Genomic DNA, 50,559 nt, shown 5'->3' on the forward strand with positions numbered 1-50,559 from the left:
ACCGGCTTGTAATTTGACTGAAAAGAGATGCCCGTCATGATATGAAGAATATTAAAGAAGAAAAAACTATAACAGGGGCCTTCGGCTTAAGGGATTAATGCTGCTATCGTTTCTTTATTTATCTGGCAGAGTTAGCGTTACCCGATAGAAAAGAGATTGTACCGGAAACAGGCATATACACGGTTAGCTGTTGCCCGCTCTCAGATGCTGATTTTATCAGCAAACAGTCTGCGGCATGGTAAAACAGCTTTGACAATCCCCTCCTGCCTCGTTATGATTCGCCCCGTCTTCACGACAATTCCTCTGTAGTTCAGTCGGTAGAACGGCGGACTGTTAATCCGTATGTCACTGGTTCGAGTCCAGTCAGAGGAGCCATTTTAAAGAAACCAGATGTCTGCGGGCGTCTGGTTTTTTGCTTTTTATCAATTACTTCCTCTTGTCCGGATGCGTCTGTTAAAAAACACCCGATGCTATACCCCTTTGCCGGTAAGGGAAGCCGCACATGGCCGGTGACAGAAAAAACATATGAAATCATCTGCGCTGACCTGTCGCGTAACAACGTGACAGCCCCGGAGACTTTCCCCTGATTAATCCGACAGACCTGCAGGAAAATCAGGTCAGTTGCCGCCGACAGCGCTTACGATACCCGGTGATATGACCGGTCCCCATAAAAAAGTCTGCGATAATGCGGGCCGGCATCCCGGTTATCTTCAGAAAATATCGCGCAGATGGTATATCATGGCCCATTGATACCTTTTGAGCGCTCCGGAGAAACGATAATGCATCATATAGCTGATAAATATTACGATATGGTCGATGAATATGCTGACGAGACCGAAACTCCCGTTACACAGGATGAGTACGATGCACTGGCGGCGTACTTCGAATTACTGCTTACTCGTTTAAGTAATAATGAGGAGATCAGTGAAAGTACACAGCATGAAATTGCCGCAGAAGCCGGTATTCATAAACAGCGTATCGATGATATCGCTATGTTTCTTAACCGATGGGGTAATGAATAACCCCCCTTACCCGGATAACGGAGCACAGCACAACCCTGTGACACCACGGAGGATCTGTTTCCGCTAATGGCGGGCAGATAATATTGTGACTGAACAGGAATAAGTCATACCCGGCACTCTTATGCCGGGTTTTCACTAATCTGCGGTGCTTTTCCGCGATCCTCCTGAAGTTCAGATAACCAATGCCCCGAATAATCGTTGGTGAAATATTCAGTCAGCGAGAATCTGATTATTTACAGCCTGTAATTTCTCGGTTAATTCAAATACACCCCGGGGAAATATAAATTAACACAGGCAGAGTTTTTTTATTTATAAAATATCCACCAACAGTTCAGGCAATAAAAATTGTTTACTCTTCATCACGCCAGTGAGAGAGGAACTGTATGGCATCATTAGCCCGCAGCCGGTCAATGCCTGAATCGCCGGCCATTTGCTGTTGTGCATGGTCACTGACGTCCTGGTTATTCATTACCCTGGTAATCAATAGTTGAAAATAACTTGCCAGTGAATCCCGTTCGGTATCTTTTACCGGTATATCAGATCCCGCAGCGTATTCATCAAGGATATGGTAAAACTGAAGAGGCACCCCATGGGTCATAATTAATTCCTGGTAAAAGTCTGATTAATCACTGTTGTTATTTAAGCCCGGGATAATAGCATTGCTATATCTTTTTTTCTGTCATTCCCTCCGCAGTATCGTCAGGAAAAGTAAATAACACTTTACGCTTTAGCGGCTGCGTGTCTGTTTTTCAGACAGCTTACCGGGATATTCAGATAACCGGTCAGCGGTTGTCGTAAAAATCACAGTGAATGAGCGCTTTCCGGGTTCGTTTTTTTTGCCTGCGGGAGTACACTCTTTCCACCCAAGGGGTCCGGTGACTTCCCGCCGGATAATACACTGACCATTCTCAGGTGAGAATTATGCGTAAATTAACCACTGCTTTACTGTCTGCTGCAATTGTACTCCCGCTGTCTTTTGCCAATGCTCAGGTCATTACCCGTGCTGAACAACAAAAAATGGAAAAACAGGGATTAGGCGGTGGTAAAGGAACCGTCGCAGCAGCATTCGCCTTTACCCGTGACAAAGCAGGTGCTGACCAGGCAATCAAAGAAATAAGCTGGCTGACACTACAGCCGGGAACCTCTATCGGTTATCACAAACATATTAATAATGAAGATGCTTATATTATTGTTTCCGGCAGCGGGATCTTTAAAGACACTGACGGTAAAGACTATCCGGTCACTGCAGGAGATATTACGATTGTACGTGAAGGCCAGTCTCATGGGCTGACCAACAACGGTAAACAGCCTCTGGTCGTGGTTGATGTTATTGCCGCAAGGTAATAAGTCTGCCAGACTGCTAAGTCACTGACGAGAATACACTGCTATCTTCAGAGACTGCCGGGGGCTGTTTTCCGCAGCCTGGCAGTCTCTTTTCCTGACCATAATCATCACTCCTGCCGCTGACAGAGTTTTGCCCTGCACAGAAAATCCGGCAGAGCAATCCCCTGCTCAGTCATACTCAGAACTCAACGCTGGCACTGAGGACTGCATTACGGGTTTCTCCTTCTTCAACCCGCAGATTACCACCGCTGGAGGTATAATAATGCTTGTTAAACAGGTTATTCAGGTTCAGTTGTAAATGGGTCTTTTTACCCAGCAGATGACTGTCCCAGGCGATAAAACTGTCAGCGACCGTGTATGCCGGAAGGCTGAAACTGTTATCAGGATCGCCGGCACGGGTCCCCATATAACGGGCTCCGCCACCAATACGAATATTACCGGCAATGACCGGAATACTTATCCCGTGACTCAGGTAGGCTGCTGCCGAATGTCGGGGCGCATTCTGCAGACGGTTTCCGTTATTGGCCGGATTATTCTGGTCATCGGTAATAATCGCCTGATCATAACTATAGTTAGCACTCAGCTGCCAGCCAGAATATATTTCACCATTGATCTCTGCCTCGATACCCCGTGAACGCGCTTTCGCCACGGCATAGGTTGAGCCATTGAGGGACAATGACAGATCCCGTTCTTCAATATTATATAATGTCAGGGAAGCGAACAGCGCCGGCGTAATTTGCCACTTAGTCCCTGTTTCATAGGTGGTCCCTTTTTCCGGCTGTTCGACATTGCCATTATCATCAATGCTGGTTGATGGCGTGAAAGATTTACTGATACTGCCATACAGTGAAATATCCGGTGTCAGCTTATAGATAACACCGGTCTGGGGCAGAAATTTATTCCCGATATCATTATATTTTTCGCTGACCGGAGCGAAGCCACTCGACTCCCGCTGTTCATAATGCTGATAACGCCCGCCCAATACCCCGGTCCATTTTCCGGTCAGTTCAATACTGTCTTTGACATATACCGAACGGCTGTGGATACGGTTAAGCAGATTGGCGGTGGATTTCTTTTCGGTACTGCTGTCAGTTACCGGAACCATCCCGTAAACCGGCCGGTTCAGGTTATAAATGGTGTTGGTTTTCCCCGTATAAGCATGAGCACGGTATGTCTGATCCATTTCATAATCTGCCCCGGCCACAATATTGTGTGTCATACCGGCAAGCTGCGGGGTACCGATCATATCCCAGGAAAGATATTTGGTTTTATGATTAAAACCGCGATTAGCATCGGCCCTGCGGGTTACCGCTCCGGTGGTCGTGTTAATCGCTGTTACCCTGACCTCATTATTACTGTAGTGCCGCTGGTTCATTCCGGCACTGATGCGGGTACTCCAGATATCATTAAACTGGTAATCCCAGTGGCTGCTAAAGGTTTGGTTACGGCCCCAGGCATGGTTAGTGTAATCATCCAGTCTGGTTTTATAGCCGATTGATACGGGTTTTCCGTTAACAAATGCTGTTCCGCGATCATAAGGAATATCGTACTGAAAGCTTTCGTAACTGATATCAAAACTGGCTTTATCACCTATCCACTGTAATGACGGGGCAATCAGGTTATGCTTATCATTACCGAAACCACGCCAGTAATTCTGAGCCTGTTTTTCGGCAATCAGGCGGAAGGCAAAACCATTTCCCAGCGGGCCTGTAATATCAATACCTGCGGCCCCGCCACCGGTACTGTTGTAATGACCGAAAGTTGTGGTACTCCACTGATACTGCGGTTTTTTACTGACAATGTTAATCACTCCGCCCGGATTCTGGATACCATAAAGCAGTGATGCAGAGCCCTTAAGCACTTCTACTCTGTCCGTCGTGGCATCAAGGTTCAGGCCCTGGCTACTGCGGATACCGTCCCTGAAAATTGAACCATCCGAGTTAGACCCGAAACCACGGCGTAAAATACCGTCTTCGGTACCGGCAAGCGTATTACTCCGGGCAACGCCACTGACAAAACGCATCGCATCAGACAGGCTGGTGGTCTGAAAGTCTTTCATTTGCTGTTGTGTGACCACACTGACCGATTGTGATTCTTCTAACCGTGAAACCGGAGTTTTACTGCCAACAGTGCTGGCTGAAGTGGTATAGCTGTTTTCTGTCCTGCCCGCTGCCGCGCTGCCGGTGACCGTCAGGGTATTATTATCCCCGCTATCGGCGGAAAAACCGGCCGACGGTAAGATAAAAGTGCTGCTGCAAACCACCATCATAATTTTTCGTGATGCGTTGCGGTGATCGGATAGTGGTGTATTTCTTTTCATTTACAGGGTGTATTCCTTGCCAGTAGGTAAATTCTGTCGAGAGCCTGTCAGTCAGATAACCGGAACCATCGGCTACGCCCCGGGAACAGTCCGTAATCCCCCGGCCACAGAACGAGAATATAAATCTAATTGATAATCATTCAACCACAGAAGGATGTAGTAGTAAATTATAAATAACCCCTAATCACTACATCATCTTAAGATATTCAAATTCGTTATGGTGTTAAAAAGAAAAAATAACTAAATGATAAATAACAATAATAAAAACATTAAACACATAAACAACAAAAATACAGAGCCCGGGGAAAGTGACTTAACACGACTAATTCACCTTGACTACTACACTTCAGCCACTCAAAATCACCTCATTTCAGCGCCGTTTTCGGCCTGAAGGCCCGCCGCTCTGTCAGTCCACTGAACGGTAAGACTTTTTTATCCCGTTCGAGGCGACAGCAGGTAACCCGTAATGACAATCTGTTATTTATCTCCCCGTCCTTATCGTTTCCGTTATCTGTGCTGGACGCAGATTTGATATTTAATACCTGGCGGGCAGATAATGGCGGAGGCCCGCAGGATGAAATAAACCTGATGGATAGTGTTATCCCGGGCTGGTGTGCGTTTCTCAGCGCCTGTCGCAAAAGCCACTATGTTATGGTATCCCGTAAAGAGGCTATTTCTAATTCATTTGCCGCCATGAGTCTGATGGCAGCGGTCGTTCAGTCACAGGTCGCCGGACTGGCTGTGCCGGGCGAAAAATAACCGGAGCTGGGGATGTACGAAACTAAGAAAACAAAGCACAGAATTGATATTTTCGGTGACCGGTTACGCCAGCGGGGCCCGCAGTTGTCCGCCGGTTTGCAGGCAGTGTTGTATTATATTAATCAGCACCGTGCCGGGGTGCTGGAGTCAACAGCACTGGAGATTGCTGCGGCATGTAATACTTCAGATGCCACTGTCGTCCGTTCCGTTCAGGCACTGGGATTTGCCGGGCTGCGGGACCTGAAAAAGACCCTCAGATTATGGTTCGAGCCCGTTCCGGATTCCACCGATAAAATGAGCAGTACGGTGAATGAGTTCAGCTCTGATATTAATTCAGGTATTGATTTTGTGCTGGAAGGCCACCGGCGAACCTGTGATGTATTATCCACAACAGAAAACAGGGCCGCTATCTCCACCGCAGTGGCTCTGCTGCTCGAAGCAAGACAGGTGGCTATTTTTGGTATCAATGCTTCAGGGATTCTGGCGGAATATACGGCGCGGTTATTTAACCGTATTGGCCTGCCCTGTATGCCGCTTAACCGTGCCGGTGTCGGGCTGGCTGAACAGTTGCTGACCCTGCAACGGGGAGATGTTCTGATCATGATGGCACAGAAATCAGCTCATCGTGAAGGAATGACCACTCTGCGGGAAGCCAGACGGCTGGGTAATCCGGTGATCCTGCTGACCAATGCGCCGGATTCCAGATTTGCAGAAGCTGCTGATGTGGTTATCCGGGTTCCGCGTGGCGGCGAAAATGGTAAAGTCCCGTTACATGGTACTGTACTGGTGTGTCTGGAAATGCTGGTGCTGGCGGTTGCCTCATCAGCCTCGCAACGCACGATTAAATCCATGAAACGTATGCAGGAATTACACCGCGGACTAAAGCCCGGCAGCCATAAACGCTGAATGATTTAGCTGGCTGATATTACCAGGATCTGTAACCGCCCCTGACGGGGCGGTTAGGCTTTCACTGCCAGTCAGGCTATTGTACTGGCATCGCCATATACACTTTCAGATTTTGCGGATTCAGTAACAAGCCCGCCATTGTCCTGACAGCTTCCGGCTGTATGGCCTCTGCCAGTCCGGCAGTCTGTGACAGATATCGCGGGTCATTATAGTGACGGTAGCTCAGGATCAGCCGCCGTTTCAGACTGTCAATATCGTCACTGCGCGACTGCTCTGCCCGTATAAACTGACTGCGCTGTTGTTCAATCTGCTGACGGGTAATTGTTCCCGCTAATTCACTCAATACAAGTTGCGCATGCTGCCATAACTCTTCGGCCCGTCGGGGATCAGCAGTAAAACTAAGTCCGGTTTCAATCCTGCCTGAGCGATCATTCAGTTCACTGTTAAATTGCAGGCGGTAAACCCCCAGAGCATTATCTCTGAGGCTGGTTTTTAATGCCTGGTAAGCGAGGTTTCTTGCAATACTGACCTGCACTGCCGCCGCCGGAGACCAGTCACGGGGCGTAAAGCTCCAGACCTTAACATTCGCCTGCGGCTCACGGTTAATCGTGCTGATCTGCTGGCGATACCCCCCGTCCGCAAGTTGCGGCTGCACTTCACCATTCAGGGTGCGTGGTATCGTTGCCAGATAGCGCGCGGCCAGGGTTAGGATCGGTTGTTGCTCCATATCCGCAACCAGATACCAGGTCACAGGTGTCGCGGTGGTATGTTGCCACTGGGCCAGTAATTGCCGGTTATCAATACTGTTCAGCTGACGAGCATCGGGTTTTTCCCCGCCGGTTTTACTGTAACGTAACTGATGTATTTGCTGGCGAAGCATCCTCATTATACTTTCTGCTCTGACCTGAGGGTCAATGCCGGGGTTAACCTGTATTTCGTGGTTGATTGCCAGCAGGTTTTCCAGGGACTGCCGGCTCCCGGTACTGTCAATATGCAGCATGTCGGCTTGCTGGCTGATTATCAGAGAGACCCCGTTATGCTTTTTCCAGCCATCAAAGGATTTGCCTTGCCATCCCCGGGGGCCGCTCTGATTAACCAGCTGGCTGGCCAGTTGTGACCACCAGGGGTCGGAACCGTCCATCATAAAGCCGCCCTGGCTGGTTGCCGATAACCAGATACGGTCTTTAGCCAAATCAGAATGCAACCATACCAGACGGTCGCCATTACTCAATGTCCATTCACGCACCTGCTGCTGCGGATAGTCTTTCATATTACTCAGGCTCCCTGTCGAACGAACCGGTTGTAATTCAGGGAGCACCGGCGCGTTTACAGGGCTGAAAGGCTGTAACGGCAGATCGGCAATCTGTTTTATTTGCTGCTCCGCCTGGCGGATATCCGGTAATACCGCCTTACTGTTTCCGGGAATACCAAACTGGATCAGCTGATCTCCAGCCATTAACCATTGCCGGATCTGCTGGTTTATTTGCTGATCGGTGATACGGCTTTCGATCCGAAGGACTTCCTGCCCCAGTTGCTGTCGGTCCGTCAGGTACCGGCGTTGCTCCCAGCGGCTGGCTATTGTCCTCACCCAACCAGAAAAATCCCGTTTTTCCGGAGCTGATACCATCTCCAGTGCGGTCTGGTGTATTTCATGACGTTCATCTGCAATATAGCGGGAGTCTGCGCCGTAACGCAGCACTCTTTCCCGTTCCCGCAATAACGAAGTTAAACCCTGAGTATGCTGACCCGGCATAACATCCAGAAATAGCCCCAGGGCACGGGTCTTCCGGCCAATATCAGACTTACGTACGATAATATGGCTGTCGCTGGCCAGCCCGGAAACTGGCATTTGCTGAAACTGCCGGCTCAGGACTGATAATGCCATCTGACTGATCAGCCGCTGCTGTAAACCGGAAGCTGTTTCATTGAAACGAGTGACAAAAGAGACCTGGCTGGTACCACTTTCACTGTCCTGTAACCGGACAATACGTAGTTGCTGACACAGCTCAGGTTCATAATAATCCCGGCGAACAACCGCGGTATCAGGCAGAGCGGAAAAATACTCTGCAATCAGCTGCTGTGCCTGGCGGGTATCAAAATCACCACTGATCAGTAAACGCATTACCGACGGGTGGTACCAGCGCTGATAAAACTGTTTTATGGTGCCGGCATCAGTATTGAGGATCGCCTGCTCATTACCGATCGGCGGACGCGACGGGTAGCGGGAGCCAGCGCGTATCGCCGCTAACCGTTGCTGGTTCATACGTTCAGCCACACCAAGTTTATCGCGCCACTCATCATGGATAATTTGCCGTTCAGTCTGTAAATCTTGCGGGCTAATCGTTGCGGCCCCCATCATCTGACTTAGTCCATGTATCGCCAGCGGCAAACCATGGCTTCCATCGGGGGGGCTCATCATAAACAATGTCCGTTCATAGTTTGTCATCGCATTAAAATTAACCCCCCGCTGCCAGCCATGCTGCTGTAGCATATTGCCGATCCCCTGCGGGAATTGCTGACTACCGCGATACAGCATGTGTTCAAGCATGTGTGCCACACCCTGTTCATTTTCCTGCTGGTCCAGGGAGCCCGCATCAACACTCAGCCTGATATCAATCCGCTGCCCTGCCTCTCTCATCGGGGCCAGAGTATAGCTGAACCCATTATCCAGTCTGCCTTCAATAATCTGCGGGGCGAGGCTGACCCTGTCCGCGGTAATTCCCGCCTGGCTGAATAAAACAATGGCTGCCAGCAAACATCTGCGTATAAATAAATGCATTACGTAATCATTCCCTGCCACAGCGCTGTGGCATTATTCATCTAATATCAACCACCGGATAACCGGCAGTTACCAGCTGTAGGCCACACCCAGCCAGAACTGGCGGCCGGTTTTATAATTCACTGTTTTGCTGCTGCCACTGCTGCTGGTCTGGGTGGCAGCAATGACGTTATCCAGCACGTTAATAACATCCAGACTGAGTTCCAGAGTCTGGTGCCCGGATAAAGGCTGCAGATAACTCAGCTTCCAGTCATAGGAGAAATAGTCTTTATAACGGGTTTCGTCATAGCGGGTTACGCTGCCCTGGTAATCACCACAGACACTTCCTTCCGCAGGGCAGGAAGTGGTAGTGGTGGTATATCCACGGTAGCCGGCGGTATATCCAAGGTTCTGATTCCAGTTCAGACGTAATGCAGGAAAATAGGTATTAACATTGATAAAAGCTGTCCAGGGCGTATTAAAATCCAGAGCCTCCATATCCCTTTTATCCATTAACCGGCCATGGTAGATAGCTTTATTATCATCAGAATCACTGACATCATAATAACTCTGTGAACTGGACCGGTTTTTTCCATAACTGGCGCCCAGCGTCCATCCTATTTCACCCAGAGAGAAGATAGCAGGGCTGACAGGCTCGACTGTCAATGAAATACTATCGCCGCGGGTCCTGGCGTTGTTGGCCAGAATATAGGAACGTTTACCGTCACTGCCGGTGGTTGTTTCACGACCAAACTGATCCTTCCCCTGCCGGTTAACCCATTTGACCGTCCACAGGGTGCCCGTCACACGCTGTGAAATACCCAGTGATAACTCATCGCTGTAAGGGGTTTTCAGAGAGGATGAATCATAATCTATCGCAGCGGTTTTCAGGCCGCTGTCAGTCCATGTTCCGGTAGCACTGTTGCGGGCCCTGGTATAGTAGCTGCTGATCCCATTGCGCAATTTGTAAGCCAGCAGGTTCTGACCATAGTAACGATTGGCTCCGCCAAAAAACCGTGTCGAGTGGTCATCGAAAACATCATAGGAAGCCGCCAGCCGTGGAGCCAGCGTCAGGTTTTTCAGAAAATCATCATATTGCAGACGTACACCGGGAGTCATTTCCAGCCGGCCGTAACTGATACTGTCCTGAAAATACGCCGCATAATCCGTATAATTTGCCGAAACTTTTCGTGCCGGATAAACCGTCAGGTTCTTAAAATATTGCTCACCGGTAATGCAGTAGTCATCACCCGTTTTGCATACTACCGCCGGGCTAACCGTCGCCACACCGCGACTGACAGTAACATCCCTGAATCGTTGATACTGTACACTGTAACTATCTGTTTCCCAGCCAAAATCCAGTTGATGCTGAACCGGGCCGGTCATCAACGGATTAAGTTCATAATTTTGTTTAAGGGTTATGGTCTTTTTCTCCGTTGAGTAGCTGCCGTAGCCACCGATCATCCCTGTCTGATAGTTAGCTGCGGCCGCAGAACTCGACCAGTCGATTGCATCAGAAACAAAATTCTGCGGGGTATAATACCGGTACCAGGTAAGAAATTGATCAGACTGATGGCTGATTTTATTTTGCTCAGACTGATAACCTGCCAAACTAGTGACCTTACCCCAGCTGGTAAGGTGTTCCCATTCGCCATTCAGGCGGTAACCGCCTCCGGTATTCGTAAAAGCACCATTTTTTACATTCTCCTTAAAGTATTCTGACTTATGCGGAGAATACATACCTGTCAGACGGAGAGTATCGCCATTATCAGCCAGGTATGTTCCTTTCAATAAATAGGTTTCAGCAATTCTTTTCTGATTATCCCACTGCTGAAGATAAGTCTGATAATAAGGAATTACAGACTGCTGACGATTATAAGAAAATATAATCCCTGCTTTATCATTCAATGGCTGATTAACACTGACTGAATAAAACTGTTTGGTAAATTGTGGCTGACTGGTCAGATGACTCGCAGTTGCAACATCTGCAGCACTGCCGGAATCAATATGATAACGGGTCCATGCTGAACGGGTCGTCCGGTATGTTATTTTTCCCGATGCCCGCCCTGGCAGAGGATCTTTCAGTCGGGCATCAACGACGCCTCCGGTAAAACTACCGTATTTTGCGGAAATATTACTGTCAAAGACCTCAAGTCTGTCAACCAGTTCGGAATTTATCCAGAATGACTGGGTCCCTCCGGCAGGCAAGTCGGTTGGTGAGTAACCATCCGGCGAATTTGTCAGTTCGCCACCATTGGCACCGGGATTAATCGTATTGTTATTCGACAAACCGTCGATCATAAAGTTATTGTTATAAAACTTTTCACCATGAAATGACACATTCTCCGGTGCGATTTCTCCGGCAGTAGTACTGCTGTCAGTAGAATCAGCAAAACGGACATTCGGATTATGTTTTAATAACCCGGTAATATTACCGTTCGCCTCCGGGAAATTGTTTATTTGCTGTCTGTCAATGATCTGAGTTCCCATTGACTGACTGGTCGGTGTTGTCCGGACCAGAATAGTGTCATCCGAATCACTCTCATCAGACGTCATATTGTTGCTCTCTGTGCTTTGAGCAATAGCTAACCCCGGCAATAAAAATATTGCCGTAAATAAATTAACGGTATTTTTCACCTGATTTCCCTGAAATTACTGAATATAAAAATATATCTAAATTTTAATTTTCCACAGCGACCCTGCCGCTCAGGCTGAATATAATGGTAACCTGCTGATTTTCTGCAGCAGCACCTTTTTCATAACGCCAGCGACGAATATCCTGGTCAATATCCCCGGAAAATACACCACGAGGTATTTCCTCTATAATCTGTACATTATTCACCGTCCCGCTGGCAGTCACATCGAAGCGCAGTTTTATCCGGCCTTCAACACCCAGCGCTTTCGCGCGCGCGGGATAATTCACCCGCCGGTACAATGCTTTTACAACGGCTTTGGAATGACGACCGGCCCCTGCTCCTGAGTCACTGGTATCTCCTGAATCGCGGGGGTTTGTATGCGCATCAGCAGCATGGCTTTCTGTATTTACCGGCAAAGTTGCCGGTGAATGCGGAGAATCTGCTGCCGGCAGCACTGACGACTGATGCTCTGAGGCACGCTGAAGAGGTGACCGGTGTTGAGTGGCTTTTTCCTGCGACTGATATTTTTTCTGTTCACAGAATGCCTGTCTGACGACCGTTGCCTGTCTGCTGGCAAAGGGCGTGAAACGCCAGTACCAGGCGCTCTCACCGGTAAACTGCCCTGAGCAGTCACCGGTAAAGGGCGAGTTTCAGATGCACGGGTCGTGGCAGGGCCAGAAATGATGCTGTCCTGAATACCGGTCACAGGTAAAACAGTGAACACTGCCGGAACCGCAGGCTGTCGGGGACTGCTTGCGGCCATACCTCCGGACATTATCGCAGGTACCGGCGACTGTTGATAAATTATGGCCGCAATCACCATCAGGTGCAGAAGCACTGACGATAGCAGGGGTATCTTTTTGGCACTGCCAGAGGGGGATTCAGCCTCGGGTATCACAGATCTGTTATCCCGGACTAACGAGCTACTCATTCCCTGCATCCTTACATACTTCACATCATATCTTCGCGGCCGCAACATCATCTCCGCCCGGGTTCCCGGCAAAATATCTCAGGAGATATATCGCCGGAAGTTCACTAATGCGAATTATTATACAAATGATAATTATTTGCAATAATGAGTTACATAAATGATGGGCATATAAGGACTAGATATCATCAGGTTAGGTCCCGAAACGGGAAATTACGGCCAACAGGTGAACGACAGTGCAGCACACACCCCGGGCAGAAAGTTGCGCGGGGCGCTGCCGTCTGTAAAGAGCAGATATCAGGCTTTCATGCGGTGTGCTATGGCATCTGCAGCAAGCATCGCGTTATAGACGTCATCAGCGGTCAGTTCCATAGGCATATTATTCATGGTATCACCCGGCGCACAGGCTATTCGCGCAACTTCGCGCCATTCGGCTTCTGAAAAGGTTTTCAGTCCCATATCCTGCAAAGTCAGCGGCAGGTTTGCGGCTTTAATAATCCGCACTACATTCTGCCACTCTTGCTGCGGTGCATTTTCCAGCACCAGCTGAGTTAACAGACCAAAAACAACTTTCTCTCCGTGCTGTGCCTTATGTAAATCTGCAACCACCGACATACCATTACTGACAGCATGGGCCGCCGCCAGCCCGCCGGATTCTGCCCCGACACCACTCAGATAAATAGTAGCTTCGATAATCTGTTCAAGTGCAGGTGTCGTCAGATGATGAGTCACCGCCGCCATAGCCGCGTCTATATTCTCACTGATCAGCCGGTAGCATAATTCTGCCAGCCCCAGGCCGGTACGTGAGGGTTTATGCAGTACCAGGTTGAGTCCGTCGGCCGCATAACAGGCACGCGCTTCAAAATAGGTGGCTAACGCATCGCCAACTCCCGCCGAAAAAAAACGCACCGGCGCAGCAGTAATTACTGAAGTATCCGCCACCACTACATCCGGATTTTGTGGTAAATACAGGTATTCCTCAAATTCACCACTTTCTGTATAAATAACCGCCAGTGCAGTACAGGGGGCATCTGTTGAGGCAATCGTCGGGAACAGTACCACTGGCATTTTCAGGTAATATGCTACCGCTTTAGCCGTATCCAGAGTTTTACCACCACCAACACCGACAATAACATTAGCCTGTAGTTGTCTGGCCAGCGCTTGTTGGCGATCTATTTCCCGGCGACAGCATTCATAATTAAATTTTTCTGCCGTCCCCTGTAAACCGGCAGCCTGTAGTGCGGGTAAGGCCTGCTCTCTGACCCCGGGCAGCATAAATTCGTCAGTAATAACCAGCGCCTTGTCACCAAAATCTTTTACAAAACTATCAATTTTAGACAGCATCCCGGTACCGATAAAAAATTTTTTCGGTGAGGTTACAGTACGTGGAAGTTTAGTTTCTTTAATCATTTTGGCCATCCATCGGCAAGTTATCAGTAAGGTTTATGATGGTGAGTCATCCCTGATACCACATTGATCATGATCATCTGACGTTAAGATTATTGTCACGGCTGGCGGATAAACAGCTATCTGCCCGCTATTCTGATGCGAGAATATTCAAAGGAATTAACTCTATCACCATGTTTTCAAATTAATTATGTATAAAACCAGACGCAGAAGATGGCCGAAATACCGGACGGTTCAGGGCTATTGATATCCCCGTAAGATATTTTTAGCGGATACTGTTACCGACCGGGAACATTAATAGCCTGCTAAAAATTACGGTAGAAATAAATAAGAATTAACGATGGGCCGCATTGACTGTCAGCGGCCCGGCAGAAGATTATCGATGGAAGGATGACAACGGGTACAGTGGTCTGCACAATAAAACGCCACGTGACAGGCAGTGCCGGTTATTTTTGCCGGCGTAACTGTTCTGCACTGTTCATGGCCGTGATCAGTTGTCCGGCCACGGCATCAATAACGTTCATACAGACAGAGTTACCGAATTGTTTATAGATCTGCCCATGAGATACAGCATTAACAATAAAGTTATCCGGAAAGCCCTGTAACCGGGCGCATTCCACCGGGGTCAGTTTGCGGGGGTTTTTACCTGTATCGCTCTGGTCTATCAGGATTTCAGAACCGTCTTTATAGTAACGGGCACTGAGGGTATTGGCGTATTCACTGTCGGCATTGAATAGTGAATACCCAAAACCATTGCCGCGTTGTTTGTGTGCCGCCAGCCGTTTCTGATGACCGATCCACAGTTTGTCCGATAAGGTATAAACGTCTTTGCCTTTACGGGCTATCAGCTCAGCTAACTGCTCAGGGGTCAGTAAAATATCCCCGACACGGGTCGGGGTACGGGGTGCCTGCGGCCAGCGAAATAACTGGTCGAAATCGACACCGGAAAAGTAATCTTTATCGAAGCCGATAATATAGATACGTTCACGGTTTTGTGGTGCGCCGAAATCTCCTGCACGCAATACTTTAAAATCCACCCAGTAATTAAGCTGACCGGAAAGCGCACGCCGGGCTTCATCACTCATCGGTACATCATCAGGAATTGCTCCGCCATGCGTACCCTGCAGAATACCGGTAATGGTCTTCAGAGTGCGTCCTTTATCATGTCCCCGCAGCTGTTTAACGTTTTCCAGCAAAAATGCTTTGGGTCTTTTTTCTGCCAGAATACGCTGGATTTCAAAAAACATGGTCCCGCGGGTATCACTGAATCCCTGACGCAGCCCTGCCAGAGAAAATGCCTGACAAGGGAAACCGCCCAGCAACACATCATGATCGGCTATATCACGCGCATTTACGCGGGTAATATCCCCCACCGGCAGTTCTCCGTAATTTGCCAGATAGGTTTTTTGGGCGAACTTATCCCACTCAGAAGTAAATACACAATGGCCTCCCTGCCGCTGAAACGGCAAACGAATACCACCAATACCGGCAAACAGATCAATAAAAGTGAACCGGCATTGCTCTGGTGGCGGCTGACGGAAAGGCGCATCCAGAAAATGTTGTTTCAGACGGGTTTCGAGGGTTTGTATCGCACGCCATTTTCCGGCTGACGGCGTGTGCTCACCAGACTCCCAGCCACGGACAGTCCGTTCCCCGGTGGCTGACATACCGAGAACATTGGCAAACTCGGTACGCCCCAGACCAAGGCTTTCTCTGATTTTTTTGATTTGTTCTGGAGATGAATCTGATAAAAGAGGCATGTTTCGGTTACTTATCCGGTTTTAGTCCTGGAAGACTACCACTGCCCCGGAAAGCAGGCAATGGGATATTACCCCGTTGTACCGCCCTGTCCGTCTGACTGAGGCAGCGATCCCCCCCGGTAAACCGGGCGATTTGCCGTTTCCCGTTCCCGGCGGGTGACATCATCGCCGTTGCCTGCCGTGGCGGGCAATAATAATTACTATTTCACAGGTTTAACCACCAGCTGATGACGATGATTATAAAAGCGACGGCATGCCAGATACCCGGCGATAATGGTCGAGATACTGGCAGTCGCTAACGTCATAAAAGTGACCATTATCTGATATTTAATCGCTTTTACCGGATCGATACCGGCGAAAATAAGTCCCGACATCATTCCCGGCAGACTGACCAGCCCGACAGTTTTCGCGGAATCAACAGTAGGGATCAGTGATGAGCGGATACTCTCACGTAACAGGCGTGCCGATGCCTGTTTCGGGGTCGCCCCGAGACTGAGCATCTCCTGAATTTGTTGCTGATCACTGGCAAAACGCTGGCCGAGATTGTTATAACACAGCCCTACTGCAATCATTCCATTGCCGGCAATCATTCCTGAAATAGGGATCACCTGCATCGGCAGGAACTCGATAGATCCGCTGGCAACCAGTACCGCCAGTGTCAGCACAGCCCCGCTGGTGATAGCGATAAAAGACATCCAGAAAGCACGGTCGATATACTTACTGCGTTTCTTTGCATTCAGCGCGGCATTGAAGCAGATAAACAACACCATAAACAGGGTCAGTAAAATATTATTCAGATCAAAAATATATTTCAGGGCATAACCGACAATAATCAACTGGACAATAGCGCGGCCGATACTCCACAGAATATCTTTTTCCAGAGCCAGTTTTTCACGGTGACTGATCAGGATCGCCACCAGTACCAGCGCCAGAGACATCATCAGGGAGCTGTCGGTAATATTATGCTGGCTCATGACTGTTTTCTCCGTGCTGGCTGGCTCTGGCTGGTAAGGTAATCACATTATCTGCATGGCTGATTTCGTTCTGATCATGAGTCACCCATAGCACTGCCAGTTTTTCCTGACGAACATATTGATGAATAACATCATTTACCCGCTGTTTATTGGCTTCATCCAGCGCACTGGTAATTTCGTCCAATAACAGTACTTTTGGCAGGAACTGAATATTGCGCAGCAGTGATACCCGCTGCTTTTCCCCGCCAGATAATTTCTCTATCGGTTTTTTCAGTATATCTTCCGGTAATGCCAGCCGCTGCAGGCCATGGTGCAGCTGGTCGGGGTCAGCTTTCTTATTACGCAGCATCCATGGAAATGTCAGATTATCTTCCACGGTATCCCCGAATAAAGCAGGGGTCTGGGCACAGTATGATACCTGTCGCCGGTATTCCTCCGCCGTGTAGCGGCTGATCTCTTTTCCATCAAACAGCAATTCCCCCCTGTCAGGGCTAATTAATGATGAGGCAATTTTCAGTAAGGTGCTTTTCCCGCATCCCGAAGGGCCGGTGATCAGCGTGAATTCCCCTTCTCTTACACTGAGAGAAATATCACGCAGTATCTGTGTTTCCCCCGCCTGATAATAAATATTATTCAGCTGTAACAGCGGCGGAGTTGTATCCTTTGTCATGCTTCCCGGTTCCTTAATCACAAGTAGCCTCTATTTTAACGGGGTTTAGCTTCCCGGATAAACGGCTTTTATAGGTATAAATGTATCAGGAAACCACACGTCTGATGTCGGGGTGGCGAACAGCCGGTTTTACTATTTGCAATTCCCCGGTGAAGATAACTTTTAGTCATACCGGCTGGCTTTTACGATGGCTGCCTTTTATGGTAGTTATTCTGAGACGGAACACAGGAGAAAGGTAATGCGGATACTGGTTGTCGGGGCCGGATCGACCGGCGGATATTTTGGTGCATGTCTGGCACGGCATGGTCGCGATGTGACTTTTCTGGTACGTGGTGAGCGGGCAAAAAAACTCAGGCAACAGGGTTTAGTGATCCATGCTGATTCAGGCACTTTCACACTGCAGCCCAATACGCTGCTGGCAACAGAGATTACGACACCTTATGACCTGATTATTATCACCGTCAAAAGTTTTGCTTTACCGGGAGCAATCACTGATCTGCGGGCGGCAGCAGGTGAACACACGCTAATACTGCCTGTCCTTAATGGCATGCAACATATCGATACTTTACGCCGCGAGTTCGGCGACGATAAAGTCATCGGCGGGTTGTGTAAAATCCACGCCACTCTGAATGATAAAGGTGAAGTATTACAAATGTCGCCCCTGCACCAGCTATGCTACGGAGAACTTGATGGCAGTAATACATCACGTATTCAACAGCTCGATCAACTGCTGAGTGGCTGCGGATTTGACAATAGACTGTCATCTTCGGTGCAAAGTGATCTGTGGGAGAAATGGTTATTGCTAAGCACTCTCGGGGCCGTGACCTGTTTATCACGGGGTAACACCAGGCAGATACTGACATCTGCAGGCGGAGAAACTCTGCTTAACAGTATTTTTAGTGAAGGACTGGCGGTGATCACGGCCAGTGGCTACCGCCAGCGCCCGGCGATAATCGCCGCTATTCTGCAGACACTGAGTAATCCGGAAACCCCGATGACATCATCGATGTACCGTGATTTGCAGCAAGGCGCACTGATAGAAGCAGAACCGATTATCGGCGATCTGGTTGACAGGGCGCGTCAGCATGCAATTACGGTTCCGTTGCTGAATGCTGTTTTTGTGAATTTACAGGTCTACCTGAGATCCCGCCAGGCGGAGAGCTAGGCAGAGCAAAAAAAAGCCCGGACACTGAGCCCGGGCAGAGTGTGTTCAGCAGACCGGACTATTTTTTTTCTTCTGCGGACAGGGGTTTTTGTTCACCCGCCAGCTTCAGTTTTTTCGAGATTTCACGACGTTCTTTTGACAGGTCAGCGTTCCTGATGATGTACTCATCCACCCTGTCTTCATAATCGCTGCGCATACTGGCAATAATTTCCTGCACAGCCTCAATACTCATCCCCGGCTTAATATATTCGCTCAGGTTATCCAGTAACAAAACGCGTTTCTGATTGTCGCGGACTTTTTTCTCAACGTCGGCAATCTCGCGCTGTAATTTATTTTTGCGACGAAACATACGTACAAATTCAAGTACGTCCTGGAAAGATTGTCTGGCATTTTCCATGATAACACCTCAGTTTGATGCCTGTTCTGGCAGGCGTATGAGTTTCAGAATCAATCGGGTTCAGATAAGTCCCCGGCGGTACTACTGTGACTTCTAAAACTTTTCAGTACCTTATCTTAGCTCAAAGGAACTGTAATTCAATTCTCCCACAGATTACTTTCTCAACACCATGCGGATCAGTTCATTCATTCTTAATAACTGACCATGCAGCTCCAGGCTCAGCCATACATATCCGTAAACCTGTGCCGCCTCAGCATTGGCATGTTCAGCTTTGGCGAGCAGTAATTTCAGCTCACGATCAACTTCTTCCAGTTCTGCAGTAGTATTCGCCAGCTGATCAGTAATACCGCTGGTCAGCATATCAGATAAGGTACGGAACAGATTCTCGGTTAACACCTGAGTACGGCGTATGGTTGGTGCATTCAGTAGTAATAAATGACTTTCACGGGATGCCCACCAGGCATTTATCTGCATCTCCAGGGTATATACCATATTACGCTGAATTGTCTGAATGGCTTCAAATACTGATTTCGGTATCCGTGTTTCTTTACAGGCCGGTTCCAGCAGTGATCGCATTTTCACTACGTCGGTCAGCAGATGATGTATCGGTTTGTTCAGCCGTGGTTTCTCCAGCAGATTGGGAGATACCCCGGTATGGTAAATTTTCATTGAAGCGATCAGGGCATCAGACATCCGGATACGCCAGAAAGTATAGGCGCGCTGGGCCCAGATACCGGTGAAGATTACCGCCAGTATCGAACCGAAGATAACATCGCCGCCCCGCCATAATGCTGTCAGGAAGTCACCGGCAGGCGCGCCGACCACCACCCCGAGGGTGATACCGATCAGCAGCGCCATATACGGGCGTTTTCCCAGGGTTAAATAGCCACAGATAAACATGACCACCCCGCACCAAGCAAGCATGACCGGTAACGAAATCAGTTCCAGTTTCAGTGCTATCAGCCCGGAAACAGAACCGGCAACAGTACCAATAATTCGCTGGACTGCGCGTGGAAATACATTTCCCCAGGAAGAAATGGGCCCCATCACCACCACCAGAGTGATCAGTGGCCAGCTTCCTTCAGGTATATGCAGCAACCTGACCAGCAGAAAAGAAAGTAAAAAAGCAATAGCAATACGCAGTCCGTGAACGAACTTGTAATGGCGGTATAACCAAAATTCCGGGCGGGATATAGGCTTGTCGGGACGCACACTTATTTTCCGGTCATTAACTGAATCGCTATTTTCGCATATTCCCGGGAAAAGATCTGTGGTGATAAATCATTAGATGATTATGTCTGGAAAAAAACGCACCGGTTGCGGGGCGAGGGTATTCAGTTATTCAGGCCACAAAGTGGCCTGAATACGCGCAGGTACGGCGGGAAGTTACAATTTTTTCTTAATATAATCCGTCAGCCGGGTCACGATCCCCCCCTGTCTGACTTCCTGCAGTGCCACCAGCGGATAACTGGCAATCTGTTTGTCTTTATCCATTACCTGGATTTCACCTACCTGCTGATCAGCTGCCAGAGGCGCATCCAGTTCTTTCTTATCAATCACGTAGCGGGCTTTTACCTGGCTGATGTCACCACGCGGTAATGACAGATAAACATCTTTCGCTGACCCGACATTCACCGTGTGCGGGTTGCCGTACCAGACATTCTCGGTACCGATAGCTTTTCCGGCGTGGAACAATTGTACAGTATCGAAGTTATTTTGCCCCCAGACCAGCAGCTTCCTGGCCTGGTCTTCACGACCTTTCGGACTTTTGGCCCCCATAACAACCGCAATCAGGCGGTGCTGGCCAATAATATTTGATGCGATAATATTGAATCCGGCGGTTTCCGTATGTCCGGTTTTCATGCCGTCAACATGCAGGCTATTGTCCCACAGTAAACCGACGCGGTTATTCTGCGTGATACCATTCCATGTCATCGTCTTCTGACTGTACATATGATAGAACTCAGGCTCACCGTGAATAATCGCCATGGCGACAATCCCCAGATCCCGTGCGGTACTGTACTGCCCCGGGGCATCCAGACCATGAACCGTTTCAAAATGGGTATTTTTCAGTCCCAGATTAGCCACAACCTGGTTCATCAGTTTGACAAAATTATCCTGACCGCCGGCAACATAATCGGCCAGAGCAACACAGGCATCATTCCCTGAGTCGACAATCACCCCGCGGCTTAAATCGCGTACTGAGATTTTATCACCGGGTTTGAGGAACATCAGCGATGAGCCTTTGAATACCGGATTACCTGCACCCCAGGCATCAGTCCCTACCGTCACAATATCATTCGGGGTAATTCGTTTCTGGTTAATCGCACGGTCAACCACATAACCTGTAACCAGCTTAGTCAGGCTCGCAGGGTTACGGCGTTCATCGGGATTTCCTGAAGTCAGTACCTGTCCGGTCGTTGCATCCATTAATACCCATGAAGCAGCATCAATGGTCGGGGGCGTCATGGAAAAAGGCAGGGCATTGTCATCAGCAAACGCTGTTGATGCCAGTAATATCATACCCGGTACAGTAATAAGCAGACGCCTTTTCAAGCTAAGTTCCTCAATAATTAGGGTGGAGAGACAGATTTAGTCGCATTTTTACGGCATTTCAGTGCCACTGGCATCTATCAATTGTGAGAAAATGTAACACTGAATCTGGCTATATCTGCTGTAAAACCGCCAGTTGAAACAGAATCTGCTGCTTATAGTCAGCCCGCGGGGATGAGTTTACTTATCCCGGCGCTATACTGCAGCCAAATGCTGTCACAACCCTCTGTACAGATTTGTCATTTTATCCCCTGAAAGGAATTATTTACTCACAGTCGGTAGTACTGTGTCAGCCTCTGTGAGACGGCTTCCGCAACACAGGGAGGGCTCTGGTACAAAAGACGGTTAAAGGTAACACCGGACATAACAGCGTTATCTGCCGGAATAATGAACTGAATAAAACCTGACCGGATACAGGGGCCCTCCCGACACCGATCGTTAATCTGCAGACAAACGTCCTGTCCGCCCTGCCGTGGTTCCCGGCGGTCAGCACGGATGTGTTACTGCCTGCCCCGCTGCCGGTTTTGACGGTGCGCAAATAATTTTATCTATACTCTCAATGGTTTTAAAAGTGCAGGAACAAGACAAATCCCGGCATTGATAATATGCTTCCTTAGTATTATCGGTAATATAGCGGCTGGTCCGCGTATGGGATGTATGGTTACACACAGGACAACGCATCATAATCAGGGCCTTTCTGAAGGTTAACTGTTCCCCTGTTTACAGGGACGGAGTGCCGGGACTGAATGATCCACCGGCAAAATAATAATACCTCAGGTAATATTATTTTCAATACTCCGGGTACTTTATTTTTAATAGCAGGGGTATTAAAATAAATCATGGAAAAGAGAAAAGAACTGACGACAGAACAGCTAGAAGATGCCAGCCGTCTGAAAGCTTTGTACGAGTCAAAAAGAAAACAGCTGCAACTGACCCAGCAGATGATCGCCAATGAGCTGAATATTACTCAGGGCGCAGTGGGACACTATCTGAATGGCAGAAATGCACTGAATGTAAAAGTAGCCGCTATTTTCTCGCAACTGCTGCACTGTTCGATTGCAGATTTCAGTGAAACGCTATCTGCAGAGGCCAAAGCACTGCACGGTGCGTCAGAAAAAAATGTGCGTTATGCAGGCCCCTATGTTCCCGGAAAACATTACCCGGTACTGAGTTCGGTGCAGGCGGGCTGCTGGTCTGAAGCAGTGGAAGCTTATACCCTCGAAGATATCAGTGTCTGGCTGGAGTCTGATGCACATATTCAGGGAGAGGCTTTCTGGCTGAAAGTTGAGGGCGACTCAATGACTTCCCCGACCGGTCAGAGCGTACCGGAAGGTATGTATGTCTTATTTGATACCGGCCGTGAAGCCATTAATGGCAGCCTGGTGATCGCCAAGCTGGTCGATTCGAATGATGCCACCTTCAAGAAACTGATTATTGATGGCGGTCAGAAATACCTGAAAGGCTTAAATCCTGCCTGGCCAGCGATACCCATTAACGGGAACTGCAGAATTATCGGTGTTGCCGTTGAAGCGCGGATGCGGTTCCTGTAACCGCTGCCGGTCTGTGCAGTGAATTGTCAGTTGATGTAAATCTGTGATCTCACCAATATCTTTTAAGAAAATACCTATCCACTGCTTCACCGGTTAGCCGTTTAGTAATGATTAATAAACGTGATTAATTATTATAAGGCGGTAACGATGCTGATAGAAAAGAAAAGTGGCCGGTCGGCCACAGAGAACCGCAGGCTGGCGGTTACCCTTGCCGGTACTGCCGGTATACTGAATGTACTGGCGCTGGGCGCTTTCGGGTTATTTCCGTCGAATATGACAGGGAATGCAACTCAGCTTTCAGCCGAGGTACTGGAGTGGGATCAGCGACAAATGTGGCAGTTGTTACTGCTACTGCTATGTTTTATGGGCGGCGCATTTACTTCACGGTTACTGGTTTCTTTCGGCAAAAAATACCATCTGCGGACTATTTACGCACATATTTTGCTGGGCGAAGGTATTATACTGGCAGTACCGGCTATTGGCAGTTTATGGTTAAGCCTCCCTGTCGATAAAACCCTGCTGGTCAATATGCTGGGCTTCCTGCTCGGTTTACATAATTCGACGTCCACCCAGCTTTCCCAGGGAAAAGTCCGAACCACTCATATTACCGGCACGCTGACAGATGCGGGGATAACCCTGGCGACCCTGTTACTTCACCGGGTACTCCGGTATTCGGCGGAAGAACGTCGTCATCACCAGTATCTGCTCAGTATTTACCTGACTGCCACCGGGGCATTTATTACCGGAGGTATTATTGGCGTGTTGTCATTTAACCTGTTTTCAATGCAGGCTTTTTCACTGGCCGGTATTGTGCTGGTGCTGGTTTCCGGAATAACAATACGGCGAACCCTGCAACAGCAACGGCGTATAGCAGGCCGCATCAGCCCGGTCAGAGTCCCCTGAGTTGTATTTATTCACTACAGCGGCACAGCCATTTATACAGCAGAGGTTATATAAAAGATCCGCCGCAGCGGATCCCGTGGATCAAACGATAGAGTTATGGTGCCGTGCCATAGGCCTGTCTGAAATCATCTTCCATTTGTTCACAAACTCCGGCCAGACGTTGCTGTTCAGAGAGTGAATTAGCTTTATTCAGGTTAGCTCTGCACTGATGTACAGCCTCACGGGCATTGGTCATGGCCGCTTCTTTCATCGGTGAATCAAAGACAACTTTATAGACAAAAAATAAAACAACCAGCACCAGGACAGTTCCGACAAATGTTTTCACATCTCTACCCTCATAGCTACAGTACCCACAATCTAAAACTAAATTAATGTAAAGGGAAGCAGGAAACCGACAACGACACCAGTTAATAGTGATGAAGGATAGTGCTGTGACATATATCCCTTAATTCACCACGGCCATGCGCAGAGACCCCGGCCGCAGCGTCAATAAATTGTGATCAGTATCAGTTTGGTACAAAATATCCGGTGTCATAACAGAATCACCGGAAAACGCACTGTCATATAACAAGTGAACATTGAGCGAAGGTGAACGAAATACAGGGTATTCGATGCAACTAACAGGAAAAAGAGGACGGTAACGGATGAAAAATAATGATGCAGCACAGCCTACCTTCCTCTTTCATGATTATGAGACTTTCGGCAAGCACCCTGCACTGGATCGTCCGGCACAGTTTGCCGGCATCCGTACCGATGCGCAGTTCAATATCATCGGTGAACCAGAGGTTTTTTATTGCCAGCCCGCCGATGATTATCTCCCGCAGCCGGAAGCGGTGATGATCACCGGGATTACCCCGCAACATGCTCTGGCACAGGGGGTCAATGAGGCGGAGTTTGCCAGGCGTATCCACACTCTGTTTTCTGAACCGGCAACCTGTGTGGTGGGCTACAATAATGTCCGTTTTGATGATGAGGTTACCCGCAATATTTTTTACCGGAACTTCTATGAACCTTATGGCTGGAGCTGGCAGGCAGGAAATTCACGCTGGGATCTGCTGGATGTGATGCGTGCCTGTTATGCTCTCCGTCCTGAAGGTATTCACTGGCCGGAAAACGAAGACGGATTGCCCTCTTTCCGGCTGGAACATCTGACGGCAGCCAACAATATCAGCCACGAACAGGCTCATGATGCTATGTCGGATGTTTATGCCACTATCGCCATGGCCAGACTGGTCAGAGAAAAACAGCCGAAATTATTCGATTTTCTGTTCCGCCATCGTAATAAAAATAAACTGCAGACCCTGATTGATATTCCGCAAATGAAACCACTGGTACATGTCTCGGGTATGTTCGGTGCGGCGCGGGGAAATACCAGCTGGATAGTGCCGCTGGCCTGGCATCCGGAGAATAAAAATGCCCTGATCACCCTCGACCTGGCCGGTGACCTCGAACCGTTGTTACAGGAAAATGCTCAGACTCTGCGTGAACGTCTGTACAGTACCCGTGAACAGCGCGGTAATCTGCCGGCAGTGCCGCTGAAACTGGTGCATATTAATAAATGTCCGGTACTGGCCCCGGCCAGTACATTGCGGCCGGAAGATGCCGCGCGACTGGCGATAGATCGCGCCCGTTGTCTGGAAAATCTGGCCCTGTTACGTCAGCACAGTGAAATTCGTGAGAAAGTTGTCGAAATTTATGCGACCAGCCGTGAATTTCCGGCGACAGAGGATGTGGATGCACGGCTGTATGACGGCTTTTTCAGTGAGGCGGATAAGCATGCGATAAATATTATCCGTTCAACGGATCCCCGCCATTTACCGGCGCTGGATATTCGCTGGCAGGATCCGCGCATCGATGCACTGCTGTTTCGCTACCGCGCCCGTAATTTCCCGGGAACGCTGGATGACAGTGAGCAGCAACGCTGGCTGGAACACCGCAGAGAAAGTCTGTCAGCCACCCGGGCAGAACAGTACCTTGCTGAGCTGCAGCAACTTTCTGCGCTCTATCCGGACGACGCACATAAGCAGTCACTGCTGAAAGCATTATACCGGTACGCTGAAAGCTTACTGAACTGATTCGCAGATATAAAAAAACCCTGCCGTCATTGCCGGCAGGGTTAATCAGTGTTCAGACCGACAGATTATAATCCGTCTTCACTGTATTGTGGTACCGGTAATCTGAAGATACGGGTTACCACGGCCAGGTAGATAATGCCGATAGCCGCCCAGATCAGCCCCAGAATCATAGAACTTTCTTCCAGGTTAACCCATAAAGCACCCACCGTCATCGCTCCCAGCAGTGGCAGGATCAGATAACTGATATGATCCTTCAGGGTCTTGTTACGTTTCTCACGGATCCAGAACTGTGAAATAACCGACAGGTTAACGAAGGTAAATGCCACCAGCGCACCGAAGTTAATCAGGGCAGTCGCCGTCACCAGGTCAAAGTTAATCGCCAGCAACGCAATGGCACCTACCAGCAACACATTCAGGGTCGGCGTAGACCACTTCGGTGAAATATAACCAAAGAAACGTTGCGGGAATACACCGTCACGTCCCATCACGTACATCAGACGGGAAACACCGGCATGTGCAGCCATTCCGGATGCCAGCACGGTTACACAGGAGAAAATCAGGATACCGAACTGGAACGTTTTACCCGCTACGTACAGCATGATTTCCGGCTGTGAAGAGTCCGGATCTTTGAAGCGCGAGATATCCGGGAAATACAGTTGCAGGAAGTATGACACTGCAATAAACAGTAATCCGCCGATCAGGGCTGTCAGGAAAATAGCTTTCGGAATAGTGCGCTCTGCATCTTTGGTTTCTTCTGACAGTGAACTGATACCGTCAAAGCCAAGGAAGGAGAAGCACAATATTGTGGCCCCGGTGATCATAGGAACAACCTGCGCATCAGAAGACCAGAACGGTTTACTGCTTACCAGGGTACCGGCACCGACACCATGGCTGACGCCATAGATAACCAGACCAACAATAAACACCATTACCGCAATCTGCAGGACCACGATAACACTGTTAAAGTTAGCGACTGTCTTAATCCCTTTAAGGTTAGTGACAGTCATAAACACCACCAGTAATACAACGAAAATCCATGACGGGACCCCCGGTACCAGTGATTCAAAATAGCTTTTTGCCAGCAGAATATTAATCATGGGCATAAACAGATAGTCCAGCAATGAGGACCAGCCGACCATAAATCCGACATGAGGACTGATGGATTTTTGCGCATAGGTATAGGCCGAACCAGCTGACGGGAAGCGGCGTACCAGCTTGCCATAGCTCAGTGCGGTAAACAGAATAGCGATTAAGGCGAAAGCATAAGCGGTGGCAACATGGCCACTGGTCAGCCCGGAAACAATCCCAAAGGTATCAAACAGGGTCATTGGCTGCATATAAGCCAGACCAATCATCACCACAGGCAGCAGTGTCAGTGTTTTTTTCAGATTGGCACGCTGTGGTGCAGGAGAAGTATTATTTTGCATGAGTCTGGCTCCCTACAGTAACAATCGGTGCGGATTGCTCCACAGGGAATTTCCGCGCGCGGCGAAACGTGAAGTGTAAAACAGATGTGCCATTGAATGTCGCGCCGTAGTCGTCGCGAAAGCGGCTACCAGATGCTGCTGGTAAAGTGGTGAACAACCCCATCAATATTTCCTCAGACTCACTTCGGTGAGTGTTTTTTGTGTATATCTCTCCGGAAAAGTTCCGGCCCCGTCAGGATGAGTAATCAAACATTTACGCAAAAAAAATAACCGACGCCAGGAAAGGCATCGGTTATTTCAAATTTTGCAGACGCGCATTTTGCATAAAACGCCCCCCCAATTCAAGCAAATATCGTGTTGTTTACCACATTTGCCAGAAATTGCTTATTGCATTGGCATATCAAACGGATCCGGCCACTGATATTCAAAACCCATTTGCTGACAAATACGTTGCGCTGCCACAATTTTTCCGTCCTGAGTGCCCTGTTGCGGGATAAATTCAGGAGCCACCCAGCCTGCCTGTCGTGCCAGTCGTGGATAATACTGTTCTCTGGCCGGATGTTGCGGTGCACACAGGTTATACACTCGCCCGCTGGCCGGGTTTTCCAGTAACACTATGATCGCAGTAATAACATCATCAAGGTGAACAAGATTCACCCCTTGCTGACCACGGCTTAATCCGGTCTTACCTGCCAGAAAACGTCCCGGATGACGCCCCGGCCCCACCAGCCCTGCCAGCCGCAGAATATCAACACTGGTACCGGGCAAATCGTGCAACCATTGTTCAAGTTGTACCAGTGACCGGCCGGCAGGCGTCACAGGATGCAACGGACTTTGTTCATCCACTTCACCTTCAGCATCACCATATACCGAAGTCGAGCTGGTAAAGATAATATGTTTTACCTTGCGCGCCAGTGCGCTGTCGACGATATTCTGAACTGCATAAACATACTGCTGGCTGTTTTCTGCGGTACGGCTGGCTGGCAGTGTGACGACCAGCGCATCCACTGCCAGTAAATCTGCCAGATCATCCTTATCACAATGCGGTTCCGGGTCCAGCGTCAGTTTACAGGCATTAATACCACTGGCCCTGGCAGCACGTACACCGTCTTCGGTCGTTTTACTGCCGGATACCTGCCAGCCGCGCCCTGCCAATGCACGGGCCAATGGCATCCCCAACCAGCCCAGACCCACAATTGCTACTTTTTTCATTATAAAACCGCCTTTTTCAGCTGTTCAACGCAGTCACTGATGTTATTCCTCTGACCGGTTTCAGGCCAGTATAAATTTTTATTGTGCTTTTATTATGACCCGGTAAAAAAGTGTTGCCAGCCACTGAGATTTTGGTTAGGTTAAATGCCAGACAAACGACTCACTAACCGTCGGAAAAATTTATGAATCGCGTTCAGTTTAACCACCATCATCACCATCACCCTGACTAGTCTTTCAGGCGATGTGTGCCGGGAGACGAAAAGATCTCCCGGTGGTTTGAGCGCTATTTTAAACCCCCGGAAGAAATCTTCCGGGGGTTTTTTTATGGACAAAAATTTAACAATAAAAATTCCGGACAGGAACAACAGACAGAGGACAGGACAGATGTTAGATAGCAAACGTATTCGCATTGCCATGCAGAAATCAGGTCGCCTGAGTGATGACTCACGTGAACTGCTGACACGCTGTGGTATAAAAATTAATCTTCAGCAACAAAGACTTATTGCATTCGCAGAAAATATGCCAATCGATATCCTGCGGGTGCGCGATGATGATATTCCGGGCCTGGTCATGGACGGTGTCGTTGACCTAGGGATCATTGGTGAAAATGTGCTGGAAGAAGAGTTGTTGTCACGCCGGGCACAGGGAGAAGATCCCCGCTATACCACCCTGCGTCGCCTGGATTTCGGTGGATGCCGGTTGTCACTGGCTATGCCGGCAGATGCTGAATACACAGGCCCGGAGTGCCTGAATAATAAACGTGTTGCGACCTCTTATCCGCACCTTCTGAAACGCTACTTCGACAGCAAGGAGATTAATTTCAAGTCCTGTCTGCTGAACGGTTCTGTCGAAGTCGCGCCACGCGCCGGTCTTGCTGATGCAATCTGCGATCTGGTTTCCACCGGAGCCACCCTGGAAGCGAACGGCTTACGCGAAGTCGATGTGATTTACCGCTCCAAAGCAGTACTGATCCAGCGCAACGGCGATATGCCTGAAGAAAAACAATATCTGATCGATAAGCTGCTGACCCGTATCCAGGGGGTTATCCAGGCCCGCGAATCAAAATACATTATGCTGCACGCACCTTCAGACCGGCTGGAAGAAGTCATCAGTCTGTTACCGGGGGCTGAGCGCCCGACCCTGCTGCCACTGGCGGGCGACAAAGCAAGGGTCGCCATGCATATGGTCAGCAGCGAAACACTGTTCTGGGAAACCATGGAAAAACTGAAAGCCCTGGGCGCCAGCTCAATCCTTGTTCTGCCGATTGAGAAAATGATGGAGTAAGTGATGAGCAACTTTGACACTCTTATACACTGGCAACAATGCTCTGCTGAACAGCAACAGGCATTACTGAAACGCCCTGCGCTGGCCGCGTCCGCGACCATCAGTCAGACAGTGCAGGATGTGCTGGATCAGGTGAAGCAACAGGGCGATACCGCACTGCGCAATTTCAGTGCGAAGTTTGACAAGATCAGTCCGCAGGTTTTTGCTGTCAGTGAACAGGAGATCAGCGCAGCGGCGGAGCGTGTCAGTGATGAACTGAAATCTGCCATGCGGACTGCTGTCGGTAATATTAATGCCTTTCATCAGGCCCAGATTTTCCCCGGTGTCGATATTGAAACTCTGCCTGGTGTGCGCTGCCAGCAAGTGACCCGCCCGGTGCAGTCCGTCGGTCTGTATATTCCCGGCGGTTCTGCCCCGTTATTTTCCACAGTGCTTATGCTGGCTACCCCGGCAAAGATTGCCGGGTGCCGTCAGGTGGTACTTTGTTCCCCTCCGCCGATTGCCGATGAAATACTGTTTGCCGCACAACTCTGTGGTATTACAGACGTGTTTCAGGTCGGCGGAGCCCAGGCTATCGCCGCCATGGCCTTCGGTACTGACTCTGTCCCTAAAGTTGATAAAATCTTCGGCCCGGGGAATGCCTGGGTGACGGAAGCGAAACGCCAGGTCAGTCAGCGTCTGGACGGCGCGGCTATTGATATGCCTGCCGGGCCGTCAGAAGTTCTGGTGATTGCCGACGAAGGGGCAACACCGGCATTTGTGGCTTCCGACCTGCTGTCACAGGCAGAGCACGGGCCGGACTCCCAGGTGGTGCTATTGACACCGTCGGCTTCGCTGGCCGAAAAAGTTGCTGAAGAAATCCGCCACCAGCTGGCCGCACTGCCCCGTGCCGACACTGCCCGCCAGGCCCTGGCAGGCAGCAGGCTGATTGTCACCCGTGACCTTGACGAATGTATTGCTATCTCAAACCGCTACGGGCCAGAGCACCTGATTATTCAAACCCGGCAACCCCGTGAGTGTGTTGAACGTATTACCAGCGCAGGATCTGTTTTCCTGGGTGACTGGTCACCGGAATCAGCGGGTGATTATGCCTCCGGGACGAACCACGTGTTACCGACCTATGGCTACACGTCAACCTATTCGAGCCTCGGACTGGCTGATTTCCAGAAACGAATGACCATCCAGGAGTTATCACCCGCCGGTTTTTCGGCGCTGGCACCGTCGATCGAAATTCTGGCGGCCGCAGAACGGCTTGATGCCCATAAAAATGCGGTGACATTGAGAGTGAAAGCTCTGGAGGATAATCTATGACAAAGTCTGTTGAACAGCTGGCACGTGATAATGTCCGGGCACTGACCCCTTATCAGTCAGCCAGACGACTGGGTGGAAACGGAGATGTGTGGCTGAATGCTAATGAGTATCCGCTCCCTGTCCCTTTCGAGCTCACTCAGCAAACATTAAACCGTTATCCTGAATGTCAGCCAGCGCAGGTTATCGAGCGCTATGCAGCATACAGCGGACTGAATAAGGATCAGGTACTGGTCAGCCGCGGCGCTGATGAGAGCATTGAATTACTGATCCGTACGTTTTGCGAACCCGGTAAAGATAAGATTTTATTCTGTCCGCCAACTTACGGTATGTATAGCGTCAGCGCAGAAACTATCGGTGTGGAATATGTCACCGTCCCGGCACTGGATAACTGGCAGCCGGACATTCCGGCTATCGCCAGCCAGCTTGACGGGGTGAAACTGGTGTACCTGTGCAGCCCGAATAACCCGACAGGTAATATTATCGACCCAGACGCTGTTCGTCAGTTACTGGCACTGACAGCCGGAAAAGCGTTGCTGGTCGCCGATGAAGCCTATATCGACTTTTGTCCGGAAGCCTCCCTGAGCGGCTGGCTGCGCGACTACCCGCACCTGGTTATCTTACGCACCTTATCCAAAGCATTTGCGCTGGCCGGTTTACGCTGTGGCTTTACTCTGGCAAATCCACAGGTTATCACTCTGTTACTTAAAGTGATCGCCCCGTACCCGCTCTCTACTCCGGTCGCGGATATCGCCGCCCAGGCATTGAGTGAACAAGGCCTGGCGGTTATGCGCCAACAGGTGGCGACCCTGAACAGTACCCGTCAGTGGTTACAGCAACAGCTGGAGCAATGCCCGCTGGCGGAACAGGTTTATCCCGGCTCAGCTAACTATCTGCTGGTCCGTTTCAGTGATCCACAGGTCTTCAGTACCCTGTGGGATCAGGGCATTATTTTACGGGACCAGCGTAAAAACCCCGGCCTTGAAGGGTGTTTACGTATTTCTATCGGCACCCGCCATGAATGTGAAGTTCTGGTGAATGCCCTGAACACATTAAGTCACTCGGCGGAGCAAGCATGAGCCAGAAAATTCTTTTTATTGACCGTGACGGCACACTGATTTCTGAACCCCCGGTTGACTTTCAGGTCGACCGGATGGAAAAACTGGCCTTTGAACCTGGCGTGATCCCGGCCCTGCTTCGCCTGCAGGATGCCGGTTATCAGTTGGTGATGATCACCAACCAGGATGGCCTGGGGACCGACAGTTTCCCGCAGGCTGACTTTGATGGCCCGCATAACCTGATGATGCAGGTTTTCAGTTCTCAGGGTATCAGCTTTGCGGCGGTACTGATCTGCCCGCATACACCGGAAGATAACTGTGACTGCCGTAAACCCCATACCCGACTGGTTCAGCCATGGCTGGAAGACGCGGTATTAGATAAGCAAAACTGTTATGTAATTGGTGACCGCCAGACGGATATGACTCTCGCGGAGAACATGGGGATCAACGGAATTCTTTATGGCGAAGGTGATAATGTGTGGCCATCGATCGCTGATCGCCTGACCCGCCGTGATCGTCACGCACTGGTGCAGCGTAATACTAAAGAAACACAGATCACCGCCGAAGTATGGCTGGACCGCGAAGGCGGTAGCAGGATCAGTACCGGGGTAGGTTTTTTTGACCATATGCTGGACCAGATTGCCACCCACGGTGGTTTCAGAATGAATATTGATGTCAAAGGTGATCTGTATATCGATGACCATCATACGGTAGAAGATACAGGCCTGGCCCTGGGTGAGGCGCTGTTAAAAGCTCTGGGAGATAAGCGGGGGATTGGCCGTTTTGGGTTTGTGCTACCGATGGACGAATGCCAGGCCCGTTGTGCACTGGATATCTCCGGCCGGCCGTATCTGGTCTATAAAGCAGCCTTTAGTTTTCAGCGGGTAGGCGACCTGAGTACCGAAATGATTGAACATTTTTTCCGTTCACTCTCTTACAGTATGGCCTGTACCCTGCACCTGAAAACCAAAGGGCACAATGATCACCACCGGGCCGAAAGTCTGTTTAAAGCGTTTGGTCGTACCCTGCGCCAGGCTATTCAGGTCAACGGTAATACACTGCCGAGTTCAAAAGGGGTGCTGTAATGGACGTGGTCATTTTAGATACCGGATGTGCCAATCTTTCCTCCGTCAAATGGGCGATTGAACGGCTGGGATACCAGCCGGTCGTCAGTCGCGACAAAGGCGTGGTGCTGAATGCCGATAAACTGTTTTTACCGGGCGTCGGTACCGCCAGGGCGGCCATGAGTCAGTTACAGGAACGTGAACTGACAGAACTGATCAGGCACTGTACCCAGCCGGTGCTGGGCATTTGTCTGGGGATGCAGCTGCTGGGGCGTCGCAGTCAGGAGAGTAACGGCATTGATACCCTCGGCCTGATTGATGAACAGGTCAGCCTGATGGAAACCGGCGAATTGCCGTTACCTCATATGGGCTGGAACCAGGTCACCCCGCAGGCCGGGCACCCGTTATTCCGTAATATTGCTGCCGACAGTTATTTTTATTTTGTCCACAGCTACGCCATGCCTGTATTCAGCGGCACCATTGCACAATGTGATTATGGAAAGCCGTTTTCTGCTGCCGTACAGCAGGACAACTTTTATGGTGTCCAGTTTCACCCCGAACGCTCCGGTAAAGCCGGCGCTCAGCTGATCAAAAACTTCCTGGAGATGTAATGATTATCCCCGCTCTCGATTTAATTGAAGGTAAGGTTGTCCGTCTTCACCAGGGAGATTATGCGCAACAACGCGATTACGGTAATGACCCCCTGCCACGCCTGCAGGCTTATCAGCAGGAAGGGGCTGAAGTATTGCATCTGGTCGATCTCACCGGGGCAAAAGACCCGCAGGCTCGCCAGATCCCCTTACTGAAAAAACTGCTCGCCGGTGTCACTGTCCCGGTTCAGGTCGGTGGCGGCATCCGCAGCCGTGATGATGTCGCAGCCCTGCTTGAAGCCGGAGCTTCGCGGGTGGTGGTCGGTTCAACCGCGGTCACACAGCCCGAAGAGGTCAGACAATGGTTCCGCGAGTTTGGTGCAGGGGCAATTGTCCTGGCTCTGGATATCCGGATTGACGAAAACCAGCGTAAAGAAGTGGCTATCAGCGGCTGGCAGCAAGCTGCCGGGGTTACCCTCGAGCAGGTTATCGAAAACTATCAGTCTGTCGGACTGAAACATGTTCTGTGTACAGATATTTCCCGTGACGGCACCCTGGCTGGCTCTAATGTCGCCCTTTACCAGCAGGTGACAGCACGTTATCCGCAGATTGCATTTCAGTCTTCCGGAGGCATTGGTTCACTGGCAGATATCGCGGCATTACGCGGCAGTGGCGTAAAAGGCGTGATTGTCGGACGCGCTTTACTGGAAGGAAAATTTACAGTGACGGAGGCTATTTCATGCTGGCAAAACGGATAATTCCCTGCCTGGATGTACGTGACGGTCAGGTAGTCAAAGGTGTGCAGTTCCGTAACCACGAGGTGATCGGTGATATTGTTCCGCTGGCGAAGCGTTACGCCGAGGAAGGTGCCGATGAACTGGTCTTTTATGATATTACGGCCTCTTCTGATGATCGGGTAGTGGATAAGAGCTGGGTGTCACGGGTGGCAGAAGTGATAGATATTCCCTTCTGTGTGGCCGGAGGCATAAAATCAACAGAAGATGCTGCACGTATCCTCACTTTTGGTGCCGACAAAATTTCGGTGAACTCCCCTGCACTGGCGGATCCTGATCTTATCAGCCGGCTGGCTGACCGCTTCGGGGTGCAGTGCATCGTGGCAGGTATCGATACCTGGTACGACGAGCAAAACGGCATTTATCAGGTGAATCAGTATACGGGAGATGAATCCCGAACCCGTGTCACCCAGTGGCAGACCGCGGACTGGGTGACGGAAGTCCAGAAACGGGGTGCCGGTGAAATAGTGCTGAATATGATGAATCAGGACGGTGTCCGTAACGGTTATGACCTGCAACAGCTGAAACTTATCCGCGATATCTGTCATGTTCCTTTAATTGCCTCAGGCGGCGCAGGTACTATGCAGCATTTCCTTGATGCTTTTCGTGATACCAATATCGATGGCGCACTTGCCGCTTCTGTATTCCATAAGCAACTGATTAATATTGCAGAACTGAAAGAGTTTCTGCGTACCAATAATGTGGAGGTCCGTACGTGTTAACTCCTGAGCAACTTGCCCGGCTGGACTGGGAAAAAACCGGCGGGATGATCCCTGCGATTATCCAGCATAACGTTTCCGGTGAAGTACTGATGCTGGGCTATATGAATCAACAGGCACTGGAGGTTACGCAGCAAACTGGGCATGTCACTTTCTGGTCACGCACTAAAAACCGCCTGTGGACCAAAGGTGAAACCTCCGGCCACGTTTTGCAGGTTGTCAGTATCACTGCCGACTGCGATAACGACAGTCTGCTGATCCTTGCCACGCCGGCCGGGCCGACCTGTCATCAGGGGACTTCCAGCTGTTTCTCCCCCGCCGCCAGTGACTGGGGCTTTCTCTATCAACTGGAACAGTTGCTGGCTTCGCGTAAATCGGCAGATCCCGACAGTTCTTATACTGCCAGTCTGTATGCCCGTGGCACCAAGCGTATTGCACAAAAAGTCGGTGAGGAAGGTGTTGAAACGGCACTGGCGGCAACCGTCAATGACCGTTTTGAACTGACCAATGAAGCTTCCGATCTGATTTACCACCTGCTGGTACTGTTACAGGATCAGGATCTCGACTTCAGTACTGTGATCAATAATCTGCGCGAACGTCATCAGAAAAAAGACTGACCCGCAGCGATACGGCAACGCCGCCTGTCAGACAGGTGCCGTTGCCTGTTTCCCCTGTTGCCCCCGCCCGGTTTGCCGGCTGTTCTCTGCGGCTATTTTTGCATTTTCCGCCATAGATCGCCGATTAATCCCCTGAACAGGCATAGTGTGGGTAAATCAGCAGGGTCAGGGGGAACTATGAATTATTATCACAGTCCGGTGTACATTAAATTATCTGAATATCTGTTCTGTTGCCGGAAATCATCCGTATACGTCAATATTGCACTGGTGATGCTGCAAAAAATTACTGAGTTTCCGGCAGTTTATATTGAAGAAATCGCCCTGCTGGCGAATACCACCCCGGCCAGTGTGACTCGGTTCTGTAAAGTCCTCGGGTATCCGCGTTTTCAGATGCTGAAAGAAGATTTACAGCCTTTTTTTATCCCGCCATCTGTATCCTCAGACGGAGACCCACAACAGCTGGAAGCTCGTATGCTGCAGAAAATCCACCGGCATATTCCGCAGCAGCGCTGCAGACAGGTTGCAGACTTATTGAATAATAGCCGCCATCTGTTGATTTTATCGACTGATTACAGTTTTATGCCCTCTAACCTGCTGCGGGAAGCTCTGGCAGACGAAAACCGTCTGGTTTATCAGTTGCACCGCCAGAGTAATGATCATCTGCTGAGTAAATTTCTCGCTGTATGCGATACGGTGATGCTGATCGACTTGACCGGGGAATGGCTGCGAGTCCATCCGCAACTGTTTCCTCGCCTGGCCGCAAAAAATGCAGTTTGTTTTACTGCCCGCGGCCGGTTACCGGTTCCGGAAACCCTGTTTAAGGTAACACTCGATTTATCAGCAATCCCTGACTTTTTCAGCTCTAACTATTTTTCCTGCCTGGCGATCACCAGTACGGTGTTCCATATCATTCGCTATACCAACCATACACTCCACTGTCATTAGTCTTTATGGTTTACCGGGGCTGTTTTCCAAAAAATGAAAATGAATCTCTTTGTCTGTTAACCCCTGATGTTTTAGCGTGGAACCACCCGTTATGCTGACAAAAGGAATGTCAGATGTCTGTGAATTTACTGGCTGAGAACATACTTACCGGACTGGGCGGTGCCGGTAATATTCTTAACCTTACCCACTGTGCCACACGATTAAGGATCCGTCTGGCCGATACCACAAAATGTAATGATGCGGCGATAAAGCAGATTAATGGCGTATTAGGTACTGTGACTGTCAGCGGACAATACCAGCTGATTATCGGACATCAGGTCGCAACGGTGTATCAGGCATTACAACAACGGTGTCAGTCAGCGTCGCCGGGGCAACAGGCCACTGGCGGTTCCGGGCCTGCCAGATTGCCGGTATTCGACATTATTTCCGGTAGTTTCCTGCCGCTTCTGGGCCTGATGGCCGCCGGTGGTCTGCTGAAAGTGATTCTGACGGTGACCGGATACCTTAGCCCGGCAACTGCCGCTGGCAATACCTGTCAGATACTTGCCGCCATCGCTAACTGTCCGTTCTATTTTTTACCGGTATTGCTGGGGTGCTCGCTGGCCCGCAGACTGGGGGCCAACCCGTTCAGCGGACTGATTATCGGGGCGGCCTTACTGGACCCGGTAATCAGCGGTATTATTACACAGCCCGGCAGTTCATTTGCCAGCCTGCCATTAGTGCCGGTCAGTTATGCAGGCAGCGTCTTCCCGGTCTTTATTGCGGTAACGGCCTGCTACTGGCTGGAGAAGCTACTGTTGCGCATTATTCCGCTGTTTCTGCAATTAGCCCTGGTTCCCATGCTGTCACTGATCATTATTATCCCCGCGACTTTGCTGATTTTCGGGCCATTCGGTATCGCGCTGGGAGAACAACTGGCACTGCTGATTGGCATGTTACAGAACAGCAGTGGTCTGCTGTGCGGACTGATACTGGGTGCCGGCTACACTTTTATTGTTCTGTTCGGGCTGCACTGGGGGCTGGTACCGGTCATTCTGGCTAACCTGGCCAGCGGGGGAGATCCTTTATACGCCATCGGCGGCATGGCCGCGTTCGCCCAAATCGGCGTGGCTGCCGGAGTATTAGTTTCCCGGCCGCCAAAAGAATTACGGGTACTGCTCAGCAGCGCACTACTGCCAGCCATGATCAGCGGCGTTACCGAGCCGATTATTTATGGCCTGATGCTGCCTTTCCGCCGGCTGTTTTTATACACCGCCATCGCCAGTGCGATTGGCGGTGCCATTAATGGCTATTTCGGGGTGCAGATGGTGGCTTATGCTTTTGCCAGCCTGCCGGCAATCCCCGCCTTCACACCTGTTGGTATTTATCTGGTCTCGGTACTGGTGACTGTGACCAGTGCTGCCATCATGGTGCTGATTTTTGGTTACCGTCAACCCGCTCGTGTTCAGGGAGAACACCATCATGAACGAAAAACTACTGTTTCCTGAGGATTTTTTATGGGGAGGCGCCATCGCTGCTAATCAGGCAGAAGGGGCATGGCTGGAAGGCGGAAAAGGCTGGAGTGTGGCGGACATTAACCGCTTTATTCCGGAAGAAGAGATCCGTCGCCTGTCAAATAAGGAAATGGATACTGCCACAATATGCCGTCTGATGGCTGATCAGCACAGCATTTTTCCCAAAAGAAATGCCATCGGTTTTTATCATAACTACCAGCAAGATCTGCAGCTGATGGCGGGTCTGGGGATGAAAACATTCAGAACTTCCATCAGCTGGGCCCGGGTATTTCCGCGGGGCGATGAACAACAACCGAATGCGGAGGCACTGGCATGGTATGACCGGCTAATCAGCACTATCTGTGACTATGGTATGCAACCAATGATCACCCTCTCCCATTATGAGATGCCCCTGACACTGGCCCTCGAATACAATGGCTGGTCAGACCGGCGGGTGATTGATATGTTTGTGCGTTTTGCCCGTGTCTGCCTGCAACGCTACCGGCACCAGGTGCGCTACTGGATCCCCGTCAACCAGATCAATCTGATCCGTTATGAGTCTTTTAATCATTTAGGGATCCCTGCCGACCGCGTCAGTGATCTACGACAGGCGAAATACCAGGCTGTGCATCATGAAATGGTGGCATCGGCTAAAATTAAACAGTTCGCCCGTCAGCTGGATCCCGGTTTACAGATCGGCATGATGCTGTACTGTGATTATGCTTATCCCGCCACCACCGATCCCCGGGATGTGCTGGCCGCTCAGCAACGTAATCAGATGGAATATTACTTTGCCGATATATTACTGCGGGGAAGTTATCCGGGCTATGCGCTGCGTTTCTTTGATGACCACCATATCAGCCTGAGAGTGACCCCGCAGGACCGCGAGGACCTGCAACATACCGCCGATTTTATGTCGTTTTCCTATTACTACACCAGCGTGACCGATCGGGAAATTGTTGTTTCAGACAGTCACAACAGCCGCCCTAACCCGTTGCTTAAAGAAAGTCCCTGGGGCTGGGCCATTGATCCTGTCGGGCTGCGGACCGTGTTAAATGAATACTGGGGACGCTGGCAAAAACCGATAATGATTACCGAGAACGGTATTGGCTGCTTTGACCGGCTGGCGGAAGGCCGGATTAATGATGATTACCGGATCAACTATATCAGGGCTCATCTGCAACAGTTACAACAGGCGATGGCCGATGGTGTACCGGTACTGGGTTATTATCTGTGGTCACCGATTGATATCGTCAGTTGTTCTTCCTCACAAATGGAAAAACGCTACGGGCTGATTTATGTTGATCGGGATGACTACGGAGAAGGCAGCGGACAACGTATATGTAAGCAAAGCTACTACTGGTACCAGCAAGTGATTGCCAGCCGGGGCGCAATACTGTCATGTCATGCCGATCACGCCGAATAAATTCTCCCGGCTTAAGGTTCTGATTCTGTTACTGATGAATAAATATGATAGATTAGTGAATGGTGATTTAAAAATATCATAAAAACCCCGGCGGTTTCGGGGTATGCAGTGCATAACAAGCCCCCGGCACAGAGGGTGATCAGCATTTACTACATCAACACGATCAGGATGTTACAGATTATGACTTTTACCAGAAAACTTCGTCTGACTGCTTTAACGGCCCTGCTGGCAGGAGCACCTCTGCTGGGCCATGCTGCCCTGTCGCAGGTTCGTTTCGCTGTCGACCCTACATATCCGCCTTTCGAGTCTAAAACTGACGACGGGAAACTGGTGGGTTTTGATATTGATTTAGGCAATGCCCTGTGCCAGCAGATGAACGTCAAATGTGTCTGGGTTACCAATGAGTTTGACGGAATGATCCCGGCACTGAAAGCCCGGAAATTCGATGCCATCCTTTCAGATATGGGCGTTACCGAAGAACGCCTGAAACAGATCGACTTTACCGTACCGGTTTACAATACTCCGGTGATGCTGGTGGCACGTAAAGGTTCCGGCCTGCTGCCGACCGCAGAATCACTGAAAGGTAAAAGTGTCGGTGTGGAACAGGGAACCGTTCAGGAACGTTATGCCCGTGCTAAATGGCAGCCTTATGGCGTAAACGTGGTTACCTACGGGGATCAGTCTCAGGTCGAAAACGACCTGGTCGCCGGCCGTCTTGATGCAGAATTCACTGACGGGGCTCAGGCCGGTATCGGTTTTCTTAAACAAGCTGCCGGTAAAGATTTCGCACTGACCGGCCCGGCGGTCGAAGACCCGATTATCGGTCCCGGCACCGCCATCGGCCTGCGTAAAGGGGATACTGAATTACGGACAGCGCTGAATGAGGCTTACGCAAAAATAAAAGCTGACGGCACCTTTGATAAAATCCAGAAAAAATATTTCACTACCGATATTTCGGTGAAATAACCCGCCACCGTACCGGAACAGCTCTGCCGTTCCGGTATTCTGTTTTTCCCTATTCTCCGCTGTATACCCGCGCACGGGCTACGCTGAGCCAGGACTGTTACCCATGAAACATCACAGCTATCCGATACATTCTTCCCCTTTCGGTACCCGGCGGTACATTGACAGTTATGAATTCGGTGATAATGACCAGCAGCAAATTTATATTCAGGCCGCACTGCACAGTGACGAACTGCCGGGCGTCGCCGTCGCCTGGTATCTGAAACATGCCCTGAGCAGCCTCGAGAGTCTCGGCAGGCTACGGGCTAAAATCACCCTGGTGCCTGTGGCTAATCCGATCGGTTTTTCTCAGCAACTGCAAGGGCAGCCACTGGGCCGGTTTGAAAGTAACAGCGGGCAGGATTTTAACCGTCAGTTTCCGGCTATCGGGGAACAACTGGCAGTGCTGGCAGAGCCCTGTTTAGGTCAGGATGCTACGGAAAATAAACAGGTTATCCGTCAGGCTATTGACCGTTATTTTGACAGTTATACTCCCGGGACTGAGCTGCAGTCACAACGTGCCATTCTGATGCGTATGGCCTGTAAAGCTGACCTAATGATTGATATGCATTGTGACTGGGAAGCTGTTTCCCATTTATATACCACCCCGCAGGCCTGGCCGGAAATTGAAGTACTGGGGCACTATCTGGGCTGCCGGACCGCACTGATTGCCGGTATATCCGGCGGAGAACCCTTTGACGAAGCCTGTGCAGAACCCTGGTATTTGCTGCAACAACGTTTCGCTGACCACTATCCGTTACCGGAACCATTAAAACCGGTGACCCTCGAACTGCGCGGTGCGCGGGATGTCAGCCATCAGCAGGCTAAAACAGATGCACAGGCAATAATTAACGGGCTGATTGCCCTGGGATATATTGAGGGTGAAAGACCGCCACTCCCGTCCGGGCCCGCTCCGCTGGCTGCACCGCTGGCGGGTTGTGAGTATCTGACCGCCCCTCATGCCGGGGTTATTCTTTACACCCGGCAGCCCGGCGAATGGATCCGCGCCGGTGAAGTGGTCGCCGAAATCCTCGACCCCATCAGTGACCAGCTGACGCCGCTGGTCTGTCAGCAGGACGGATTACTTTACGCCCGCCACTGGGTCAGATTTGCCACCGCAGGCCTGCTGGTCGTCAGACTGGCAGGGGGGACTGCACGCAGGGAAGGACCGTTACTGGTGCCATAAAACACTCAACGCTATCAGTTATTACTACAGTAACCTCCGGCATCACCGGAGGTTTCAGCCAGTCTTTCAGTCCAACATCCGAGATAATCGCCGGTAATCTACCGATTAGAAATGAAGAGATTACTCTGCTTCGGGCAACAACCACCATGCTTATGATGGATAATTGCATCGGCTAATGAAAAATCTCCCGTGTCCGCATTTCTCCTCCGGGGACAAAAGGTTTTAAACGGCCGGTAACCGTCTGACAACTTTTGTCCTGAGATCAGAGAACAGCACTGCAATTTCATGACTGATTACCTGAGAATGGCTATACGATTAACTCTTACTCTCTCCGGATAACAATAAAATTAGTTTCCCGCAAAAACTATTTTGTAAACGTCCCAGCTCTTCCTGATACTGTTTTGTTTGTGTCTCAAACCGTTGTTTTTGATCCTCAGTATGCTGTAATTCCTGTTCAAGCTGAGATTTCTGTTCTATATGCTGTCCCAGGGCCTGAACCATCTCATTTTTTTGCCCTTCAAGTAGTTGCAGCTGATATTTATACTCTTCAGTCACTGTAATCATCTTATCGAGATTTTTCTGATTCTTGTTCAGCTGATTCTGGTTATGGGTATTAAGTTGATGGGTATGCCTGACATCCTGCTCCAGCCGGCATTTCAGGGCCATTAGCATATGCTCAGGAGTACCGGATATAAAATGCTGGTATTGTTCTGCCAGATAATCAGATTCAAAATCACTTGCTGACAGCAACGGAGACTGTTGGTAGAAAGACCGGATTAACATATAAAATTTTTCATATGCTTCCCAGCTTTTTAATGTTGATAAACTCCAGCTTAAAAATTCAACACTGTAGTTATTATAATTCTTCCGCAATGGATATAACTCAGGGTGCCGGGTCAGAAAATCATCTAATTTTTTTATCGCTTCCAGTGAACAATAGTAAGAAATTTCCCGAGTATTGGATAATGACCCAGCTCTGTTATCTCGGTGAGTAATTAATATATCATCACATACAGTAATTTCTTCAGCTTGTAACATTATTGCACAAACAAAATAGAGGTCATTAGTTGTCCGAATTTCCTGAAATTTTAACCCGCTGCGAATGATGAGTTCATGGCTAATTAGCTTATCCCATGCCCACCAGATAAAATTACGGAAAAAATTATTTTTCATCTGTAATGCATTAAATTTTTTTTCCTCCGGTAGTGAATCACTGGCAATCGTCCATGCTGTTTCAGTAACAATACCACTATCATCATCAAGATTATTGCTACGGAAAACTAAGATATCTGCATTGTTATCACTTGCCTGTTTATACGCAGTTTCAAGCATATCAAGACTATAAATATCATCATCATCCAGAAAAATAATATATTCACCGTGTGCATATTGAAGCCCTCGGTTTCTGGAATAACCTGCCCCCCGATTATCTTCATTGACCAGTACTAAAAATCGGGGATCATTTCGGCATATTTCATTAATAATCTGAATTGTAGAGTCAGTCGAATAATCATCAACAATGATCACCTGAATATCAGAAAGCGTTTGCTTCGAGATATTATTAATTGTTTCCGCTATATAACCTTCAGTATTATATGTGGTAATAATTGCTGTAACTTTCGTTAAATACATAGTATATACCCCTGAAATTTTACCATGTCATATCTGACCAGCAAGGTTTATATTCTATTAAAATCATATGCTATAATAATTAAAATATCACTGAGAATCATCCCACAAACACGTAATTAATTTAACTTCAGCGGCTTTGTTCAATAAATCGAACTTTTTCTGAATTGAGAGGTCAGATCACGTATTCTCTGACAACGCAGGAGTCCCGTGGCAAAGCAGAAGTTCAGAATAACCCACTGACACTGAAGCACCTCAGGAAACATATGGATGTGATCTGCACAGCATTCCGCTTCAAGGATATATACATTTTACCATTCGCATAACTTTCTCAAAATTCTACCCATGCCTCTGCACTTCTCTTCATAGAATACCTGCCGTCGGTATGTCGGCGCAAAAACGATAACAACATTCACTGACAGCAAAGATCCGGCAGACCTGACGAACACTGGCTTCCTGAATGATTTCAGACTTCAGCCGCTTTTCGGCATACATACTTTTGAGACGACGGTTTTCTTCTTTCAGGTCTTTCAGGTCTTTCAGGTCTTTCAGGTCTTTCAGGTCTTTCAGGTCTTTCAGGTCTTTCAGGCGAGACATTAGGGCAGCATCCATCCCGCCAAACTTTGAACGCCATTTATAAAAACTGGCACTGCTAATGCCATGTTCCCGACGCAGTTCCGGAACCGAAGTACCCGCTTTCGCCTGCTTAAGAATGGCGATGATCTGGCTGTCAGTAAAACGTGACCGGTGAGCTTCGCTGCCCTTTCGGTCCATAGAAATCCTCCCTGAATTCAGGTTAGTAGAAAATTCTACTTATGAACACACCGATTTTTCGGGGGGATTACCCCAACAGCCCAGCTTAGCTGGGGTTTTTTGGTACAAAAAAAACCGGTCCGGTAAAATACCGGACCGGTTTCTGAAAGCCGTTTAATATAATATGAATGGTGCAGCTTTATAAGATTATTTCATATCAGGGCGTTCTAAGGATGATTAATCTAACCATTCGGTGTGGAATACACCTTCTTTATCGGTACGCTTATAAGTATGAGCACCGAAGTAGTCGCGCTGTGCCTGAATCAGGTTAGCCGGCAGCACTTCTGAACGATAGCTGTCATAGTAAGCAATCGCCGCAGAGAACGTCGGCGCAGGAATACCATTCTGAACCGCATAAGCCACAACGTCACGCAGCGCCTGCTGGTATTCGTCGGCAATATTCTTAAAGTACGGTGCCAGCAGCAGGTTAGCGATCTCTGCATTTTCAGCATACGCATCGGTAATCTTCTGCAGGAACTGAGCCCGGATAATACAACCGGCACGGAAGATTTTAGCAATCTCACCGTAGTTAAGATCCCACTGATACTGCTCTGAAGCAGCACGCAGCTGTGAGAAGCCCTGAGCATAAGAAACGATTTTGCCCAGGTACAGTGCACGGCGTACTTTTTCAACAAACTCAGCTTTATCGCCGGAAACTGTTTTAGCAACCGGGCCGGTCAGTACTTTAGAAGCGGCTACACGCTGAGTTTTCAGGGAAGACAGGTAACGGGCAAAAACAGATTCAGTGATCAGTGACAGTGGTTCGCCTAAGTCCAGAGAGCTCTGGCTGGTCCATTTACCGGTTCCTTTGTTAGCGGCCTCGTCGAGGATCACATCAACCAGGTAGTTACCTTCTTCATCTTTTTTAGTGAAGATATCTTTAGTAATATCGATCAGGTAGCTGTTCAGTTCACCGGTGTTCCATTCACTGAAAGTTTCAGCCAGCTGTTCGTTGCTCAGGCCCAAAGCCCCTTTCAGCAGGGAATAGGCTTCAGCAATTAGCTGCATATCACCGTATTCGATACCGTTGTGCACCATTTTCACATAGTGACCGGCACCGTTAGGACCGATATAGGCAACACAGGCTTCGCCTTCTGCACGGGCCGCAATTTTGTCAAAGATAGGAGCAACCAGCTCATAAGCTTCTTTCTGACCACCAGGCATAATTGAAGGGCCTTTCAGAGCACCTTCTTCACCGCCGGAAACGCCGGTACCGATAAAGTTAAAGCCCTGGTCAGACAGTTCTTTATTACGGCGGATAGTGTCTTTATAGAAAGTGTTACCGCCATCGATAAGAATATCGCCTTTATCCAGATGCGGAGTCAGAGATGCGATGGTCTTGTCGGTCGCTTCACCCGCCTGCACCATTAACAGGATACGGCGTGGTTTTTCCAGGGATTCAACAAACTCTTCGACACTGTAGTAAGGTGCCAGTTTTTTGCCCGGATTTTCAGCAATCACTTCATCTGTTTTTTCACGTGAACGGTTAAATACAGAAACGGTATAACCGCGGCTTTCAATATTCAGAGCCAGGTTACGGCCCATCACTGCCATACCTACTACACCGATTTGTTGCTTGGACATTATCTACTCCTGTCAGATCAACTCAGGTAACATTCATTGAGACTATAATGTAATGATGAATGAGAAAATTTAAATTAAAACTACCAGCATCCTGTACAATTAACCAGTAATTCCGCACAATTCGAACAATCAGCGTCCGTATCAATACTCACAAACAATTTCAATGGACAGTTTTAAGTCAAAAATGCTTACTGTGAATAAAATTCGACCATTACTTTCTGAAGGTCTTATAAATGTTTATCGTTTTTGCGATAACATCATCGGATGAAAATTTTTCGATGACAAGTTCGCGACCCTTTTCCCCCATCGACTGTCTGAGAGACTTATGTTGTAATAATTTTTTTAATTTTGAACAAAAAATCGCTTCATCACCTTTCGGTGATAAGATAACCGGTAACATTGTCAATAACGATGCTTTTACAACCACCACTATCATAAGCAATGCATGCTCTCCCCTTCGCAGCACCTTCAATCAATATGCGTGGTACGCCTTCCGGATAAAGTGTGGGTAACGCAACGATGTTAGACTGCGCAATGAGGGTATCAATATCATTACGTGTGCCAAGCCATTCAATATCTCCGCTATTCACCCATTGTTGAATTTCAGCAGATTTAATTGCATCAGGATCGTCATCAACTAAAATACCTGCGACTAATAACCTGAAATTGATATTTTCTATGGATAACTTGTTTTTTATATTTATCAGCGTAGACAGACCTTTATTATGCAGCATTCTGCTGGCAAAGAAAACAATCGGGATATCATTTTCATTTTCATATGAGAAACTATACATCTTTATGTCAACACCACAGCCATCAATAATAACTGCATTTTCCTCCGGAAACTTTACACATTCCCTAAAGGTTTGGAAATCAGCATCATGTTCAAATACAATACGACTTTTATTGTTTGAAAAAATATAAGAATATACCGAGCAAACAATTTTTTTAAGCCACTTTCGACAGAAACCAGCCGCATTGAACACCCTGCCCAGGCCAACTAAATTTGCTACCATAGGCTTTGATTTTATTTTTGAATACAACCCGCCAATAATAATTGGTTTTATTGTGATGCAATGTAAGACTGAAGGCCCTATTTGCCTTAGGAAATAAAATGCTCTGATAGCACTATAAAAAAAACCAAAAAAATTATAAGAACGCTCTTTAAGCGGCAATCTGTAACAGCGAAAACCTAACTCTGAAAACTTATAAAAATATTCATCACCATGAAATCTGGTAATAATAAAAACCTCAAAACCATTCTCTTTTGCTGACAGAGCTCGATCTAACCAATGAAGATTAAAATACCAGTCCGAGTTTATAAAGTAACAAATTTTATTCATAGAATAATTTCTCTGTCATATAGTTCAGATTATTACCCTTCGATTTAACACTCCGTCACGTACGGCTTTAAATATGTAGCAGAGACTTCTCTTTCTTTCATTCTCTTTCAAAGATAAAATAAAGTACTTAAAAACACGAAGACTGATGGCAGTGCGACTGAAAATGACATTATCCTTCAATATATATCTTGAAAGTATCATATTTCTTATCAGGTAATATATTTTCCAGGGGGGTATTTTACGCCCTGAGGAAGTATCTATATCATGGTAAACCAATAGCCCTGGGTGGTAAAGTATCTTATATCCCTGGCTATGAAGTTTGAATGAATAGAAGACGTCATCGAAATATATAAATATATCTTTATCAATTAACTGGTATGTTTCTTTTAACAACCGGAAACTAACAACGCAACCAACGAAAGAAAAAGTAGAGACCTCCGAAGACTGATTTTCATCCGGTAAAAAAAACTGCGGATTAAACAGATATCTGAGGGTATGAGTGATTGTTGCCTGATGCGTTCTCCAGGGAATGTTCATCTTACATATCTGATTCTGCCGGTTGACAACTTTAGCGCAATAAACAGAGTATTCCGGACAACAGATTTCGGAGAAGCGGTCAATAAAATCATTGTCCGGAAATGCATCATCATCATAAAAAACGACCCAGTCTGTTTGCAAATTTTGCGCAATAAATTCTGCGCCCAGTGCAAAACCCGCAGCTCCCCCCTGGTTAGAGTCAGCGTTTATAATATACAACCTTGGATCATGTTGTGCATTGAGGAACTCCGCAGTCCCGTCATCAGAATGGTTATTAACCACCACAACAGCATCGAAGGCCAGAGCGAGTGTGGTTTCCAGGGTAGTCTGCAGTTTTTTACACCGGTTATAGGTTACAATCAGACTGACCATCTTCATCTGACTTTTACCGTAAATGCAGGCATAACCGTATCTGCTGCGATGGAAGACAGATACGTTTCTGCCACATTAAGTGCTTCAGCAATTGTAACATCCATATCAAGATAACGATACGTCGCCAGTCTGCCGGTAAAAGTCACTTTTTTTTCATTTTCTGCCAATACCAGATAGCGCTCCAGCATTTCCATTTCACCGACCTGACGAATCGGATAGTATGGCGTATCATCGGCCTCACATTTCCTGCTGTATTCTTTGTAACATACAGAACCGCTATGTTTTTCCCAGGGAGAAAAATATTTATGTTCTGTAATACGAGTATAGGGTACATTTTCCGAGCAATAATTCATTACCGCTGTTCCCTGATAGTCACCGTCACACCTGACCGTTTCGAAATCAAGAGTCCTGTATCCCAGGCGGCCATATACAAAATTATAATAAGCATCCAGAGGCCCGGTAAAGAAAAGGTGATCAATGTTTTCGGCATCAGAAGGCTGATAATGATGATTAAGTTCAAGCTCAATACCAGGATGATTTAATATATTATCGATCAGAACAGTATAGCCTTCTTTTGGCATGCCCTGATATTTATGATTAAAGTAATTATCATCATAATTAAATCTTACCGGAAGACGCTTAAGAATGGATGCAGGTAACTCATCCGGAGACATCCCCCACTGTTTGATGGTATATCCTTTAAAAAAAGCTTCATAAAGTTCTTTACCGATAAATTTTAACGCTTGTTGCTCAAAAGTGCGAGGGTCTTTAATTGACTGATCACTCTTGCTTTCAATTAATTTACGGGCTTGATCCGGAGAGCAGGTTGTTTTAAAAAATTGATTGATAGTATGTAAATTAATCGGTAATGAAAAAACCTGATCTAAAACTGTTGCCTTGACCCTGTTTGTATAAGGCATCATTTCACAGTAACGATTGACATAATCCCATACGGTCTGGTTATCCGTATGAAAAATATGTGGGCCATAAGTATGGACCATAATATCTGTTTCAGGATCCCGTTCACTATAACAATTTCCGGCACTGTGTGGCCGGCTGTCAATAACTTTAACCTTGTGCCCCTGTTCAGCTAACTGACGAGCAATAACCGCGCCTGAAAGGCCTGCTCCAACGATAAGGATATTTTTACGGTTTTTCATTGTTCACCCAATAATTTTTCTACGGAATTTATAATAGTATTTAATTAAAAAGTTACGCTGTGCGCTTCCTGTAGGAGCATAGCGATCAACTAGCGGCATTATTTTTCTTTTTATTTTTGTCTAAAATAATATTTTTCCTGAGCATTGTAAACATTATTGATAACCCTGGGATATAGTCTCTGAGTCAATTCACTGCTCCAGGGTGTTGAATTAAGATAGCTTTCAAAATTATCAAAATAATCAACATCTTTAGTATTCCATGGTTTATTTTCCCCGGCAAAATGAATCATTTTGGGGTTCATCCTGGCTTTCAGAAAATCCAGATAGGTAGATAACCGGAGATTAGGATAGAAATCATCTGTATTGCCATTTCCATGATAAACATTCCATTCCAGAGGCAGGTAATGGACACGATCATAAAAAACTTTGTTCATAATATCCTGGTCAAGGAACCAGTAATACTTGTCTTTTATTTCATCAATCAAACGCTGGTAGGTATTCTCTGCTGACATCTGGACAATATTAAAAAGAATAATTCCTGCCTGAAAATACTGCTCAGGATGGGTCATACCTAACACAGAGATAAGATATTTTCTCGCTGGCATAGTTCCGCAAGAAGAATCTGCTATCGCACCAAATTTTAAAAATCCTTCCATGACTATATCACGTACGGCAGCAACAAGATTATTGCCAAGATCTATATCGATTAGTTCAGAAACATCACTTTCAACAATAGTATCTGCATCAATAAATAATACTTTATTGTATAACTCAAACAGCGCTGGTATAAATAAGGTTCATCGCGTTTTACCGGGGAACGCTGCTTTTATCTTCAGGAAGAAGTATTCATTATCCCGGTATCCATATGC

43 protein-coding genes, 1 tRNA gene, 4 pseudogenes and 1 other annotated feature are annotated in these 50,559 nt (G+C 48.4%); of the genes and pseudogenes, 24 read left to right on the forward strand and 24 right to left on the reverse strand.

The window, feature by feature from the left end; all coding sequences use genetic code 11:
* The first annotated feature begins 299 nt into the window (after positions 1 to 299).
* From JK211_RS12225 to JK211_RS12235, 3 genes and pseudogenes are all read left to right on the forward strand, one after another.
* Positions 300 to 375, forward strand: a tRNA-Asn gene (locus JK211_RS12225).
* A gap of 134 nt (positions 376 to 509) precedes the next feature.
* A pseudogene (locus JK211_RS12230) lies at positions 510 to 650 on the forward strand (IS5/IS1182 family transposase); the annotation flags it as partial.
* Positions 651 to 779: 129 nt separating this feature from the next.
* The gene (locus JK211_RS12235) at positions 780 to 1,022 is read left to right on the forward strand and encodes a DUF2543 family protein (RefSeq protein WP_212708964.1); all 243 of its coding nucleotides are present in this window, start codon (positions 780 to 782) and stop codon (positions 1,020 to 1,022) included.
* Between the two features lie 349 nt (positions 1,023 to 1,371).
* Here the strand turns inward: JK211_RS12235 and JK211_RS12240 are convergent, their stop codons facing one another.
* A complete protein-coding gene (locus JK211_RS12240; protein ID WP_212708965.1) occupies positions 1,372 to 1,620 on the reverse strand; it encodes a DUF2543 family protein in 249 nt (82 codons plus the stop codon).
* Positions 1,621 to 1,943: 323 nt separating this feature from the next.
* Between JK211_RS12240 and JK211_RS12245 the strand changes: the two genes are divergently transcribed.
* Positions 1,944 to 2,366, forward strand: a complete 423-nt coding sequence (locus JK211_RS12245; RefSeq protein WP_212708966.1) for a cupin domain-containing protein — start codon at positions 1,944 to 1,946, stop codon at positions 2,364 to 2,366.
* Positions 2,367 to 2,544: 178 nt separating this feature from the next.
* Here the strand turns inward: JK211_RS12245 and JK211_RS12250 are convergent, their stop codons facing one another.
* Positions 2,545 to 4,686: a TonB-dependent siderophore receptor gene (locus tag JK211_RS12250; protein WP_371734632.1), complete on the reverse strand. Its 2,142-nt coding sequence runs from the start codon at positions 4,684 to 4,686 to the stop codon at positions 2,545 to 2,547.
* 507 nt (positions 4,687 to 5,193) lie between these two features.
* Here JK211_RS12250 and JK211_RS12255 point away from each other — a divergent pair.
* Positions 5,194 to 5,445: pseudogene (locus JK211_RS12255) on the forward strand (iron-siderophore ABC transporter substrate-binding protein); the annotation flags it as partial.
* A 12-nt stretch (positions 5,446 to 5,457) separates the two neighbouring features.
* Positions 5,458 to 6,351: a MurR/RpiR family transcriptional regulator gene (locus JK211_RS12260; protein WP_212708968.1), complete on the forward strand. Its 894-nt coding sequence runs from the start codon at positions 5,458 to 5,460 to the stop codon at positions 6,349 to 6,351.
* Positions 6,352 to 6,427: 76 nt separating this feature from the next.
* Here JK211_RS12260 and JK211_RS12265 read toward each other — a convergent pair whose 3' ends face one another.
* The 7 genes from JK211_RS12265 to fetA form a co-directional block, all read right to left on the reverse strand.
* Entirely contained in the window at positions 6,428 to 9,130 is a 2,703-nt protein-coding gene (locus tag JK211_RS12265) for a M16 family metallopeptidase (protein WP_212708969.1), read from the reverse strand.
* A 69-nt stretch (positions 9,131 to 9,199) separates the two neighbouring features.
* On the reverse strand, positions 9,200 to 11,746 hold the full coding sequence (locus JK211_RS12270) for a TonB-dependent receptor plug domain-containing protein (RefSeq protein ID WP_371734633.1): 2,547 nt from the start codon (positions 11,744 to 11,746) through the stop codon (positions 9,200 to 9,202).
* 43 nt (positions 11,747 to 11,789) lie between these two features.
* Positions 11,790 to 12,161 (reverse strand): TonB family protein, encoded by a 372-nt coding sequence (locus JK211_RS12275; protein WP_212708970.1) that lies wholly within the window; start codon positions 12,159 to 12,161, stop codon positions 11,790 to 11,792.
* A gap of 809 nt (positions 12,162 to 12,970) precedes the next feature.
* Positions 12,971 to 14,083, reverse strand: a complete 1,113-nt coding sequence (locus tag JK211_RS12280) for a glycerol dehydrogenase (protein WP_212708971.1) — start codon at positions 14,081 to 14,083, stop codon at positions 12,971 to 12,973.
* A gap of 443 nt (positions 14,084 to 14,526) precedes the next feature.
* Positions 14,527 to 15,840 (reverse strand): DNA (cytosine-5-)-methyltransferase, encoded by a 1,314-nt coding sequence (gene dcm, locus JK211_RS12285; protein ID WP_212708972.1) that lies wholly within the window; start codon positions 15,838 to 15,840, stop codon positions 14,527 to 14,529.
* Positions 15,841 to 16,040: 200 nt separating this feature from the next.
* Positions 16,041 to 16,814 carry an iron export ABC transporter permease subunit FetB gene (fetB, locus tag JK211_RS12290; protein WP_212708973.1) on the reverse strand — a complete coding sequence of 258 codons (774 nt, stop codon included), beginning with the start codon at positions 16,812 to 16,814 and terminating at the stop codon, positions 16,041 to 16,043.
* Positions 16,801 to 17,484, reverse strand: coding sequence for an iron ABC transporter ATP-binding protein FetA (fetA, locus tag JK211_RS12295; RefSeq protein ID WP_212708974.1), 684 nt, complete (start codon positions 17,482 to 17,484; stop codon positions 16,801 to 16,803). Before fetA ends, fetB begins: the two co-directional genes overlap by 14 nt.
* Before the next feature lie 238 nt (positions 17,485 to 17,722).
* On the opposite strand from fetA, the gene JK211_RS12300 reads away from it, so the two are divergent.
* Positions 17,723 to 18,649: a ketopantoate reductase family protein gene (locus JK211_RS12300; protein ID WP_212708975.1), complete on the forward strand. Its 927-nt coding sequence runs from the start codon at positions 17,723 to 17,725 to the stop codon at positions 18,647 to 18,649.
* Positions 18,650 to 18,707: 58 nt separating this feature from the next.
* Here the strand turns inward: JK211_RS12300 and JK211_RS12305 are convergent, their stop codons facing one another.
* The 4 genes from JK211_RS12305 to JK211_RS12320 all read right to left on the reverse strand — a co-directional run bounded on the left by JK211_RS12305 (position 18,708) and on the right by JK211_RS12320 (position 22,283).
* On the reverse strand, positions 18,708 to 19,046 hold the full coding sequence (locus JK211_RS12305) for a DUF496 family protein (protein WP_212708976.1): 339 nt from the start codon (positions 19,044 to 19,046) through the stop codon (positions 18,708 to 18,710).
* A 153-nt stretch (positions 19,047 to 19,199) separates the two neighbouring features.
* A complete protein-coding gene (locus tag JK211_RS12310; protein WP_212708977.1) occupies positions 19,200 to 20,258 on the reverse strand; it encodes an FUSC family protein in 1,059 nt (352 codons plus the stop codon).
* A gap of 174 nt (positions 20,259 to 20,432) precedes the next feature.
* A complete protein-coding gene (gene dacD / locus JK211_RS12315; protein ID WP_212708978.1) occupies positions 20,433 to 21,602 on the reverse strand; it encodes a serine-type D-Ala-D-Ala carboxypeptidase DacD in 1,170 nt (389 codons plus the stop codon).
* 483 nt (positions 21,603 to 22,085) lie between these two features.
* Positions 22,086 to 22,283: an ogr/Delta-like zinc finger family protein gene (locus tag JK211_RS12320; RefSeq protein ID WP_212708979.1), complete on the reverse strand. Its 198-nt coding sequence runs from the start codon at positions 22,281 to 22,283 to the stop codon at positions 22,086 to 22,088.
* A 155-nt stretch (positions 22,284 to 22,438) separates the two neighbouring features.
* Between JK211_RS12320 and JK211_RS12325 the strand changes: the two genes are divergently transcribed.
* Together JK211_RS12325 and JK211_RS12330 are read left to right on the forward strand one after the other, a co-directional pair.
* Entirely contained in the window at positions 22,439 to 23,149 is a 711-nt protein-coding gene (locus tag JK211_RS12325) for a LexA family transcriptional regulator (protein ID WP_212708980.1), read from the forward strand.
* A 147-nt stretch (positions 23,150 to 23,296) separates the two neighbouring features.
* Entirely contained in the window at positions 23,297 to 24,052 is a 756-nt protein-coding gene (locus JK211_RS12330) for a YoaK family protein (RefSeq protein WP_212708981.1), read from the forward strand.
* A gap of 94 nt (positions 24,053 to 24,146) precedes the next feature.
* Here the strand turns inward: JK211_RS12330 and JK211_RS12335 are convergent, their stop codons facing one another.
* Positions 24,147 to 24,377, reverse strand: a complete 231-nt coding sequence (locus JK211_RS12335) for a hypothetical protein (protein WP_212708982.1) — start codon at positions 24,375 to 24,377, stop codon at positions 24,147 to 24,149.
* Between the two features lie 319 nt (positions 24,378 to 24,696).
* Here JK211_RS12335 and sbcB point away from each other — a divergent pair, with 319 nt between their 5' ends.
* On the forward strand, positions 24,697 to 26,127 hold the full coding sequence (gene sbcB / locus JK211_RS12340; protein ID WP_212708983.1) for an exodeoxyribonuclease I: 1,431 nt from the start codon (positions 24,697 to 24,699) through the stop codon (positions 26,125 to 26,127).
* Positions 26,128 to 26,192: 65 nt separating this feature from the next.
* Here sbcB and JK211_RS12345 read toward each other — a convergent pair whose 3' ends face one another.
* Together JK211_RS12345 and JK211_RS12350 are read right to left on the reverse strand one after the other, a co-directional pair.
* A complete protein-coding gene (locus JK211_RS12345) occupies positions 26,193 to 27,554 on the reverse strand; it encodes an APC family permease (RefSeq protein WP_212708984.1) in 1,362 nt (453 codons plus the stop codon).
* A 384-nt stretch (positions 27,555 to 27,938) separates the two neighbouring features.
* Entirely contained in the window at positions 27,939 to 28,766 is an 828-nt protein-coding gene (locus tag JK211_RS12350; RefSeq protein ID WP_212708985.1) for an SDR family oxidoreductase, read from the reverse strand.
* Positions 28,767 to 28,948: 182 nt separating this feature from the next.
* On the opposite strand from JK211_RS12350, the gene hisL reads away from it, so the two are divergent.
* From hisL to JK211_RS12420, 14 genes are all read left to right on the forward strand, one after another.
* Complete coding sequence (gene hisL / locus JK211_RS12355; protein ID WP_002231208.1) at positions 28,949 to 28,996, forward strand: his operon leader peptide; 48 nt, start codon at positions 28,949 to 28,951, stop codon at positions 28,994 to 28,996.
* Positions 28,972 to 29,092: a sequence feature (His leader region), on the forward strand. It overlaps the preceding gene by 25 nt.
* 58 nt (positions 29,093 to 29,150) lie before the next feature.
* Positions 29,151 to 30,050 (forward strand): ATP phosphoribosyltransferase, encoded by a 900-nt coding sequence (hisG, locus tag JK211_RS12360; protein WP_212708986.1) that lies wholly within the window; start codon positions 29,151 to 29,153, stop codon positions 30,048 to 30,050.
* 3 nt (positions 30,051 to 30,053) lie between these two features.
* Complete coding sequence (gene hisD / locus JK211_RS12365) at positions 30,054 to 31,361, forward strand: histidinol dehydrogenase (protein ID WP_212708987.1); 1,308 nt, start codon at positions 30,054 to 30,056, stop codon at positions 31,359 to 31,361.
* The gene (gene hisC / locus JK211_RS12370) at positions 31,358 to 32,437 is read left to right on the forward strand and encodes a histidinol-phosphate transaminase (protein WP_212708988.1); all 1,080 of its coding nucleotides are present in this window, start codon (positions 31,358 to 31,360) and stop codon (positions 32,435 to 32,437) included. The genes hisD and hisC overlap by 4 nt, the downstream gene beginning before the upstream one ends.
* Entirely contained in the window at positions 32,434 to 33,501 is a 1,068-nt protein-coding gene (gene hisB, locus JK211_RS12375) for a bifunctional histidinol-phosphatase/imidazoleglycerol-phosphate dehydratase HisB (protein ID WP_212708989.1), read from the forward strand. The genes hisC and hisB overlap by 4 nt, the downstream gene beginning before the upstream one ends.
* Positions 33,501 to 34,091: an imidazole glycerol phosphate synthase subunit HisH gene (gene hisH / locus JK211_RS12380; protein WP_212708990.1), complete on the forward strand. Its 591-nt coding sequence runs from the start codon at positions 33,501 to 33,503 to the stop codon at positions 34,089 to 34,091. Before hisB ends, hisH begins: the two co-directional genes overlap by 1 nt.
* Positions 34,091 to 34,828 (forward strand): 1-(5-phosphoribosyl)-5-[(5-phosphoribosylamino)methylideneamino]imidazole-4-carboxamide isomerase, encoded by a 738-nt coding sequence (gene hisA / locus JK211_RS12385; RefSeq protein WP_212708991.1) that lies wholly within the window; start codon positions 34,091 to 34,093, stop codon positions 34,826 to 34,828. Before hisH ends, hisA begins: the two co-directional genes overlap by 1 nt.
* A complete protein-coding gene (hisF, locus tag JK211_RS12390) occupies positions 34,810 to 35,586 on the forward strand; it encodes an imidazole glycerol phosphate synthase subunit HisF (protein ID WP_212708992.1) in 777 nt (258 codons plus the stop codon). Before hisA ends, hisF begins: the two co-directional genes overlap by 19 nt.
* Positions 35,580 to 36,200: a bifunctional phosphoribosyl-AMP cyclohydrolase/phosphoribosyl-ATP diphosphatase HisIE gene (hisIE, locus tag JK211_RS12395; RefSeq protein ID WP_212708993.1), complete on the forward strand. Its 621-nt coding sequence runs from the start codon at positions 35,580 to 35,582 to the stop codon at positions 36,198 to 36,200. Before hisF ends, hisIE begins: the two co-directional genes overlap by 7 nt.
* 177 nt (positions 36,201 to 36,377) lie before the next feature.
* Positions 36,378 to 37,145: a hypothetical protein gene (locus tag JK211_RS12400; RefSeq protein ID WP_212708994.1), complete on the forward strand. Its 768-nt coding sequence runs from the start codon at positions 36,378 to 36,380 to the stop codon at positions 37,143 to 37,145.
* A gap of 113 nt (positions 37,146 to 37,258) precedes the next feature.
* The gene (locus tag JK211_RS12405) at positions 37,259 to 38,632 is read left to right on the forward strand and encodes a PTS transporter subunit EIIC (RefSeq protein WP_212708995.1); all 1,374 of its coding nucleotides are present in this window, start codon (positions 37,259 to 37,261) and stop codon (positions 38,630 to 38,632) included.
* Positions 38,604 to 40,064 carry a glycoside hydrolase family 1 protein gene (locus JK211_RS12410; RefSeq protein WP_371734635.1) on the forward strand — a complete coding sequence of 487 codons (1,461 nt, stop codon included), beginning with the start codon at positions 38,604 to 38,606 and terminating at the stop codon, positions 40,062 to 40,064. The genes JK211_RS12405 and JK211_RS12410 overlap by 29 nt, the downstream gene beginning before the upstream one ends.
* Positions 40,065 to 40,244: 180 nt before the next feature.
* Positions 40,245 to 41,030 carry an ABC transporter substrate-binding protein gene (locus tag JK211_RS12415; protein WP_249213793.1) on the forward strand — a complete coding sequence of 262 codons (786 nt, stop codon included), beginning with the start codon at positions 40,245 to 40,247 and terminating at the stop codon, positions 41,028 to 41,030.
* A 103-nt stretch (positions 41,031 to 41,133) separates the two neighbouring features.
* Positions 41,134 to 42,252 (forward strand): succinylglutamate desuccinylase/aspartoacylase family protein, encoded by a 1,119-nt coding sequence (locus JK211_RS12420; protein ID WP_212708997.1) that lies wholly within the window; start codon positions 41,134 to 41,136, stop codon positions 42,250 to 42,252.
* A gap of 315 nt (positions 42,253 to 42,567) precedes the next feature.
* Here JK211_RS12420 and JK211_RS12425 read toward each other — a convergent pair whose 3' ends face one another.
* From JK211_RS12425 to JK211_RS12460, 8 genes and pseudogenes are all read right to left on the reverse strand, one after another.
* A complete protein-coding gene (locus JK211_RS12425) occupies positions 42,568 to 43,884 on the reverse strand; it encodes a glycosyltransferase family 2 protein (protein ID WP_212708998.1) in 1,317 nt (438 codons plus the stop codon).
* Positions 43,885 to 44,132: 248 nt separating this feature from the next.
* A pseudogene (locus JK211_RS12430) lies at positions 44,133 to 44,330 on the reverse strand (transposase); the annotation flags it as partial.
* Positions 44,278 to 44,655 (reverse strand): annotated as a pseudogene (locus JK211_RS12435) (transposase); the annotation flags it as partial. The pseudogenes JK211_RS12430 and JK211_RS12435, both read right to left, overlap by 53 nt.
* Before the next feature lie 216 nt (positions 44,656 to 44,871).
* Entirely contained in the window at positions 44,872 to 46,278 is a 1,407-nt protein-coding gene (gene gndA, locus JK211_RS12440) for an NADP-dependent phosphogluconate dehydrogenase (protein ID WP_212708999.1), read from the reverse strand.
* 368 nt (positions 46,279 to 46,646) lie between these two features.
* Positions 46,647 to 47,621: a glycosyltransferase family 4 protein gene (locus tag JK211_RS12445; protein WP_212709000.1), complete on the reverse strand. Its 975-nt coding sequence runs from the start codon at positions 47,619 to 47,621 to the stop codon at positions 46,647 to 46,649.
* Between the two features lie 24 nt (positions 47,622 to 47,645).
* On the reverse strand, positions 47,646 to 48,536 hold the full coding sequence (locus JK211_RS12450; protein ID WP_212709001.1) for a glycosyltransferase: 891 nt from the start codon (positions 48,534 to 48,536) through the stop codon (positions 47,646 to 47,648).
* Entirely contained in the window at positions 48,533 to 49,690 is a 1,158-nt protein-coding gene (gene glf / locus JK211_RS12455) for a UDP-galactopyranose mutase (protein WP_212709002.1), read from the reverse strand. The genes JK211_RS12450 and glf overlap by 4 nt, the downstream gene beginning before the upstream one ends.
* Before the next feature lie 110 nt (positions 49,691 to 49,800).
* Positions 49,801 to 50,478 (reverse strand): glycosyltransferase family 8 protein, encoded by a 678-nt coding sequence (locus JK211_RS12460; RefSeq protein WP_371734636.1) that lies wholly within the window; start codon positions 50,476 to 50,478, stop codon positions 49,801 to 49,803.
* Positions 50,479 to 50,559 lie beyond the last annotated feature (81 nt).

Origin of the sequence: Tatumella sp. JGM130, from assembly GCF_018257525.1 — a bacterium.
Classification (GTDB): Bacteria; Pseudomonadota; Gammaproteobacteria; order Enterobacterales; family Enterobacteriaceae; genus Tatumella; species Tatumella punctata.

Bases quoted from the DNA above. Each gene is read 5' to 3' on its own strand.
- JK211_RS12235 (WP_212708964.1), top strand. From the start codon at position 780: ATGCATCATATAGCTGATAAATATTACGATATGGTCGATGAATATGCT.
- JK211_RS12240 (WP_212708965.1), bottom strand. From the start codon at position 1,620: ATGACCCATGGGGTGCCTCTTCAGTTTTACCATATCCTTGATGAATAC.
- JK211_RS12245 (WP_212708966.1), top strand. From the start codon at position 1,944: ATGCGTAAATTAACCACTGCTTTACTGTCTGCTGCAATTGTACTCCCG.
- JK211_RS12250 (WP_371734632.1), bottom strand. From the start codon at position 4,686: ATGAAAAGAAATACACCACTATCCGATCACCGCAACGCATCACGAAAA.
- JK211_RS12260 (WP_212708968.1), top strand. From the start codon at position 5,458: ATGTACGAAACTAAGAAAACAAAGCACAGAATTGATATTTTCGGTGAC.
- JK211_RS12265 (WP_212708969.1), bottom strand. From the start codon at position 9,130: ATGCATTTATTTATACGCAGATGTTTGCTGGCAGCCATTGTTTTATTC.
- JK211_RS12280 (WP_212708971.1), bottom strand. From the start codon at position 14,083: ATGATTAAAGAAACTAAACTTCCACGTACTGTAACCTCACCGAAAAAA.
- dcm (WP_212708972.1), bottom strand. From the start codon at position 15,840: ATGCCTCTTTTATCAGATTCATCTCCAGAACAAATCAAAAAAATCAGA.
- fetB (WP_212708973.1), bottom strand. From the start codon at position 16,814: ATGAGCCAGCATAATATTACCGACAGCTCCCTGATGATGTCTCTGGCG.
- fetA (WP_212708974.1), bottom strand. From the start codon at position 17,484: ATGACAAAGGATACAACTCCGCCGCTGTTACAGCTGAATAATATTTAT.
- JK211_RS12300 (WP_212708975.1), top strand. From the start codon at position 17,723: ATGCGGATACTGGTTGTCGGGGCCGGATCGACCGGCGGATATTTTGGT.
- JK211_RS12305 (WP_212708976.1), bottom strand. From the start codon at position 19,046: ATGGAAAATGCCAGACAATCTTTCCAGGACGTACTTGAATTTGTACGT.
- JK211_RS12320 (WP_212708979.1), bottom strand. From the start codon at position 22,283: ATGATGCGTTGTCCTGTGTGTAACCATACATCCCATACGCGGACCAGC.
- JK211_RS12325 (WP_212708980.1), top strand. From the start codon at position 22,439: ATGGAAAAGAGAAAAGAACTGACGACAGAACAGCTAGAAGATGCCAGC.
- JK211_RS12330 (WP_212708981.1), top strand. From the start codon at position 23,297: ATGCTGATAGAAAAGAAAAGTGGCCGGTCGGCCACAGAGAACCGCAGG.
- sbcB (WP_212708983.1), top strand. From the start codon at position 24,697: ATGAAAAATAATGATGCAGCACAGCCTACCTTCCTCTTTCATGATTAT.
- JK211_RS12345 (WP_212708984.1), bottom strand. From the start codon at position 27,554: ATGCAAAATAATACTTCTCCTGCACCACAGCGTGCCAATCTGAAAAAA.
- JK211_RS12350 (WP_212708985.1), bottom strand. From the start codon at position 28,766: ATGAAAAAAGTAGCAATTGTGGGTCTGGGCTGGTTGGGGATGCCATTG.
- hisG (WP_212708986.1), top strand. From the start codon at position 29,151: ATGTTAGATAGCAAACGTATTCGCATTGCCATGCAGAAATCAGGTCGC.
- hisD (WP_212708987.1), top strand. From the start codon at position 30,054: ATGAGCAACTTTGACACTCTTATACACTGGCAACAATGCTCTGCTGAA.
- hisC (WP_212708988.1), top strand. From the start codon at position 31,358: ATGACAAAGTCTGTTGAACAGCTGGCACGTGATAATGTCCGGGCACTG.
- hisB (WP_212708989.1), top strand. From the start codon at position 32,434: ATGAGCCAGAAAATTCTTTTTATTGACCGTGACGGCACACTGATTTCT.
- hisH (WP_212708990.1), top strand. From the start codon at position 33,501: ATGGACGTGGTCATTTTAGATACCGGATGTGCCAATCTTTCCTCCGTC.
- hisA (WP_212708991.1), top strand. From the start codon at position 34,091: ATGATTATCCCCGCTCTCGATTTAATTGAAGGTAAGGTTGTCCGTCTT.
- hisF (WP_212708992.1), top strand. From the start codon at position 34,810: ATGCTGGCAAAACGGATAATTCCCTGCCTGGATGTACGTGACGGTCAG.
- JK211_RS12400 (WP_212708994.1), top strand. From the start codon at position 36,378: ATGAATTATTATCACAGTCCGGTGTACATTAAATTATCTGAATATCTG.
- JK211_RS12405 (WP_212708995.1), top strand. From the start codon at position 37,259: ATGTCTGTGAATTTACTGGCTGAGAACATACTTACCGGACTGGGCGGT.
- JK211_RS12415 (WP_249213793.1), top strand. From the start codon at position 40,245: ATGACTTTTACCAGAAAACTTCGTCTGACTGCTTTAACGGCCCTGCTG.
- JK211_RS12420 (WP_212708997.1), top strand. From the start codon at position 41,134: ATGAAACATCACAGCTATCCGATACATTCTTCCCCTTTCGGTACCCGG.
- JK211_RS12425 (WP_212708998.1), bottom strand. From the start codon at position 43,884: ATGTATTTAACGAAAGTTACAGCAATTATTACCACATATAATACTGAA.
- gndA (WP_212708999.1), bottom strand. From the start codon at position 46,278: ATGTCCAAGCAACAAATCGGTGTAGTAGGTATGGCAGTGATGGGCCGT.
- JK211_RS12445 (WP_212709000.1), bottom strand. From the start codon at position 47,621: ATGAATAAAATTTGTTACTTTATAAACTCGGACTGGTATTTTAATCTT.
- JK211_RS12450 (WP_212709001.1), bottom strand. From the start codon at position 48,536: ATGAAGATGGTCAGTCTGATTGTAACCTATAACCGGTGTAAAAAACTG.
- glf (WP_212709002.1), bottom strand. From the start codon at position 49,690: ATGAAAAACCGTAAAAATATCCTTATCGTTGGAGCAGGCCTTTCAGGC.